The sequence below is a fragment of the Qipengyuania sp. SM2512 genome, from assembly GCF_054954005.1.
In genome coordinates this window covers 667,993-723,876 of record NZ_CM143134.1, presented here as the reverse complement: position 1 = coordinate 723,876, position 55,884 = coordinate 667,993, and the positions used below count along the sequence as shown (strand labels likewise).

The following is a 55,884-nucleotide window of genomic DNA, read 5'->3' as shown; positions in this document are numbered from 1 at the left end:
GCCCGGCGACGGTGTCCTCGACATAGCAGAAACTTCGGGTCTGCTTTCCGTCGCCATAGATCGTCAGCCGCTCGCCGGAGAGCGCCTGACAGATGAAGTTGGAGATGACCCGTCCGTCATCCATCCGCATATGCGGGCCGTAGGTGTTGAATATTCGGGCCACGCGAACCTCTGCGCGCTGCGAGCGGGCGAAATCGAACGCCAGCGTTTCGGCAGATCGCTTGCCCTCGTCGTAACAGGCGCGCGGCCCGGTGCAGCTGACATTGCCGCGATAGTGCTCGGGCTGCGGATGAATGTCCGGGTCGCCATAGACCTCGCTTGTCGAGGCGAGGAGGAAGCGTGCGCCCGCCTGCTCCGCCAATCGCAGCAGGCGATCGGTTCCAAGGACATTCGTCAGCATCGTATGCTCGGGATCCAACTGGTAAAGGGGCGGAGAAGCGGCGCAGGCGAGGTTGTAGATGCGCCTGATCGATCTCGCCTCGCGCATCACCTCGACCGGGAGCGGCTGCGACACATCACCGAGGACGAATCTGAAGCCCTCCAGCTTCTTCAGCATTTCGAGGTTCGATGGCCGCGAAGTCTGCAGATTGTCGAGGCACAACACCCTCTCTCCGGCTTCGAGCAGTTTCATGCAAAGATGGGACCCGATGAATCCCGCTCCGCCTGCAACCAGCGTCCAGCCGTTCGGTTCGTTCGTCATACAAATTCTCCGCTGTGACATGTTTTCCGCACCGTGGACTCTTCGATCTGGAAGAGGAGATCGGCTTCCAATTGCTCGGCACGGCGTTTGGAACTGTGGTCCTCCAGCACGGCGGCGCGGGCGGCCTCGCCGATTTGTGCGGCGGACAAATCCAGTGCGGCAATCACCTCTGAGGCGCTGTCCGCCAGGATGATTTCGCTTGGCGGGCGCAGGATCGTCTCGATTCCGGGCCACCGGTCAGAGATGATCGGCGTGGCGCAGGCCGCTGCCTCGAAGATCCGCACGGACGGCGACCAGCCGGCGGCGATCATGTCGGCCCGGGTGACATTCAGCGCAAAACGCGAAGCGCAGTAGAATTCCGCATGCCGGGCCGGAGGGAGGTGCTCTATGCGCTCGACATTGTCCGGCCAGTCTATCCCGTCGGGATATTGCGGACCGGCCACCGCGAAGCGCAAGTCCGGGCGGCGGCGGGCTGGCTCGAGCAGCAGGCGGTCTAGCGTCGGCTGCCGGTCCGGACTGTAGGTCCCGAGATAGGTGAGGTCCCAGCGCACGGGCACGTCGAGCGGGCGATAGCGTGAGACGTCGACCGAGCAGTAGAGGGCGCGGGCCCTCGGCGAACCGAATTCCTGCTCCAGCCTCTCCAGCGAGGGGCCGCCGGAGAAAGAGAAATAGGTGTCGTAGCCGGGTATCAACTCGCGCGAGAGGTAGTCGCAATCGCTGCGTTCAAGACGCGCGAGAGTGACCGGCGTATCGATGTCGTAGTAGCAGGTCGTGCCTTGTGCATGCTCCTGTACGAAGGCGCCCACGGCAATGCCCTCTGGCACATAGGAACCCACCATGACGGCATCGGCCCGCGCAATTTCGTCGCGCCAGTCAGCCAGTCCGTGCAGGCTGGCATAGTATTCGAGCCGGCAGAATTCGGGATCGGGCAGATCGCGATGATCGGCATACCAGGGCACGTCGCGCTCGAGGAAAAGCACTTCATGTCCGCGCGCAGCAAATGCCGACAGGAGCGCACGAAAGGTCGTTGCATGGCCATTCCCCCAAGAGGAGGAAAGGCTGAGGCCGAGGACGACGAGCTTCATGCCACCACCTCGCGCCGGGCTTCCCGCAGGCGTTTCAACACGCTGTCGACCTCCTTTGCGCGCAAATCGTAGGTGTGTTCCGCGCGAACGCGCGCCATGGCGTTGCGGCCGATCGCGCCGGCCCGCTCCTGCGTCAGTCCCTTGAGATGCTCGGCCACGTCCTTCCCGTCGCGTGCGACAAGCACCTCTTCATCTGGCGTCAGGAACATCTCTATCCCTTCCCAGGAATCGGTGATCAGGCAGGCTCCGGCACCCGCGGCTTCGAAGACGCGGGTTGCGGGTGAGAAACCGATCGCGGCCATCGAATCGCGCGCCACGTTGAGCACTGCGCGCGGCGTGCAGTTGAAGGCATTGTGGGAGCCGGTGCCGACATGGCCGATCGCCGCGACGTTTTCCGGCATCGCCTTGTCTGCCCAGCCATTGCCGCCGATCAGGAATTTCTTTTCGGGCAGTGCGGCTGCTGTGCGGAGGAAGAATTCCTCCACCCGCTTCTCGCGGTCGGGCAGCCGGTTGGCGAGAAAGGCAAGGTCGCTCGCAAAGCGCGGATCGGGCGGCACCGGATGATGTGTGGAGACGTCCAGCGCATTGTAGATCGGCACGCATTGGCGCGCACCGAATTCGCGATAGGCTGCGACCACCTGCGGGCCGCCGCCATAGGTGAAGACGAGATCGAGCTGCGGCAATGCCTGCCGCACGGGGTGATCGGGCTGCTGGCGCATCTCGTCGAGCGTCGCCGCGGCATCGACATCCCAGTAGATCACAAGCGCATCGGGCCGGGCCTCGTGCAGGACACCTTCGAGCAATTCACGATCGAACACGCCGACGCCGTTGGCCTTGACCACGACGTCGGCCCCGCCAGCCTCGGCAAGCACCCGGGCGAGGCCATCGGGCGTAGCGGGATAGACCACCGAGCGCGCCCAGGCAGGCGGGTCGATGTCGCGATGCTCTTGGCGATCGAAGGCGTCGGGCTCGAAGAAAGTGATCTCGTATCCGCGCTCCGCGAGGGCACGCAGGATGCCGCGGTAGTAAGTCGCCGCACCATTCCAGTATGAAGAAAGCAGGCTCGATCCGTAGAAGGCGATTTTCATGCGGTCTCCTTGGTCAGCGAGGGGGCGATCGCCGGGCGATCGAGCAGCGCCAGCAATTCATCGACCCGGTGGGCGCAGGTATGGCGCGTGCGGATGGTCTCGAAGCCGTTCGCCGCCAGATCGGCGCGCATGGCGGGGTCGAGGGAGAGCGCTTCGAGATGGGCGCTCATCTGCGCACCGTCACGTGCGATCAGATAGTCGGTGCCCGGCCGGAACAGCCCCTCGGCATCGTCCCAGGGTGCGCACAGCAGGGGGATGCCGCAGGCGAGCGCTTCGAACACGCGGATCGTGGGGATGCCGGGGAGCCGATCGGCATAGAAGCGGCGTGGCACATGCACCGTCGCGATGTGGCGTGAGAATATCTCGGGCGCGCGGGCGTTGGGCGCCCAGCCGTGATAGCGGGCGCCGAACCGGGCGAGCGTTTCGAGCGCCGGACCGGGATAGCGAACGCCGTAGATGTCGAGCGGCAAGCCGACCGTCTGTGCCGGGCGCAGAAGAAATTCCTCGAGCTCGGCGGAGCGTTCGCCATCGCCCCAATTGCCGATCCACACGAGACCTTCGCGGTGGCCTTCCTGCGCCGGCGGGTGAAAGCGGCGCAGGTCGGCGGCCTCGTGCCAGACATGCACGTCATCGCCCCAGCCCCAGCCGCGATAGACCTCGGCCAGTGTTTCGCCAAAGGCGAGCACGCCGTCATAGCCGGACAGATCGTAGGCGCGCATTTCCTCCGGAGCGCTGACTGCGCGGTGGTGGGTGTCGTGGAACAGCAGGCGGAATGGCGCGCCGCGCTTGCGGAGCGCACCCAGGCGCGCGATCAGCTCGGGCTCGTTCCACTCGTGGACGATGACGAGCTCGGCATGCTCGACAAGCTCTGCGAGATCGGCATCGGCGTGGTAGAGCTGCGGCGACAGGCGGGGATAGGCTTCCTCGAAGGCGGCAAGACCCGCTTCGCCGTGATCCTCGAGCAGGTTGGCGCGGCTCCAGGCTCCCTCCGGCTCGAAGGCGCGCGCATCGTGGCCGCGCGCGATCAGCTCGTCGAGAACGCCGCGCAGGAAATGCGCATTGCCATGATTCCAGCACGAAGACAGCGAGTGGGTAAAATAGGCGATATTCATGCGGCCGCCACCCGCTCGGCCAGCAGCGCGCGGTATATCGATGAAACCGCATTCGCCATCGCGGCTGGCGTGTAACGCGTCGAGCGCAACCTGGCCGTCTCGCCCAGATGCTGACGCAGCTCGGGCTCGGAGTGCAGCCTTTCGATCGCACGCGCGAATCCGTCGGCATCGTCGGGATCAACGAACAGTGCGGCGCCGTCCCACAGCTCTCGAAACGTGGGAATATCGGCAAGGATCAGTGCGCAGCCGGCGGATGCCGCTTCCAGGACCGCCAGCCCGAACGGCTCGAATCGCGCCGCCGAAACGAAAATCGGCTGCAGCGCTAGCAGTTCGCCGACCTTTTCATCCGGAACGTGGCCGAGCGCTTGAAGGTGGGAGAAGACCGCCTCTTCCTCGTGCGGCCCGCGCAAGGATCCGGCGGCAAGGAAGGGGAGGGCGATAGTGGCCGCTACCCTGTCCAGCAGGGCGCCGTTCTTAACGGGGTCCCACATGCGCCCCACGGTCAGCGCTGCGTCGATCGGTTGCTTGCCCGAAGCAGTGCCAGGCGCAGGAGGCCGGCCGTTGTGGACGACCTTTGGCCGCTGCGGCAGGCGATAGGTCGTCTGAACAGTCTCGGCATAGCTGGAACTGGGGGAGACCACGGCGTCGGCGGCAGCCAGACCTTGGCGGACCATGTCCCGGTGCCAGCGATATGCGGGGATCAGCGGACAGTCCCTGGCGGCTTGCCACCAGGTGGCGGTGCAGCCGTGCGTCACGGCCAGAAGCGGAACCGGGAATTCCGCCCCGCCAGCAAGCGCGGGCATGTTGCAGTGGATGATGTCGGCGCCGCACTCGCTGGCGAGCCGGGAGACGGCGCGAGCCGCTCGCTCCACGGGAGCGGGATCGTCGCACATCCAGTCCAGAGGCAGGCCGGTATCGACCAGTCGCAACTGGTCGATCTGGCCCGCGCCGCTGCGCTGCGTCTCGCTGGGGGACGGGCCCAGGACTGCAAGCGTCACTGCATGGCCAGCTTCGATCAGCTCGCGGGCGAGATCGGTCGAATATTGCCAGACGCCTCCAACCGTGTCGGTCGTCATGAGGATTTGCAGCGCGGGCATCGCTGTCATGAGACCTGCACCGTGGAACGCGCTTCCGGGTTAAGGGGAAGGCCCCTGCTCTCGGACAGCCATGCGACGAGATCGCGGAGGCCTTCGCGCCAGGGTTTGCGCCGCCGCAACCCAAGTTCCCGATCTGCGGCGCGCGTATCGGCGACGAACCAGCGTTGGTCGCCGGCGCGCCAGTCGGCGAACTCGATCCGCGGCATCCGGCCGGTCATCACGCCGATCTGGTCGATCAGGGTGAGCAGGCTGACCGCGTTTTCGGGCCCCCCTCCCCAATTGAGGGCGCGGCCGGAGATTTTCCCGATATTCTGCAGCGCTGCAATATACGCATCGCAGGTGTCGGCCACGTCGCAGATGTCGCGAACCTGCTCGCCATCCCCGTATAGCGTGATCGGCTCACCGGCGAGCGCACGAATGAGGAAGTGCGCCACCCAGCCCTGATCTTCGGTTCCCATCTGACGTTCGCCGTAGATGCAGCTCATACGGAAGACGGCCGCGGGCAGTGAATAGCTGCGCGCGTAGTCGAGCACATACTGATCGGCGGCTCCTTTGGAGCAGCCATAGGGCGTGTGAAAATCGAGCGGGCGACTTTCGGGGACGCCGTATTGGGCCAGTTGAGCGTTGGCCGGAATGTAGCCGCCGGCTCCGGGTTGCACCCCCACGTCGGAGAGGTCGCCATAGACCTTGTTGGTGGATGCGAAGACCATCGGCGCGCCCGGACGATCGCGACGCATGGCCTCGAGCAAGCCGAAGGTGCCCGCCAGATTGATGTCGAAATCGGCGCGCGGATCGGCCAGGCTGGTCGTCACCGCGACTTGAGCCGCGAAATGATATGCTGCGTCGATGCCTTGCACGGCGCGGGCAAACACGCCGCTCTCCCGCAGATCGGCAATTACGGGTTCCACGCGGTCGCCATGAGCTTGGCTCAGCCACTCCAGATTCCGCTCGACTCCGGGGCGCACAAGCGAATCCAGTATGCGTACGCGGCACCCGCGATCCAGCAGCCGGGAGGCCAGATTGGAGCCGATGAAGCCAGCCCCGCCAGTGATCAGGATGGTCGTGCCTTCGCCAATCCTCATGCCACTAACCCGCGCGCTTCCAATTCGCCGCGCGCTCGCTCACCGCGATCCTCGGCGGTCTGGCTGGAAAGCCATTCGGCGAGGTCGGTCAGGCCCTCGGAGAAGTTCTGCCGGGCCTCGAACCCCAGGACATTTCGCGCCAGCGTCACATCGCAATAGCAATGGCGGATATCGCCAGTGCGGGCCTTGCCGATGATCTCCGGCTCGGTCTCGCCGCGCCCCATGGACTGCGCCAGGCTGCGGGCCACTTCATTGACCGATCGATCGATCCCGGAGCCGATGTTGAAGGTACCGCCCGCTGCCGCAGGATCGGCGAGGGCGTCCGCAAAGGCTCTGGCGACATCGCTGACATGGACGAAGTCCCGGCGCTGCTCCCCGTCCTCGAAGATCATCGGGGCCTGAGCGTTGAGCAGGCGCGCGGCGAAGATTGCCAAGACGCCGGTATAGGGGTTGGAGAGAGCCTGGCCGGGGCCGTAAACGTTGAACAGCCGCAGACACGTAGTCTCGATGCCGTAGGGGCTGCCCATGATATGGGTCATGCGTTCCTGAACGTATTTGTTGAGCGCATATACCGAGGAGAGGTTGGGGCGCTTCCATTCGGGGGTGGGCACCGGCGCCAGCGGCCTGCCCGCGTCGTCGAGTAATTCCCAGGATTCTTGTCCGTCGCGCAAACGGCCGCGCTGCGCATCCTCGATCAACTCTCCGTCTGCGTTGCGATAGAGGCCTTCGCCGTAGATGCTCATCGACGAGGCAGTGACCACCCGGCGCACGGGGCGGTCGATCAGGCGCTCGAAGAGAACCGCGGTTCCGGTATCGTTGGTGGAGGTGTAGCGTTCGACCTCGTACATCGACTGACCCACGCCCACCTCGGCGGCGAGGTGAACCACGCTGTCGACGCCGTGCAGCGCCTGGGCGACGGCGCCGCCGTCGCGAACGTCCGCCTTGAGCAACTCTACTTCGGTCGGCAGGCTTTCGGGCGCCTCCCCGCCGGGATGTACCTGTTCGATCAGGGCATCCAGGACCCGCACTTCGGCTCCGCGCGCAATCAGCTCCCGGCAAAGATGGCGGCCAATGAACCCCGCGCCCCCGGTTATCAAAACTTTCTCAGACAAAGGCCACTCCTCGATTCTGCATTCCGCGGGACTAAACCTAGGTTAATCATTTCACGCCTGAAGTAACAAAAGTAATAAACAAATTATATCTTGTCTCGGTGTTGAACTGCGGTCCGAATGCTGCTGTCATATTGGCTAAACAGAGCATCTTCTTCAGAGTTCCAGAGAAATTTCAGGTCGTTTGATGGGAACAATACGTCGCGGAGTGCTGTTTAGGGTTACTTGCTTCTACTTTCCTCGAGCAGCTTCGTGGAGCACAATGACCGCAAATATCATGCTAATCCGCCATGCCGCGCACTCGGATCTGGGGCTCGTTCTCTCTGGCCGAAGAACGGACGTGCCGCTGTCTCCTGCGGGGGTCGCACAAGCACGCAGTCTCGCCTCGGTGTTGCGCCAAGAGCGACTGGACGAGCTTCAAACGAGTCCAGTCCAGCGGGCGCGCGAAACCGCCGCGGAAATCGGCGAGGGCCGGGATCTCGTACCTGCTGTTGTCGACGCGCTCGACGAGATCGATTTCGGGAGCTGGACGGGCAGGCGGTTCGACCAGCTTGAAGAAGATCCCGGCTGGAGGGAGTGGAACGAACGGCGCGGCGAAGCTGCGACCCCGGGCGGCGAAACCATGGCTGAAGTGCAGCAGCGGGTGATGGATCATCTCCAACTCGTCGCACGCGGCGCAGCCGGGAAAGTCGTCGCTATGGTCACCCACTGCGACGTCATTCGTGCAGCCGTTGCAGGGGTGCTCGGCCTTGCGCTCCACCGCATTCTGCAGTTCGAGGTCGAACCAGCCTCCGTCAGCCGGATCGAGATCGGTGAATGGGGCGCCCGACTGCTCTCCCTCAATGAGAAGCCAGGCCAGCATGGCTGAGGCGCAGCGGCACATCGAACCGAAGGAAGATCTGCGCGAGCAGGTCGAGGGACTGGCGCCCTGGTTCCAGAATATCGACCTCGGGCACGGTATCGAAACCGCCCCCGACCATTTCCTGGGCGACTATCCAGCCTTCAAATACAGCCGATTTGCGGACGCTTTGCCCGAAGACCTAGCGGGCAAGTCGGTGCTCGATATCGGCTGCAATGCGGGTTTCTACTCGATGGAAATGAAGAAGCGCGGCGCGGGCCACGTCCTAGGCATCGACAGCGACGAGCGCTATCTCGAGCAGGCCCGCCTGGCGACCAAGGTGCTGGGCTATTCCGACATCGAATTCGCGAAGCTCGATGTCTACGACGTGGCCGAACTTGGTGAGAAGTTCGACCTCGTCATCTTCATGGGGGTCTTCTACCACCTTCGGCACCCGCTGCTCGCGCTCGATCTCATTCGGGAGCATGTGGCCGGGGACCGGATGCTGTTCCAGACGATGCAGCAGGGCACCGATGCGGTGCTGCAGGTCCCCGAGGACCATCCCTTTCACAAGGCCGGGACCAACCAGCCTCCCGACTACTTCGACAATCCCGCCTACCCCCGGTTGCACTTCATCGAGCGTGAATTCGCTCATGACTGGACCAATTGGTGGACGCCCAACGCTGCCTGCAGTCTCGCCATGCTTCGCGCCGCTGGTTTCGCGATCGAAGCGCATCCGGAACCGGAGGTCTACGTCTGCCGGATCGCCCCGGTCCCCTACTCGGAATACGGTTCAGCCGCCGTGTATCCAGCGCGGGAGAAGGGCAAATGATCGAAGCGGTCATGATCTGGAACGAACCGAACAACAAATCGCACTGGAACCTCGAGCTGGATCCGGACTGGTCGATCTATGCCGACACGGTGATCCGGACCGGCGAAGCCATCGCACAGGTCAATCCCCAGCTCACGCGGGTGCTCGGCGGGATGTCGCCGATCGACCCGCACTGGGTGGAAAAAATTCGCGCCCTCGGTGCGCTCGACCACGTCGACGTTGTCGCGGTCCACGGTTTTCCGCTCGACTGGAACCTTTGGCCGATCCATGCCTGGCCGGACCGGATCGCCGAAATCGAGCGGGTGGTGCCCGATAAACCGATCTGGGCCACAGAGGTCGGGGTCGGCAGCTTCGGTGCAGAAGAGGTGCAGATATTCGGTCTCAAGAAGACCGCCGAACTGCTGATAGACCGCGTACCTCAGGTATACTGGTACTCGCTGTTCGATCTGCCGCAGAGCTGGGGAGCGGAAACGCGCCATCGCGAGGCCGAGGGATCCAGCTACTATCGGCATTTCTATATGGGCCTCATCCGCGAGGATGGCTCCCCCAAGCCCGCGCTCGAGCATTACGCGCGCCACGCCGATCGGATGGGGCTGATGCAGTGGTTCCATTTCGAGGACCCGCGGCTCGAGGATGCGGTCGAATGCATGAAGAGCATGGGGGTGCGCAAGCTGCGGACCGGCCTGTCCTGGGCGGACAGCTTCCGCGACGGCGCGCTCGACTGGTTCGATCGGCAGATGGAGGCACTGGCCGATTTCGAGGTGCTGGTGACATTCTGCTTCACACCCGAACATCTCGGCGTCGAAGCGCACCACACGAGTTGCGCCAAGGACCCGCACCAATTCGCCGAGTTCTGCACCGAAATGGTCGAGCGCTACGCGCCCGCCGGATCGGTGACCTCGCCTTCGCCCGAGCAACGCAAAACCGTTGGAGTCTGACATGCTGAATCCCGAACCGCGCGAAATCAAGGTGGCCCTGGTTGGAGTGGGCAATTGTGCGAGCTCGCTGGTTCAGGGCCTTTCGCACTACCGCAGCGGCGCGAACGACATCAGCGGCCTGATGCATTTCGATCTCGGCGGGTATCGGCCCGGCGATATCCGCATGGTGGCGGCGTGGGATGTGGACCGACGCAAGGTGGGGCTCGATATTGCCCAGGCCATCTTTGCCAAGCCCAATTGCACGACGAAATTTTGCGAGGACGTCGAAGAAACCGGTGCCGTCGTGAGGATGGGCCGCATTCTCGACGGCGTGGCCGAGCACATGCATGCCTACCCCAGCGATCGCACCTTTTGCCCCGCCGAGGAGGGCCAGCCCGACAAGGAAGATGTCGTGTCGGTATTACGCGAAACCGGGGCGGACGTGCTCATGAACTACCTGCCGGTCGGATCGCAGGAGGCCACCGAATTCTACGCAGAATGCGCGTTGGAAGCGGGCGTCTCCTTCGTGAACAACATCCCCGTGTTCATCGCCAGCGACCCGGTCTGGGCCGAGCGCTTCCGCGAGCGCGGCGTGCCGATCATCGGCGACGACATCAAAGCGCAATTGGGCGCCACCATAGTTCACCGGGTGCTGACCGACCTGTTTCGCAAAAGAGGGGTAAAGCTGGAGCGAACCTATCAGCTCAATACGGGAGGCAATACCGATTTCCTGAACATGCTCGAGCGCAAGCGCCTTGCCGCGAAGAAGATTTCCAAGACCGAGGCAGTGCAGTCGGTGGCGGCTTCGCGGCTGGAGGACGAGAACATCCACATCGGCCCGTCCGATTATGTCGCCTGGCAGAACGACAACAAGGTGTGCTTCCTGCGGATGGAGGGTGAACTGTTCGGCGGCGTGCCGATGAACCTCGAACTGCGTCTGTCGGTGGAGGATTCGCCCAATTCGGCGGGCGTCGCGATCGACATGATCCGCTGCGCGAAGCTCGCGCGCGACCGGGGGCTCGGCGGGCCGATCGACTCGGCCGCTTCCTATTTCTGCAAACATCCCCCGCGGCAAATCACCGATGACGAGGCGTGGGGCGCGCTCGAATCCTTCATCGGCGCCGATTGATCGATGACCCAATCAATGAAAGCAGCCGTGTTGAGCGGCCCGAAGCGATCGGTCGTCCAGCAAGTCGCCTTGCCGCAGCCCGGGGAGGGAGAGGTGCGCATTCGGCTCGAAGGCTGCGGCGTATGTGCCTCCAACATCACGCCGTGGGAGGGACCGGACTGGATGCAGTTCCCCACGCCGCCGGGCGGCCTCGGCCATGAGGGCTGGGGCACGATCGAGGCCGTCGGCTCGGGCGTGACCGGGCTGGCGGTCGGCGATCGCGTGGCCGCTCTGAGCTACCGCGCCTATGCGGAAAGCGATGTCGCCCCCGCCGAAATGGTGGTGAAGCTGCCGGACGAACTCGATGGGCAACCCTTCCCCGGCGAACCGCTGGGTTGTGCTTTCAACATCTACCGCCGCAGCCGCATCGAGGCCGGCCAGGATGTGGCGATCATCGGCATCGGCTTCTTGGGAGCGGTGCTTACCCGGCTCGCAAGCGCGGCGGGAGCGAGGGTGATCGCGATTTCCCGGCGGGAGGAATCGCTCGGCCTTGCGCGCCATTACGGTGCGGACGAGACGATCGCGATGCACTCTCATGAGACGATAATCGAGCGGGTGACGGACCTGACCGATGGCCGGATGTGCCCGTGCGTGATCGAATGCGTCGGCAAGCAGTGGCCCCTCGATCTGGCGGGCGAGCTCGTCGGCACGGGCGGGAGGCTCGTTGTTGCAGGATACCACCAGGATGGCCCGCGTCAGGTCAGCATGCAGACCTGGAACTGGAAGGGTATCGACGTGATCAATGCGCATGAACGCGATCCTGCCGTACAAATGCAGGGCGTGAGGGAGGCGGTTGAAGCGGTGGCGAGCGGTCGGCTCGATCCCGCCCCGCTGTACACCCACCGCTACCGGCTGGAGCAGCTCGACGAGGCCCTGGAGGCGACGCGCGACAAGCCAGAGGGGTTCGTCAAGGCGCTGGTCGATCTGGCATGACGAAGCCCAGGCTCGGATTTCTCGGCACGGGCTGGATCGGCCGGCACCGGATGAATGCCATCGCCGAAAGCGGCGCAGCGGAAGTTGCCGCCATAGTCGATGCATCGCACGAGTGTGCGCAAGAAGCGCAGGCCGACGCGCCAGGTGCGACAATTCTGCCTTCGCTCGAAAGCTTGCTGGAGGCAGAGCTCGACGGGCTGGTCATCGCCACGCCCAGCGCTCTCCACGCCGAACAGTCGATTGCCGCGCTCGATCGCGGCCTCGCCGTGTTCTGCCAGAAGCCGCTTGGCCGCAATGCGCACGAAGCGCGCCGCGTCGTCGAGGCGGCCCAGCGCGCCGATCGCCTGCTCGGCGCCGATTTTTCCTATCGTCTCACGGCCGCCGCTGCCACTCTGGCCGATCTCATGAGGTCGGGGGAACTGGGGACCATTTTTGCCGCCGATCTGGTGTTTCATAACGCCTACGGTCCCGACAAGCCCTGGTTCTACGACCGCTCGCGTTCGGGCGGAGGCTGCGTGATGGATCTCGGCGTCCATCTGGCCGACCTTGCTCTTTGGCTCACCGATTTCCCCGAAGTGGAAAATGCCGCGTCGCGCCTCTTCGCCAACGGGAAGCCGCTCGCGCGAGGCGGGCAGGAGGTCGAGGACTACGCCGTCGCCACTTTCGATCTCGCAACCGACCTGCGGGTCAACCTGGCCTGCTCGTGGCGTTTGCATGCCGGGCAGGACGCCCGCATCGAAGCCACCTTTTACGGAACCGAGGGCGGTGCAAGTCTTCGCAATGTCGGCGGCAGCTTCTACGATTTCGAACTGCTGCATTATCGCGGCACGTCCTGCGAGCGGCTCGTCTCGCCTCCCGACGTGTGGGGCGGCCGCTCAGCCATTGCTTGGGCGCAACAACTGGCAGGCGATCCCTCCTTCGATGCGCGGGCGCTGCGCCTCGTGGATGTGGCCGCACTGATCGACCGCATTTATGCGGGCAACCAGATGGACTGATCGACATCGCCGCCAGACCTTGGCCACCAAACCGGAAGCGGAGGACAGATTTGAACGTCCTGGAAATTCAGATGCTGGGAATGTCTCGCAGCGGCAATCACGCGATCGCCGACTGGATTTACGCGCAGGCGGAGGGCTCGCGGCTGCTGCTCAATTGCGCCGAGGGCGGGACAAATCCATTCCTGTCGTGCCGCCCCTTGAGCGAAGGAAACGGTTGGCGCGCCGACCGCCCGTTCGACTTCGAAGCAGCCAGACAGGGCCAGCACCACGACCGGGACCTGCTCATGCACACTTACGAGGACAGCTGGATTTCCCATGTGTTCAGCAACGAGCTGCGCGAGCACCACGATACGTGGCTCGGCGGTTCGCGGCGCAAGGTCGCGATGCTGGTGCTGCGCGACCCGTTCAATCTGTTCGCCAGCCGGCGCAAGATGGGCTGCGGCCTTCCGCCGGATATCGCCCGCGGCATTTGGAAGCAGCACGCCCGCGAAGCGCTTGGTGCCACGCGGTACCTTCCCGCGAACAAGCTCGTCGTGCTCTACAATGCCTGGAAAGACGACCGCTCATATCGCGAAGGCATTGCCCAAGAGCTCGGCTTGCGTTTCTCGGACGAAGCGGTTGACCGCGTTCCGGTTTGCGGCGGCGGAAGCTCCTTCGACGGTACCGAATTCGACGGCAATGCTGCGGCTATGGCGACCGGCAGAAGATGGGTCCACTTCGCACAGGATGAGCGGTTCTCGCGATTTTTCGACAGGGAAATGGCTTCACTGAGCGAACAGCTTTTCGATATGGCCCCTCCCTCGGCGTTGCAAGTGGCGCAAGCGTGAGGTGAGGCGGCCTGACGTGGCCGTTCGTTCGTTCGACGAACCGCGGTGGCTGGCCCTTCCAGCCTCGCCATTGCCGCCGTCGGTGCTGCCAGGTCTGAACCACAACCTGTGCTCGACCGAGGCACATGCCCTCTCCGCTTTGTCGAGAAGCTCGACCGCCTTCCAGTCGGATTGCGCGGATATGGACGGCGACGGGCGCCTCGATCTGGTGGTCGGCGTAATCGAAAACTGCGGCGACCCTAGCGCGCCAAACGGTCTTCCGGCGCTCCGCCACGGCATGCCCCGGCGGATGCGCCGCATGTACCACGCCTTCATCGCGCGCGACATGGACGGCGCCGGAGATAGGGATCTCGTCACCACCCGCGGCAACAGCGGTAGCTTCGACGGCGTGATCTGGCTCGAACAATTGCGCAGCGCCGCGCCCGTGCGTGCGTTCAGCCCCGCCCGGACGGACGAGAGCCGACCCTTGCCGCTTCCTTCGCGCGAATGGCTCGACCACTATGCCAAAGCCCACACTCTCGCGGCGCCGAACAGGCGCTAGGCTCTTGCCGGTGCTATGATGCGGGAATGCAATCGAACATCAGCCGATTGGCAGGGGCAGTGGGGAAGCGAATCGCCGCATGAACCGAGCAAAGCATCGGTTTGACTCGCGGCTGACCGTCGAAACAAGGAAGTGGCGGAGACGGAGGGATTCGCGATGAACGGGTAAGCAATTGAATTACAATGGTTACCAAAATAAGAATCTGATTCCTTACCCCCATCGATACCCCGACCTCTTAAATGCTTTTAACAAGGCACATCCGCCGATTATGGCGGGCTGGTCGGCGTAGCGCTCCCACCTCAGCGATGTCAGTAGTCGACGCGGGCTCTGACTGCGGGCCCCCGACAACGAAAGCTTTGCGCCCCAATCCTGGTCATTGAAGCTCCGCCTCAGATCTCCTGAAAGCGGACATCATTTGCGGTTAGGTGGAACCGCCAGGGCGTCGGACGACCCACAAGCGCAGATTTGGCTACTTGATTGCCATCGGTGAGCTTTCCAGTTGCAAGTGCGAGCCAGTCGCATTAGCCGCGGCGGCAATTAAGAACGATTCGCAAGAAAGCAAAAAACTCATGTACAATCGCGCGTTCCGCCTCGCCCTGCCTCCTGACATCCGCTGCCCTGCCTGCCGCGGCGCTCGCCAATGAAGCTGCCGACGGGCAGCCGGAGCGCGACTATCTCCCAAGCGAAATCGTCGTGAACGGCGAACGCGGCGGCTATGGCATCGATGACGGTTCCACCGCGACCAAGACCCCTACCCCGCTGATCGATGTGCCCCAAGGCATCAGTTTCATCACCGAGGATCAGCTCGAGGATCAATCGATCCGCCAGTTGAACGAAGCCTTGCGATACGTACCAGGCGTCAGCCTGGAAACAGGCGAGGGGCACCGCGACGAAGTGTTCATTCGCGGCCAGGAAACCACCGCCGATTTCTATCTCGACGGGCTGAGGGACGATGCGCAATATTATCGCCCGCTCTACAATATCGAGCGGGTCGAGGTGCTCAAGGGCGCGAATGCGCTGATATTCGGTCGCGGCGCCGGCGGCGGCGCGATCAACCGCGTGTCGAAATTCGCACAGACCGGCGACAGCTTCGCTGCTGCAAATGCGTCGATCGACACGTTTGGGGCCTTCGCCCTGCTGTCGGACGTAAACCAGCCGCTTTCCAATACGATTGCGGTGCGGTTGAACGGCACCTATGAGGAGTTCGACAGCCATCGCGACTTCTACGAGGGTCGCTTCATCGGCTACTCGCCCACTGTTACCGCCGGTCTCGGCCCGGCCACGCGGCTGACGGCAACCTATTCCTACGACGACGATCGGCGCGTGGTGGATCGCGGCGTCCCTTCGTTCGAAGGCGGTCCGCTACGCGGCTTCGACGACACCTTCTTCGGCGATCCCGATTTCAACCGGTCGCAGGCGGAGGTGCATATCGGACGGGTGCGTCTCGATCACGAATTCGCCCCCGGCCTCAACGCGAATGCGACCGTCCAATATGGCGATTACGACAAGATCTACGCCAATATCCTGCCCACTGGAGTGAAGGCTTCAATGGTGACGCTCGAAGGCTATCAGGATGCGACGACGCGCGAGAACCTGATCGGCCAAGCCAATCTGGTCTGGGAAGCGGACGGCGAGGGGTTCGCCTCGACGCTGTTGCTGGGGATCGAAGCCAGCCGCCAGGATACGCAGAACTCGCGCCGCGTGGTCGTCTTCGACGACAATGGCGCGCAAAGGATCACCACTCCGCTCGCCGAGAGAATCGTGGTCCCCGCATTCACGCTCTCCCCAGTGTCGCGCTCGCGCGAAAGCAAGCTGGATACCGTGTCCTTCTATTTGCAGGAGCAGCTGGAGATCGGCGATCATCTCGAGCTGGTGGCCGGGCTGCGCTGGGACCGGTTCGACCTCGACACGGTCAATCTGATCTCGAGTGCACCCGGCGACCGGGTGGACGAACGCGTCAGCCCGCGCGCGGGAATCATCGTCAAGCCCGTCGAGCGGCTGTCGCTCTATGCCAGCTACACGGAAAGCTTCCTTCCACAGGCGGGCGATCAGTTTCTGCTGATTTCCCCCGGCGACGAACGCTTCGAACCGGAGAAGTTCACCAATTACGAAGTGGGCGTCAAATGGGCGCCGTTGGAGAAGGTGCTGGTGACCGCGGCCGCCTTCCGGCTCGACCGCACTAACACCACCGCGCCCGATCCCGACAACACGGGGCTGGTGGTCCAGACCGGCGAAAGCCGGGTCGAAGGGTTCGAAATCGGTGCGGTCGGCTCGATCACCGATTTCTGGCAAGCCAATCTGGGATACACCTATCTCGATGGCGAACTGCGCACGGCTTCGGATTTCGGGGCAGCGGGTGCGAGACTGCAGCAGCTGCCGCGTCATCAGATTACCGCCTGGAACCGGTTCGACGTCACGGAGCAGTTCGGCTTCGGCGTTGGCGTCATCCATCAGAGCGATCAGTTCGCCAGCTTTTCGAACACCGTCGAGCTGCCGGGCTATTGGCGCGTCGATGCGGCGGCCTATTTTACCGTCAGCGAGCGCATCAGCCTTCAGGTGAATATCGAGAACCTGCTGGACGAAAGCTATTTTCCCAGCGCGCACGGCAACAACAATATCCAGCCCGCCGAACCCTTCAGCGCCCGGTTTGGCGTGCGGGTGGAGCTTTGAGGACGAAGATATCGGCATAGCTCGTATGGCCTGACGGGGCGCACACCTCGTCGGGCCATACGGCGCCATCTGCAGGCGCCATTCGCAGATGCCGGTGGAAGTCTGTATTCGATTTGCCTCTGCGCGCCGGTAGGGGCTAGTCCGGGATCCATGAAGACAATCGCCGCATCGCGGGCCCGGTTCTGGCTGTTGCTCGCTGGGCCGGGCAGCTGGATGCTTTATCGCTGGACCGCGTCTCCCGAGGTGTACGGTTACGGCCACGCCATCCGCGACAGCGGGGACTGGGCGGCGTGGCTGCTGATTGCGACGCTTGCCGTCACCCCCATCCGTCGCCTGTTCCCTCGGCAGCGATGGTCGGCCTCGCTGATGCGGCACAGGCGAGATCTCGGCGTGGCCAGTTTCACTTACGCGCTAGGGCACACGCTCATCTATCTGGGCACCAAGGCCGATCTGGCCGCAATCCTCGCGGATCTGCGCGCCCTGGATATTCTGGCGGGATGGCTCGCGCTGACGGTTTTCGTACCGCTCGCGACGACGTCCAACGACCTTGCGATCCGCGCGCTCAAGCGCTCATGGAAACGCCTGCACCGGCTGGTCTATCCGGCGGCGGTGCTGACCTTCCTGCATTGGGTCCTTGCGGCCTACGATCCGACCGCAGCCTATATCCACATTGCAGTTCTGGTGGCGATCGAACTCGTCAGGATCTGGCCGCGACGTCAAAGAGTGACGTAGGTGCGAAAGCGCGCGACCTCTTCCTCATCGACGTATTTGCTGATTTCCCGGTCGAACTCGGCCATGTCCTCATAGGGGCGGTATTCGAGGAATTCGCCGACCATCCGGTCGGTCATGCCGGGGATGAGCTCGATCTCTTCGCGAGTGGCGGTGTTCAGGTTGACCGGCACGAACACGCGCGTGCGAACCATGGCTGCTCCTTCCGCGTCCAAGGTCGCGAGCAGCGTCCGGTTCAGGTCCGCCACGCTGCGGTAGGGCTGCCCGGTGATGATGGCTTGAGCCAGCCCGGGAGAAACCCCGTCCAAAACCGCCAACTGCTCGGCAGTCGCCGCGTTCGCATCGAGCACCGCACCGGCATCGGTAGCGACTGCCCCAGCGCTCTCGTCCGAAACCAATCCCGCATCGGCGAGCGTATCTTGCGACGTCGTCTCGGAGGTTTCTTCTGCGCCTTTCGAACAGGCGGTGAGCGTCAGAGCGGTGCCAGCGACGGCAGCTGCGAAAATAATCCTACGCATGTAAACCCTTCTCGTTTGAAGCGGCGCTATAGCCAAGCGAAGCCAAAATTCGAAGCTCTTCTGACGGACGCATGCACGATTCATCGATTGCAAAGAGGCTGTCGTGGACGGGTTCGTAGACGGGGCGGAGTGTCAGTGGGCCGTCAAGCTAGTGCACCCGCTAATTCGAGACAATTTCCCATGCCTTGGATAGCGCTCTAGCCCGTCTTTTTGCCCAGAAAAACAGCGATATGACGACTTAATGCGCCCACCAGACGAAAACGTATGGGCAGCAATCAGCCAGTTGCCGAATTTTCGGAATTGGCAAAGCAGCCCTTCGGCAAAGCGCCCTAATCCCGGTCATAGGACCGTCTGGTCGTGACTCCCGTTAGCGGACATTCTGAACCTGGCTTGTGACACCAAGAGCCAATGAACCGATGCTCTATCAATGGTTTCGAACTCCCGCCTCCCGGACAATGGCACTTGGTCCAGGACCCGCCTCGCTCTATGAATTGGCTCGACAGAGGTCTGAGTGGGAGTAGTCGGCCAGTCCGGCCTTCCTTTCGGGTATTTGGAAAAGTAGAACGCCGAACGGGCGAAAACCTCAGAGGATGATCTTGCAGACACGGAAGGTAGAAAGGCTCACCAAGAGGAAACGGGATGGCACTCCCTACGCTCGACGTGGGGAGGTTGAGGTCGCGCTGACATCGCTGGTCTACCTGTCTCGCGAGGAGATCCTCGAAAGGCTGAAGGTACGAGACCCGACCTCACCGAACCACGTGCAATCAGAGTGCATTGTTTACTTGATCCGTGCCACTCGGAACGACAACGAAGAGCGGTACTTCAATGAACTATACCGAGAACTCATGCGACGTTTGGCGTCCGCCCTCCCCCGCATCGAGGGCGAGCGGGCCGGCGGTCCTGAGAATGTCGACGGGGCGGACGCACGGGATCGCGTGCGCGACATCTTCAGGGTCAGGCTGATGGAAGATCGTGCGGCTCCTGGATCCGCGCTCGACTACTTCGAAGTCATGTTCTCGGGCGCGGTCGCGGCGTTGCGCAAGACCTCCATGGGCCGGGCGCTACGGCAGATGGCGAGGAGGGACGCCATCGACGACGAGGAGAGCGGCGATCCATCTATCGCGGTGGAGAAGGCGGTCGGCAGCCTCGACGTCCAACAGGAGTTGCTTTCCGACGACCCAAATTACCGGTTCAAGGTCGCAAAGGCGATCAGAACGCTACCAGACAAGCAACGCAGAGTAATCGAGATGCTCCTCCAAGACATGCCCATCGATTCGATAGACGACGATGTCCTCACGATACGCAAGGTCCTTGGCGTGAAGTCGGAGAAGACCGTCCGCAACAGACGCGACGCCGCCATCGCAACCGTACGGGCGCAACTCGGGATCGGAAGCCGGAATGACTGATCAGCCCCACCATGACGCCGAGGAAATCCTGATGGCCTTCGCCGTCGAACCGGAGCACGACCGGGGCACGCTGGAACGATACCTGCGCCTCCACCCCGAACTCGCCGAGGACCTCATCGACCTGTCGATGGAGTTGCGGCTCCAGCGCGCGACCGCAGACATCTCGGCGCCCGTCGACGAGGCCTGGGTCGAGGCGTCACTGGCGGATTTTCATGCCGCGGCGCCGGCACGCGCGGCGGCGCAGGCAGCCGATCCGTTCGCCGCGGTCGCCTCCGACGAACTCGTCACCCTCAGGCGCTCGCTCAACGTCCCCAGTAGCGTCATCCAAGGCTTCCGCTCCCGGACAGTGGACATCGCCACCGTCCCGGCCGGCTTCCTCGCGGACCTGGCGCGCGGCCTTCGCACCGGGGTCGACGAGCTCAGCGCCTTCCTAGCGGGTCCGCCGAGGCTGACCCCGAGCCTCAGCTACAAGTCCGGCCACGCGCCGAGCGCGGACGGGGGCAAGGTGACCTTCGAGGCACTGCTCGAGCAGTGCAGGGTGCCGGAGGACAGGCGCAGGCAGCTGCTGAACCCGCGGGACTGAGCGGTGGACGCCATCGAACTCGCGCGGCAGCGCGCCGCTGCCTTGCACGATACGGCTGTCGCGGGTGGCGCGGACCCTTGGAATCCGATCGACATCGTCACGGCCGTTGCCACCGACAGAGGTCTCGATGTCGAGCCAGTCGAGGCGGGAAGCCCCATCTTGGCCGGCGGCCGCGCGCATTTCGATCCGAGCGACCGGGCGATCCGCCACGAGGACGCGGGCGACGCTTTTGCAAGGGCGTTCCTGATCGGTCACGAGCTTGGGCACGCCACGCTGGGCGACGACCGCGCGGAGCACATCGCCCTAGAGGTCGATCCCGCCCGTCCGGCCGAGGCGGCGCCGGTTGGGGAGGACCGGGTCGTCGACTACAGCCGGCGGCAGCGCCGCGAGGTTCAGATGGATCTCTTCGGTCGCGAGCTGATCCTTCCCCGCGCACGCGCGCGATCCCTGCATCTTGGCGGCATGACCGCGAGCCAGATAGCCGACCGGCTCGGCGCCCCCTTCGACGTCGTCGCGATGCAACTCCTCGACGTCCTGCTGCTCCCCGAGATCGAAGCCGCCCCGCCACAGCAGCCGGCGTCCCCCCCCAAGCCCCTCAACCCGGAACAGGCCGAAGCCGCCCTACATCGCGGCGCCCCCTACCTACTTGAGGCTGGACCCGGGACCGGCAAGACGCAAACGCTCGTCGGGCGCGTCGCCGAGCTGGTCGACGGCGGTGTCGATCCGCGCTCCATCCTAGTGCTCACCTTCTCGAACAAGGCCGCCGGCGAGCTCTCGGACCGGATCGCGGTGCTTCGCCCCGACGCCGCACCGGCGATGTGGATCGGCACCTTCCACGCGTTCGGGCTGGACATCGTGCGGCGGCACCATCGCCAACTAGGGTTCGCCAAGGAGCCCCGTATGATGGATCGCAGCGAGGCGATCGCCATCATGGAGCGCGAATACCTCGCCCTGAATCTTCAGCACCACCGCGATTTCATGGATCCGGCGCGCCCGCTCAAGGACATGCTCGGCGCGATGTTGCGGGCGAAGGACGAGGTCGCCGACGCCGAGCGCTTCGCCGCCCTCGCTCAGCAGATGGTGGACAACGCCGTCGACGCCGACGCCCGCAAGGCGGGGGAGCGATGCGCCGAGGTCGCGCTCGTCTACAGGAGATACGAGGAGCTGAAGCAAGCGGCCTGCGCCGTGGACTTCGGCGACCTCGTGGCACTGCCGGTCAAGCTGCTCGACGACGATCCGCAGGCGGCGGCCGCACTTCGCGCCACCTATTCGCACATCCTCGTCGACGAGTATCAGGACGTGAACCGCAGCAGCGTGCGGCTCCTCCAGAAGCTCACCGACGCCGGCAGGAACCTCTGGGCCGTGGGAGACGCGCGGCAGGCGATCTACCGATTCAGGGGTGCCTCGTCCTTCAACATGTCCCGGTTCGCGACGAACGACTTTCCGGGCGCATCGGGTGGCCGGCTTCGCGTCAACTACCGCTCGACGCCCGAGATCGTCGGCGCGTTCTCCAGGTTCGGCGAGAGCATGCAGGCAGGCACCGGCGACGCATCGCTCGACGCCTTCCGCGCGTCCATCGGGATCGCGCCCGAGCACGTCACCTTCGGTGACAACGACGATGAGGCCGACGCGCTCGCCGACGAGATCCTGCGAGTCGCACCGCAGGTGCCGTTCCGCGACCAGGCGGTGCTCTGCCCGGGGAACGATCGACTCACCCGCGTCGGCCGCGAGCTGGAGCGGCGCGGCATCCCCGTGCTCTACCTCGGCAACCTGTTCGAGCGCCCCGAGGTGAAGGATCTCCTGTCCGCCCTCTCTCTGCTGGTTGACCGACGCGCGATGGGTCTCGTCCGGAAACCGTCGCTCGAAAGGCTCGCGACGGGGCTGAGCCTCGCCGGCGCTTCGGCCGTCGTCGAGCACCTGCGCGCCACCGACGCGGGGCCGATGGCGTGGGCGTCCGCGACGACCAGGGCGCCACAGCTGGGGAAGAACGACGCCGACGCGCTTGATCGGGCCGCCGGGATGCTGGCCGGCTTCGGCATCGACGCGAGGCCCTGGACGGTGCTCGCCCAACTCCTGCTAGACCGGACGCGGACGGCCGCGCTGCTCGCCTCGGCGGATGACGTGTCGAGCCGCGCCATGGGCGTGGCGATCTGGCAGCTGATGGGCTTCCTGCGCACAGAGCGATCTGGGCCCGGCCTCCCGATCCAGCGCACGCTCGACGGGATCAGGCGCCTCGTCCAGCTCGCCGACGAGCGGGACCTCCGTCAGCTCCCGGCGGCGGCGCAGGGCATCGACGCCGTGCGACTGATGACGATCCACGGCAGCAAGGGTCTCGAGTTCCCCGCGGTGCACGTCATGGGCCTAAACAGGAACGCGATGCCGAGCACCGCGCGCAAGCCCGCCTGCCCGGTCCCGGACGGGATGATCGAGGGAGGACAGGGCGGCACCGTCGCCCTCGCCGCTGCCGACCACGCGCTTGAGCAAGAATGCCTGCTCTACGTCGCCGCATCCCGCGCGCGCGATCGGCTGCTGCTGTATTCGGCCACCAGGACGGCGACGGGGGCACGGCGCGACGCCTCCCCCTTCATCGCCCGGCTGGGCGTGGCAAACGCACGCCCGGCGATCGCGTATGCGGGACGTGAAGCCGATCGCGAGACCCTGCCACTTCCGATCCGCATAGGGCCGCCCGTGCGCATCACCACCGCGCAGCTGGACCTCTACTCCCGCTGCCCCCGCCGCTTCCTCTACACGCACGTCCTCGGCGTGGGCGGGCGGCGCACGCCGACCACGATGACGAGGATGCACGACTTGGTGCGGGGCGTGGTTAAGGAACTCGCCGCCACCGATCCCTCCGCATCCTCGATGGCCGACATGGAGGCGCTGCTCGAACTGCGCTGGTCAGAGGGTCCCCTCGCCACTGAGGAGTATCGCCTCCATCGGGAAGTCGCCACGCTCCTCCTCCGGCGCTTCGTGACGATCCGCGCGGGAGGGGCCCGCGCCGACACGGGGCCGCTGGTGGTGTCGATCGGGACCGACGAGGTGACCGCGGTCGCCGACGACGTCGTCACCGACGCGGGCCGACACGTGGCCCGCGTCGTCAGGACGGGGCACAGGTCTTCCTCCACCGGCAAGGCGCTCGCCGACGCGGCCTTCGAGATGGCCGCCGCCGCGTCGCTGCCCGGCTGCGTCGTGGAGATCATCCACCTCGGCGACGACGAGCCGACCATCGCGCTCGCCCTCGACCGCAAGGCGCTGGGCAGGAACCTGGGCAAGCTGACGGAAACGCTGGCGTCGATCGCTTCGGGCCGGTTCGAACCCGAGCGCTCCGACCGCACCTGCCCGTTTTGCCCCGCCTTCTTCACCTGCGGCCCCCTGGCCGACGGGAACCTGCAAAAAAATCTCTGACCGGAATTACCGGTTGGCCTGGCCTGCCGGGATTGACCCTTCGTGACCGACGCAGATCCGCCGAGGTCCGAAGAGGAAAAACAACACCATGTCCATCATCGACCATCTCGACATCGACGACGTCGAGGCCGCCGTTCAGGAGGGCCGCGCGCTGCGTCCCGGGCCTTACCGCGTTTCCTTTGCGCTCGACGACCTGACCTACCAGCCGATCGTCCTCGACGATCCCGTCCCCCTCGGCCGCCAGATCCTGAAGGCGGGCGGCATCAAGGACGTTGACGGCCACTCGCTCTTCGTCATCACCTCCGAAGGCGACTTCGAGGACGTCCGCGCCGACGAAGAGGTGGACCTTCGCCATCGCGCCGCCCACCGGTTCGTCGCCTTCAGCACTGACCCGCTCTACCGCGTGAAGCTCAACGACAGCCGCATCGTCTGGGGCTGTCCCTCCATCCCGGAGGCGGTGCTCCGCTCGCTCGCCGGCATCGGTGACGACGAGGCCGTATTCCTCGAGGTGCGCGGCGGCAAGGACAAGCTGATCGAGCCGGGCACCGAGGTCGACCTCGCCGCCGACGGCGTCGAGAAGTTCATCACCGCTCCGAACAAGGTCACCTACACGTTCTTCGTCAACGGCAAGCCCTACGAGACCGACAAGAAGAAGCTCACCGGAGCGCAGATCAAGACGATGGTGCCCGACTGGGATCAGACCCACGACCTCTCCCTCGAAGGCACGGGCGACGATCCCGATCGGATCATCGGCGACGACGAGACGGTCAGCCTCGACCCCAAGCACGGGGTTCGCCGCTTCTCGTCGGTCCCCAAGGCGAACTTCGGCTGATGTCGGGCATCCTCAGCATGCAGTTAGAGCAGCTGCGGGAGCGCTTCGGCGAAGCGCACGCCAACACGATGGCGAGCGGCACCACGCTCGTCACCGTGCCCGGGGTGCGCCTGCCGGAGGGGTGGTCGAGGGCCTCGACCACCATCCGCTTCCTCGTCCCGCCCGGCTACCCTTTCGCGCAGCTCGACTGCTTCTGGGCGGATGCCGACCTCGCCCTCGCCACCGGAGCGACGCCGCAGAACGCGGCGCTGAACGTCATCCCCGAAGCCCTGGAGCAGGGCATGTGGTTCTCGTGGCACCTCGCGAGCGCCTGGAACCCGAACCGCGACACCCTAGCAACGTGGATGAACGTGGTGATCGACCGCCTGAGACAGGTCCGATGAGCGGCCTGCGCTTCGCGGCGCCGACCTATTCGGCGCTGGCGTCGGGCCTGCTCGACGCCGACGGTCTCGAGAGCTGCGCCATCGGCTACGCCCACCACGATCCCGCGAGCGGTTCCTGGGTCGTCGCCGACGCCGCTCCCGTGCCGGACTACGCCTACGAACGCCGAGACTGCGTCTCGGCCGTTCTCAAGCCCGGGTTCCTGATCGACGTGGCCAATCGCAGCCGGATTACCGGCATGGCGGTCGTGGCGATCCACACCCATCCCGGTAGCCGCGGCAACCCGCACTTCTCCGCGACCGACGATGACGGGGAGGCCGAACTCGCGTCCTATCTCCACAGGCGCGGCGCCCCGGTGTCCCACGTCGCACTGGTGATCGGCCCGGAGGGCGCGCGCGCCCGCATTCTCGGCAACGACGAGGAGGTGCCCGTGTGGGAGGTGGGCGAAAAGCTCGTTCTCCACTCGCCGGTCGCGGGCGGGGCCGCCCACGGTCGTGACGACCGCCTGGTCCGCGCCTTCGGCGAACCGGGGCAGCGCCTGCTCCGCCGGCTCCGCTTCGCGGTGATCGGCGCCGGCGGCACCGGATCACTCCAATGCCAGCAGCTCGCCCACCTCGGTGTCTCGTGGATCACCGTCATCGATCCCGATATTGTGGAGGAGACGAACCTCAACCGCCTCGTGGGCTCGATCCCCTCGGACGTGGGCCGGCCCAAGGTGGAGGTCGCCTCGCGCATGATCCGCGCCATCAATCCGACCGCCACGGTGATCCCGATGCAAGCGGACATCGTGGACGAGCATGTCGCCGCCCTCTTGGCGACGTTCGACTTCATCCTCCTGTGCACGGACTCGCACGCCAGCCGCGCCGTGGTGAACCAGGCCGCCTACCAGCACCTGGTGCCCGTAATTGACATGGGCGTCAGCATCACGGTCGTGAACGGGGGGGGGTGAGCCACGTCACCGGGCGGGTGCAGATGCTCTCGCCTTGTCTCCCGTGCCTGACCTGCTGCGGCACACTCGACGCGGATGCGATCCGTCGCGAGATGCAGACGCCGGATCAGCGCGCGGCCGACCCGTACGTCCATGGCGTGCGGGAGCCGCAGCCCGCTGTCCTCTCCATCAACTCGACGGTGAGCTCGCTCGCGATGACGATGGTCCTCGGCGCGGTGACGCCAGTACCCGTCAAGCCGCGACACCAGACTTACGACGGCACCCGCGGGAGGGTCCGGGAGATGGCCGTAGCGCTGCAGCCAGACTGCGTCGTGTGCTCCCACGCGGGCGCGCTGGCGAAGGGCGCCACGTGGAGCCTACCGGTCCGACCGGACGCGAGCGGGGGACGCTGGCGATGAGCCCGCCGGCGCGGAAGGTGCGCATGGTCGGCGACGTCGAATACCGGGACCAGGCTGAGGCGAACCTTGGCCAGCCGGGTGACGCATCCCTGATCCTCCGAGGCAGGCCGCGGGCGATCGTGATGGCATGTCCCGACGGTTGCGGCGAGACGCTCGTCGTAAATCTGGACGGGCGCGCGGGGAAGGCATGGCGCTTCGACATGCGCCGCGGCGGTCTGACCCTCTTCCCCTCGGTGTGGCGGGAGGGCGGCTGCGGGAGCCACTTCATCGTTTGGCGTGGCCATATTCTGTGGTGCGGTCGTTTTGAGCGGGATAATCTCGAGCCAGACTACGACGAGGCAATCGAGCAGTTCGTCTTCGGTGCCATGGATGTCGAGAAGCCCCGAGATGCGGCTCAGCTCGCCGACGCCATCGACGAGCTGATCTGGGACGTGAACCGCGCGGCTAATCGACTGGTACGTCGCGGAGCCGCCAAGTCGTGGAAGGTGGAAGGCCGATGGGTGTTTACCCGCTTAGCCTAAGGTGCGAGCCCGCCGGCATGGGCAAGAGAACCAAGCCGGTGGGCATGCACAGCCCCACGATCATGAGCTGTTCGATCCCAGTATGAAGGTGTTCTATCCGGCTGCGGACGTGATGGACAGACGTGTCACAGCCGAGTGGTTGTGACACGCACTGAAGGGCAGCTTTTGCCCTTTGCGAACGGAAAGTGGCCAGTCCGCAACCGGCCTAGAACTTGCCATATCGAGGCATTTTTCGACCAGGGCACACAAGTTCGCCAGCCGCAGGCTCGAACTCGGCTATGTGAGCGCGGCGTGGAGAGGTTTGAAGAGCTAATCTAAAAGTCGCTTGCTATTGCAGACGACAATCTGCGCAATTGCGCGACGCAGCGTCATTCTCTCCCCGGGCAGATGAGGAGGGCTTTAGATTTTGCCATTTTAGACGCCACCGCCAGCCGGTCGATGAGGCCGCCGAACGCTGGTCGAACTTTGTTTCACTTGAAGTATTTTGGTCTGAGCCGGATCAATTACGCGACCGTTATTATCCATCCAGACCGGCCACTGCGCTCGATAGCCTGCTCGGTCCCGTGCCGCCTTGCCGAGAGTGCGACTGACCCCTGTACGGCGGCCGAAGACCCTACCTTGCGGTTTGGGCTTCTTGATACCGAAACGAAACGCGTCTTTCGGGCGAATACCTTTGAGGAGATATTTACGCGCAGCGACACTATTACCTGTTGGCTGTACTAAGACTGCGCCCTGAGGAGCCGGTTCATGGTTTTCGGCACGTTTGCGAGCCCCGGTTCCTTTGCGCTCGAGGCTGGTCACCCAACGAGGGACGAGATCGGTGAATTCCTCGATCAGCATCTCAGGTACATGAACTAACCAGTGAACATGGTTCTTCTCTCTGGCGTAAACATAATACGGAGAGACTGAGATGCCCAACTGCTTGCAGCGCGTGCGCAGCCAACGGCAGAAGCGTTGGTTTCTAAGAGCAGCGAAGTTATCATGCTTGGTTTTTGTCATGTTCCACTGAATCGTAACAGACAGATTGAGACCGACGGGAGCATTGACATTTGCTTTTGGGCAGCCCCGCCTCGATTGCTTACCACCAACTGGGAGTGCGAACCGGCACGCATGGTGAAGGGTCCGTGCTGATGCCACGGTTATGCCTCTTGAGGCCTTGGCTCTGCGGCGCACAACGGGTTGAACTATCATCTTTTCGCCGAGTTTGTTCCTGGAAGTGGATATGCGACTATTAGGATAATCGAAGCACAAATCCGAAATCGAAATGAGTAACTGTGCCATTCGAGGACAGTCTTGGTAACGCGCCCAAGAACATCGGCATCCACGTCATCGCTGACATTTGAAATCGTAAAGCTCTGGTTGCGCCGGTGACGGAAGCGAGACTCCTTTCAGAAGAGCGGGAAGGGTCGGATCTTGAAGAGGGAGGAAAAACCCAGCTTCGCGGGTCCGAACAGTAACCGACGCGGCAACGCCGCGCTGAAAGGATAAAGATATGAAAAGCTTGAACTTCATCAACATCGACCAGAACCGCGTAAACACAGTCCTGTGTGCTATCGAAGCAGAACTCGGAGCCCGCGCTACGAAGAATGGGAACAAGCCGCAAGCACTCCTGCTGGGAGGCGGGCGACTGTCCCCAACTGACGTACAAGAACTCGCCATCCTAGCGTGCCGCAAAGATTGGGATATTCTCTATGTCGCAATGGACGAAACCCAACCGTTCGAGGCGTTGGCGGCGGGTGATATCGCGTTCAGTTACTTCTCGACCGACGGTGTCTCAACCACGGCCGTTATCACCAACGGGAAGTTGTGGAAGCGAGATGATAAATCTCAGGCCCGCCTCGTCTTCGAGGGTGCAAACGGAGGCAGCGAGATTTGGATGAAGGCGAGCGGGTACTTCGCGGTGCGCGATCGCGAGGCAGCACCTGCCGAGGCAGGCTTCCGCCTCGCAAATAGCTGCATTCAGAAGCGACTGGAGCAGGCTGGGCCTACCTTTCCCGTAATCAGCTCGCTTGGCGAGGCCTTCATCGTGTACGATATGAAGACGCTCAATCGAATGATGAACGGAGAATAAGCGCAACCGAGGGGCGACTGCGGTCGCCCCTTTTTCTCGCGCTCGCGCGCGATCCCGACTTGTAGCAGGAAGTTGGAATTAGGAGGTGGAAGGGAAAAGCGGAGGCCGAGCCCGGCCCCGTGGCTTCGCCATAAACCTCCAGAAGTTGAGAATTCGTAAAGATGGGGCAAGAAACCGTGGCTTTGCCCGGTTTGGCTTAGCCGGTTCAGAGGGACGCGAACAAAACTGATCGCGTCCCCCTGAACCGGCATCCGCCTACGGCGGATGCGCCCGACGAGTTCGATATCGGGCTTTTCCTTTCACATCTTCGGATTCGATCCTCGGCTGCGAAATGCAAAGTCCGTTTGCGTGTTCGAAATTCATTTTGGATTTCCTCTTTTTGCGCCGCCGGCGTCTGGAAGCTTTTTCCTTTCACTGACGATCATCAAAATCGTCGTCGTTCCAAAGATTTCAGGTCGGTCGCTATTGCGCCGTGACCGCGTGCCCCCGCCCGGGGTCAAGCGGCGAAGGTCCGCCAGCCAGGCGGGGCCTTCCCTGGGCCGGGTTCGCGAATGCGAAGAGGTCCCTCAAAAGCGCGCCGCTGGTGCGGCTCCATTTAAGGGGGATGGTGCGTGTTGACGCCTATCGCACTGACGGATGCGGATGCAAAAAAGGGGACGGATCATCGACCCGTCCCGGGCAGCGTCATGCGATCACTTTGCGCCTAGCCTTCTCGATCACCTGCCATGCTTGGTAGCTTGAGAGTAGCTGTCGGCGCAGAGGCGGTGTACAGCGTCGAAACAGCCAATATACCCAAACCGCCTGCGCTTCGTTTCCCAAATAGCCGAGCCGACCGAGCGGCGTCGAATGGCGGCTCGACAACTGCAGCCCGGCGACACCGCCTGCGTGCTGAAGGATGTGGTGCGGAATTGCTGCAAGCTGGGCCGTGCGAAGACCCGATCGAGGGATGCTCTTCATTATTTCGGCGCGGGACGGATCATGGCTCCTCCTCGCCCGGCTGCCAAAATCCTCTGCTTGATAATAGATGAGCGCGGTCGTTTCGGGCGTGAACAGGCCCTGCAGCCGTTCGCGCATGGCGTGCGGTGGATACCCAGCTCCATAACCATGTTCGTGGCATTCAAAACTCGCTTCGTGTCGACCACGCGCCGTGATGATGAAGGCTCCAAAGCCGAACGGTACGCACGGCTCGGAAGCCGCAGGGGCTGGCTGGATGGCGAGCGCGATCATGCGCTCGGGCGGTCGGTGTCGATGGGACGTTTGCATTTCGTATCTCCGTAGAGAGTGGGCGGCCTGGAACGCCGCCCGCTCTCGTTCTGTGGGACTTTACGGAAGGCTCGAGCCTAACCCGCGAGCGCGGGCAGGTCGGCAAAGGCGAGCTGCAGCAGGTGATCGCTCAACGCTTGGGCGCCTTCGCGGCCCACGAGAGCTCCCCACTCCTGCCACCTGTCGAGCCGGTGGGAGAGCCAGGCGAACAGCCGATCACGCGCATGATCTTCCGGAAAGCTCATCGACCAGAGCACGCGGGTGAGCGGGATATTGTCACCGATCTCGATACCGGTCAGCTTGATGCCGGGCTTGCGCATGATGCTAGCGCGGACAAACCGGAACGGCAGGCCACGGGCGAAGGTTTCCTGGCTTGCCAGCACGCGTTCGCGCTCTTCCCGGGTTTCACCACGATCGAGGCCAACCCGAGGAGCCAGCACAGGCAGACCGATCGGTACAGGCGCGCATTCGACCGACCTCGTCGAGGCAAGCATGACCAGGATTGCCCTGCCCTCCAGGGTGAGCGAACCGGTGAGGCCGCCATCGGTAAGCCCTGCACCATCGAGCCAGAGGCTGTAGTGGGTATGGAGTGCCCACGCCCCCTGGAACAGATCGATAGTCTTCTCTTCGATGTGGACGACCCGCCGGTCGATTGCAGCGAGCAGCGCGAGCAGAAATTCGAGCTGATCCTCCACATCCCAGCGGCTGCTATCGGCCATCCGCAGACGACCGCGCCACAGACAGTCGCGCACGCTGTCCCACGGGTTGCCGTGCTCATCGCGCAAGAGCGGATACCCATTCTCTTCAGCCTGCAGCCAATAGCCCCACGGCAGGTTGGGATTGCGGATCGCTTCGTAGGGAATATTTTCCATCTCGATACTCCTTAACCCAAGTCGTTCTTGGTCGTGGGGGAACCGAGCTGCAGCGGCGCACCGGCCTCGCCGCCGTCGCCGCCTGCAACGGAGCTGAGCCCTGCGGCGAGTTCGCGGGTCTGTTCGAACACGTAACCCAGATCGCGATAGACCTCGCCTTCCTCTCGGTGGAGGCGCGGCTTGCTGCCTTTGGGAACGTGATCGCCAGGCATCGAGGTGGAAAACCCAAACCACCATTTGTCATCATGGCCGGCGCGGTCCGCACCTTGCGGAGCACTACGATGCATCTGGACCGGCCTTGAGTGACACACTCGGACCCTCTCCGGCCCGTCGTTCGAACACAGCTCGGCATAGTCGATCCCTCGGTGGGGGGCCTTGCCGATTGCACTTGGCACAGCGTCGTAGGTGAAGCCCCACAACGGATGTCCCGGGTCGACCGACGCATAGCCACTCAGCGTGCCATCGCCCTGCCGCAAGATTATGCAGGCAAGACCGGTCGCCGGATCCGTCCAGGCGAGCTTGTCCGGCTCCTCGCCCCAGGGTCCCGGACCGGCGGGATGACGCTCGGGAATGAGGTAAAACTGCTCGGGACGGATCTCGGTATCGCCGATGGTCAACTGCTTGGGTACAGCAACGGCTTTGTGTCCGGTGCGTGCAATGGAGCGGGTCGAGGATTTCTTCTTGGTCACGATCGTAATTCCTTCAGATATGAAAAAAGCCGCTGTCCGGGCGGACAAGCGGCTGTCTGGATGACCTGCAAATTTGCAGGGTCGGTCGGCACTTCAGGTGTAAGATGGCGGCCCGTGCCAGGGCCGCTTATCATGTCGCGGTTAGGTCATATTTTCCTCCTCTTCTTCCGCTCGAAAAAAACTCGCCGGAGTTATGCTGCTTCCGGCAAACGATAGACGGCCCCGCGCAAGCGGGCGGCACTGTGTTTTGCACGCGCCCAAGGCTTGAAAGAGTTCGTTATGAAAGTGCTTTTAGGCAGAGCGCGCAGAGCTTCTTCAGCGAGCAACATGATGGCTGTCGGCTGGTCGCAGGTAACTCTCCCATGAGCCGCGAGATGACGGATCGCGACCACCGAGGTTGCGAGCACATCCGCCAGTACCTGATCAGCAACCAGGTCCCAGCATTCTGCCTCGACGAGTTTCCCGATCGATTTGCTCGGACTAGGCTTGGACGGGATACCCGCGCCTGCGCAGTATTCGGGAAGGTGAACCCGGGCAGCCTCAACCCCGGTTGCCGCACGCAGGTCGAGGCGAAGCGGCGTGAAAGGCGAAACCTCGCGCAGCTGAGGCGGGAGTACCAGTCCGTACCGTGCCGCCGCGGAACGCAGGACAGCAAAATCCCGTGCCTCTCCGCCCCATGTGGTCACGATGGCATCCGGCTCGGTTCCGAGCGCGTCAAACAGACGAGAGACGATGGTTCGCTCATCAAGGGCGTCGCAGGTGAGAACGGTGGGCTTCGTGATCTCAGGCAAGTCCGAGTTCGGCCTGAACTCCAGTGTGAGCCAAGACGCTGCGGCGATCCGGTCGAAGGGCCAACGCGGATCCCCCTTTTCGTTCGACGATCCCTCGGCGCCGACATACCCTGCATGCGCATTGCGGTCCCAGGAGAACTCGACATCGAAAACGAACAAGGTGAGCGGCTGTCGGACTTGGCCCTCACGCTTGCGGGTGGCAAACAAATAAGCCTCGCGCTCGAGCTCGGCGATTGCTTCGTCTTTCATAATCATGATTATAATACCTCTGCCTACGCAAAGCCCCGCCAACGGGGCGGGCCTCGGAGTGGATTGTTGGGAGGGAAATAAACGTCGGACCACTGAGTATCAGCGGTGCCGCTCGCAAGCGCTTACTGTGCGCAAAACGGGCGCCGGAATGCCTTCGATCTGGAACCAGGTCTGCTCGTGTTCGACCGCAAGCGGATCAAGCTCTTTCGCCCAGAATTTCGGGGGACCTTGATGCCAGTGATATCCTCGGCCTTTGAGGCGATCCTTGGCGCTGAACGGAGCCCCCCTCGCCTCGACCATGATCGTTGTACGGTCGGCGGCTTCAAGCAGGCGCTGGAGATGAGTGCGCGACGGCCCCTTCAGCCGGCCGGTGCGGCTCTCGCGCAGGAGCCAGAATAGCGACCACACATCCTCCGCGGCCCGGTGCGCGCCGGAGAACCAACCATGCTGCATCAACAAGGCGGTCTGCGCACGTCCATCAAGGCCAAGTTTGAGCCACGGGATATCGCGCATGGAACATGCCCACGGCTTGGCGGCGATCGAAGGGTAGCGCCGCTCCAACCACGCTACTTCGAATTGGCAATTGTGAGCGACCACCAGGTCAGCACGGTCGAGCATTCCCGCAACCATCGCGTCGGGAATTTCGTGGCCGGTAAGATGCTGATTGGCGAGGCCGGTTAGCATCGTGATTTCGGGGTCCAGCGGGACGCCCGGATCTTCCTTCCAGGAGAGCGGCCCGAAGTGGCCAACAACCTCACCGTCGTCGTTCACGAAAACCATCATCAGAGCGAGTTCGATGATCTTGTCTCGATCAGGGTCGAGACCCGTAGTTTCCAGGTCGATTATGCAGACGCATTTCCCATCCGGCGGAGCGCCATTGCCAGGCATGTCGCTGAAAGGTTTTGGCACCGCACGCAGGACTCGAAAATTCTCGTCGTTTTCGAGATGCCGTGCGGTAGCGTCGTGGTCTGGGTTCAGATGATCGGTATTCATATTTATGCCTTTCGGTTCGTTGCCGAACCGGCGAGGCGGGAGCTTGAGCGTTTACACTCATTTTCCCTTCACCCTGCCGGTTCACCCGACAGGCCTCCACTCCAGTCTTTTCATCGTTCGCATGACGCCGCGCTGGCGGTCATGTTTTCCTGTTGCGGATATAAAAAAGGGGCGGCCTCTCGGCCGCCCCGCTGAATACCGTTCACGAGGACGTGCTACTCTTCGTAGTCGTATCGCGACATGTCGATGGAGCACTCTTCATCCTCCTTGCATGCGTGCGTCCCCTGCGCGCGCTCGCTTCGAACGGACGCCATGCCCAACCTGCCGAGCAGGGCATCGTGCTGAATGCGGATTTCGTCGAGCCGTGCTTCGGCGAGATCCGCGCGCGCCTTTTCGGCCGCCGCCTTTCGGGCGAGTTCTACAAGGTCCTGCGCCATCGTCTCGGCCTTACCGCCCGCCTGCACGCGAGCCTCGCGTTCGTGGTCGAGCTCGCCTTCAAGGAGAGCGATCTTCTCGCACAGCGCGGTCTCAGTCTGATCGCTGCGCTGACGCTCCCCGTCGATAGTCTTCCCGGTGAGCTCCAGCGCGACACGAACCATGTCCTCGACACCGGCGCGCAACCGCTCTTCGAGTTCTTCTCGCAGGCCAGCGGGCGCTCGCCGAACGTGCTGAATGCCCTGCGCCTCCATGCGCTTCTTCCAGTCGTTTACCTTGGCGTAGATCGACTGATTGCCTTTTGGCATACCGAGCGCGGTGGCAACGGCGTTCCCATGCACCTGGTGGAGATCGCCTCCGGCCTCTCTCAACAACCGATTGGCGATCGCATCAACAACGGGCTGGGTCTTCCAATCTTCCTTCTTGAGCATGATTTCGTATCTTTCCTGTCAGCTCCAGCGAAAGCAGCGAATGTCGCTGGGTTCGCCGGTTGATATCCTTCGTCAGCCGGATGCTCATTGCGGCCGGCACTTATCGGGAAAGATCGGCGGTTTTCTCACTCGCTCGAATGCTTGCTCTGCAGCGAAGGCAGCGAATTGGGCATTGTCGATGATGCGATGTCGGAAGGACGGGCAAAAGCCGGTACTGATAGGAAGCGAAGCGAGTACGCACGACGACCGCGCGATTACGATCTTCGTATGCTACGGCGAGCCGGATCCCGAGGATGAGGAGGATGATCGCGGTCATCGTTCGAAACCGTTTGGACGGGGAGGACCAGGTCGTCGCGATTGTTCCCGGAGACTCCGATCTTTCCTGGCAGCCGGACGGGGGGTCGAGGTCGCCGTGCGGGAAGCCATATCCGATGCCAACTCGGGAACGGCATTTTTCGACGGCATAATCGCGGGATTCACGGGCGATCGATTACCTATGGCGATGGCGGTATTGGCCCGCTCGTAGGCGTGCATCTGACGCCCAATGGCCTTGGCAAGTTGTGGGTCCTTGTTCCAAAGCGCGTGAATTCGGCTCAGCTCTCCAGGTCGCGCGTTCTCGTTATACGCAAACCTGTCCGGCCTCGCCCGTGCAACGGCGATCAGGCGCAGGAATGTCGGATCGGACCGCTGAGCTTCCCAAAAGGCTGCTGCCCATGAAGCGTTGCTTCCCAAAACCTTGAGTTCGCCCTCCTCGATCGAAGCGGCTCCAGCGACGATTGCGGCTGCGATCCATCGCCGGCGCTCGATCTGGATCGCCTCTATCGCCGCAAGATCCCGCTGGACAGCAGGGTCAAGAAGCCGATGGGGCTTGTCCCCGAAAGCCTCGACCAGAACGCGATCGTCGAGGAAACGCCAGTGAAGCCCTTCGTGGGACGCACGATAACGCGATGGCGCCAACCAGAGCTTGTCGTGGTCGATTTCATTGGCAAGCATACGCCGTGTTTCGAGCGTTGGGTCGGCCGCATTCGCGCCCAGACTGGAATTTTGCACGTCTAGAACATAGTCCGTGAGGAGTTTGCCAGTGTGCAACGGATGACCGGGTTCAACAAAGGCGCGCATGCGCTCGCCGCGCCAGTGGCGTTCGCCGTGGACGCTCGACCGGTTCCCTTTTCGATCGCCGTAGGTGTCGTGATAAGCGCGACTTGATGCGACAATGCTACGGGCCGAACCTGCGCAGGCCGATCGGAAATGCGCCTTGGCGAGTTTCTTCAACGGTCCTTTCTCGAGCGCAATCTTTAGTTCGGCTGCAATCCTTGCGAGTCCCTTTCGGATTTTCTGCGTCGAAGCGAACCGCAGGCGCATGAAGCGATGCCTAGCGAGCTTGAGCGCGTCGATCCGCGCCCTGCGCTTTTGCGACACGATCTCGATCGTCCGCAGCCGCTCGACAAAGGCGAGCTCTTCGCCATACCAGAACTTCCGGGCCTCCTCGGTCGCTTCGATCCGGTAGCGATCTTCAAGTTCGCGCCGCTCCTCATCTTCCCGCAGCGTTTTGCTCGGCGAAGATTTACCGGCAGGCGGCCCCCAGAGAAGTGCCAGCGTATCTCCTGTCTCTTCGGGGAAGACGCGAGAATCCCTGAAGGGCTTCGACACGGATTTCTCCAGCATCTTGACCTTGGCCACTTCCCTTTCATGAGACCGGCGGCGCTGAGCCCGCCGCTCGTTGACGTTATTGCCCTTCTCGACGTCCCTCATCCTGCGATAGAAATGTGCGTTGTGTTTTTCGAGATGGTCGGCGAGTTCCTTGCACTCCTCGATCTCTGCTCGTCGATCGGCGAAGCGATCACGCTCCTCATTGGTCAGCTTCTCGAACCGCGGCATCACGAATTTGCGAACCGCGAGACCGGGAGCGGCGGGCAGGTATCCGCCTTCTAGACGGTTGCCCAATTTTTTTAGCGTTGCGTTGCTGTAGGCCTTGCCTGCCGCGATGGACTGCCCTTGTGCGTGCTGCCCCGCTTCAGGAAGATAGTCGTTGGCAACAATCCGCGCACCGCTTTGGCCAGAAACGTATTTCAGCCCGACCCGCGCGAGGCTTTCATGCATCTGCTCTGCGGTATCCGACTTCATGATGCGAGGCGTGGCCAGGACTTGGACGGCCCGTTCCATCTCCCACTCCTCGCCGGACTGCTCCATATGCGCAGCGTAATTGTCCCGCTTCCAAGCCTTGTGGGCTTTCTGGGCGGCAACGATCTCGGAACGACCGAGAATCTTGCCGTTCTCGTCCGCAACCTTGATGTCCGAAAAGGTGTGATACACCCCGGTTCGATCCGCAACGAACCGGCGATTGGGTTCGGGCTCGAGACCCAAGTCGCGCTCGATGATCGCCATGGCGATCTGACCGGCTTCTTTCCACCAGTCCTGACCGAACGTGACCGGCCGGTCTTCTCCCGCCAGGAAGCTGACCACCAAGCCATGCATGTGATCGTTGTCGGTGTCGCGATGGTCGGCCCATACTGAAGGGCAGTCCTCGACGCCCATGACGCGGCAAACGACCAAACGGACATGTTCGAGTTGCTCTGGCGTCAGATGCTCGCCCTCGCGGCTGCTGACGGCTATATGCCAGAAGCGTTTCAGGCCGGCGCGCGCGCCGTAGATTGCGATCTCCTGCGACTGGCCTTCCGGATCCTCGGAGACAAGGTTGTAGGCGTGCCGTCCTTCTATCCGGTGCCCCTCGGCGCTGTCTGTGTTCACATAGTCGCCGACCGGTTTGACCTTCCCCATCACCGCAATGTCCTCGGCGCTCAACTGGATGTCGAAGATGTATCGCGCTCGCGAGAGTGACGTCGAGAAAGCGAGGTCCTGCTTCAGCTTCGGGCTGGCAACGCCATTGAGTCCGCTATCGTATCGCCAAATATTGATAACCATCAGCGGCTCTCCCGCTTCTCGACCATCGGAACCAAGCGGGACTGTTCCTGCCGCTGCGCGAGCAGGCCGCGCAGCTTGCACGCCTCATCCAGCAAGGCGCTAATGGTCGTTCTGGCGTCCTCGATTAGTTCAACCAGTTCCCCATGCCGCTGCCTCGCGAGCAAGCCTAGAAGCGCGTGCTCCGGGTCATCGTCATGGATGTCTTGTGCGCGCGCCAAATCATCGTCCAGCCGCATTTCAAGCGCGGCAAGCGCGTCGCCGAAACACTTCTCACGCGCCGCCATTGCCAGCAGTCTCGCGCCGACATCGATCGCTACGTCGCGCAAGCCCGAAGGATAGAAAATCCGATCCCGGCAATACTGTCCGACCCCTTTGTCGGGCACCTCTCGCTGGATCTGCGCTTTCTGCTCGGCGGTTACGTAAAACTTGATATAGGGACGCTTTACGGGATTCTTTGATGGGGCTGGAACCTTCCTAACGGCCATGGCCAAACCTCCCTTCGCCCGTTGCGCGGGCGTCATAAGAAACGCCGTCACGGAGCTTCAGCGACACGATGGCGAAACGTGTGGGGCACCCACACCCATCCTGTAGAAAAAACTGGCCCCGTTTCACGGATTTGCCTCCGGCAGCGGGAGCCCGATTTGGTCGAAGACAAGTTTGATGCAACGCGCGACATCGGCGCTGCGCGCCATGGCCTCGCGCGTTGCATCTGCATCGTTGGACAGATCTGTTGCCCTAGCGACGAGCTCGGCGTCGGGCGCGTCCCTCAGGGCTCCGAAAAAGTTGTTCGCAAGCGTTTCGCCTTTGCGAAACGCGCTGGAGGGAAATGCAGGGCGCCGAAGGGCGTCCGTAGGTTCGGCCTGCGCCTTATGGGAGCTGGACGGTTGCTCGGAATGAAAGGACCGCCGCGTCAGCTCTGGGGCAGACTCTGCATCAGCCCGGTAGTTCTGGGTCGCCCCAGTTCCATGAGCGTCTAATCGCACAAAGTCGGTCGCATGATCGGGAGGCGAGGCCACCGCCGCATTCTCGGCCCCTCGTTTAATGTCCGGTTTATCGCGCTTCGCCGCTAGGCGTCGACCGTACTCATCATCAACCCGCGCGCTCCAGCCGCCGTCAGCATCGCCCGGCCAACTGGAATTCATCGTCGGTTTGCTCAAGAGCCATTGCAGCACCGGAGACTGATAGCCATCGCGCGTGATATACCGGCGGTCTTTCACCCACTGCAGCCAGCGTTGGAGTTCCTCTTTCTGCTCGTCGGTAAGAGAACAGGCCGCTGCGACTCGTTCGGCTATCGCCTTCGGATTGAACCGCTTGGTCGGCTTGGCATGGATTTGTTGCGCATCTTTGAATGCGTAGGCAATGGCGCGATACGGAAAACCTGGCGAAAGAACTGGCTCGTCGGGGTCGATCGCGCTGCCTCCGAATTTTTCACGCAAGGCTTTGAGCCTAATCGCTTCCTTCTCGCCCGCCGTCTGCCTACGGCGTTGCGGCCGCTTCGGTTTCTCTTCGTTCTCTCCGGACATTCTTCTTCTCCCTAAGGTCGATGATACCTTGTAGGATGAGTTGACGAGAATGAGTAACGCGGGCACGCCAATCGCGTGGATGTGCGAAATCGGAAAAGGAAAATCACGCTCCGATCCGCAGGACGGGCCGATCCGAAGTATTCCCGCCTCACTAACCGTGACCCAAGACCCGGCCGTCCATCATATAGCGTGCGCCGCGCGAGTGGACGCTCCGTGAAGCAATACCGAGGTCAGCTAATGGGCCGACGCACGAACCGCTTCGCGGATGGGAGCTGCCGGTGAGGCGAAGGTAAACAGCGAGCGCCGCGCATGGATTGAGCAAAGTCGCACATTGGCAGAGCATTTCGGCTCCTTCAACCAAGGAGTCGAACGATGAACGAGCTTATTCCTGTTGCCCCCGCCGCGCCCCTCAGCCCGCTGCGCCAGCGCCTGATCGACGACATGAACATGCGGCACTTCAGCCGCGAGACGCAGCGCAATTATGTGCGCGATGTCGGGCGGTTCGCCACTTTTCTCGGACACCCCCCGATACCGCAACCGCCGAAGATCTGCGCCGCTTCCAGGTCGAGCAGCGCAAAGTCGGGATGCCGGTACCCACCATGAACAGCATCATCGCGGCGCTACGCTTCTTCTTTACCCACACACTTGACGGGCCCGACCTCGCCCGCCGTCTGGTGCGCATGAAGCAGATCCGCAAGCTGCCGGTGGTGCTGAGCCGCGACGAGGTGACGCGCCTGCTGAACGCGACCACCTGCCTGAAGCAACAGGCTGCGCTGTCGGTCGCCTATGGTGCGGGCCTACGCGTCGCCGAGGTCTCGATGCTCAAGGTGCGCGATATCGACAGCGAGCGGATGCTGCTGAGGGTCGAGCGCGGCAAAGGCGGGCAGTACCGCAACGCGATGCTCCCGGCGGACCTGCTGAAGCTCCTGCGTCAGTGGTGGAGACTGGGCCACGAACAGGGCGTGATGCACTCCGATGGTTGGCTGTTCCCCGGCCAGCACGCGCTGAAGCCGATCTCAACCAAGCAGCTCCACCGTGTCGTGGCCGAAGCCGCCCAGTCGACCGGAATCGCCAAGCGCGTCAGCCCGCACACGCTGCGACACAGCTTCGCAACGCACCTGCTCGAGGACGGCATCGATATCCGCATCATCCAGGCGCTGCTCGGCCATGCCAAGCTGGAGAACACCGCGTTCTACACGAGAGTGGCAACGCGCACGGTGCGTGCGGTGACCAGCCCGCTCGACAAGCTTGGCCTGTTCCTACCCGAACCGGAGGCGCCTCCCGGTTGAGCCGGTGCGCACCGGCCACGAGGTCGCCGACGTTTTCCGCGCTGCCGGCCCTGCGTACCGGACCGCCCACGCGGGACATCTGAGCTTGCATCAGCTGAAGGTCATGTCGGCGATCGAGCATTGCCGCACCGCTGCCCTTGGCGGGCACGTCGAGGCCTGCACCGACTGCGGCCATTGGCGGATCGCCTACAACTCTTGCCTTATGGGCATTTCCGGTAATGGGGAGTTGGCGGCGATCTGGTGGCTCTTTCACACATTTCGCCGCCTGCTCAACTCACCATTACGAAGTGCTCTTTAGCAATGCCATCAGCTTGTCGATCGGTTGGAACGTTCCGCGCCGCAGATGCGGTGGCACAATCGCTTCCATGGCTTCGAGCTTTTCGGTCGGATCGCCGCGCGTATAGACCTCGGTGGTCGTCAATGTAGCATGGCCGAGCCATAGCGATACTTTCCGGATGTCTTGTGTCGCCTGCAGGATGATCATCGCGCAGGTGTGCCTGAGTACATGAGGCGAGACGCGCTTTTTGGCGAGACCTTGCTGTTGGTGAGCCGCCACCGCGGCGTGCTGCTTGAGCAGATAGGCAAAGCCCCATCGGCTCAGAGGTTCACCACGGGCGCTAATGAACACTTCGGGTGTCGCCACCTTTCCGCGAATGGCGAGCCAGGTGCGCAGTGCGGTGGCCGCCGGCTTCCACAGCGGCAGCACTCGTTCCCGCCTGCCCTTACCAACAACGCGTATGCTCATCGACGATATGTCGATATCGTCGACCTTCAGACTTGTCAGTTCCGAGACGCGCAATCCTGCACACACGGCCACATGCAGCATGGCTCGGTCGCGGATGCCGTCGCGCGTAGTCGGATCCGGAGCATTGAGCAGCGCTTGCAGCTCTTCGCGCAGCAGACAGGGAACGAGACGCGTGTCCGTCTTCTTGAACGGAATCGCCAGCACGCGGCGAACTTGATCGAGCGCTGCCGGTTGCCGGTATTCGAGGAAGCGGAAGAACGACTTGGTGGCTGCCAGACGAACATTTCGCGTCACGGCGGCATTCTTGCGCTTATCCTCGAGATGCTCGAGGAAGGCGCTGACCAATCCGGAGTCGATCTGCTCCAACATCAGCTTGGATGGTTTACTCTTGAGCCTTGCAGCGGCGAACTCGAACAGTAGTTGGAAGCTCTGGGCATAGGAATCGCACGTGTGGCGGCTGGCGCCCCGCTGATGGACAAGTGTTTCGCGCATGAACGTTTCGATGAGGGGAGCGATCGGCGTCATGCTTGCGCTCCCTCTGACAAGAACGCTTCTCCCGACGCGGCTATGTCGCGCACAAGGTCAGCGGCTGCTTCCAGGCACCAGTAGGTGGAGTAGATGTTGACGTCTCCCATATACGTCGCGAGCGCGACCATATGCGCACCGCATCCGGTTCGGCTCGACGGACTGCCTTGTAGCGCCCGCATCGTGAAGGTGTGCCGCAGATCGTGCAGCCGAGGACGCAACCCCGACGTTGACCGGATGCCAACTTTGCCTACCAGCCTGTCGAAGGTTTCTTTGACTGCAATGTAGCGCAGTGGCCGGCCATGCATGTTGGCGAACACGGGATCATCTCCCGAGCCGGGTCCGCGACGATCCAGGTAACCTTGCAAGCCTGCCGCCGCCGTCTCATGCAATGGCACGAGACGGGTCTTGCGGAACTTGGTCTCGCGGATCAGCAGACCGTCGCTAGTTACATCCGTGAACGTGAGCTTGAGTGCTTCGGAGATGCGCAGCCCCGTAGCCGCGAGCAGAGCGATCAAGGTCGCGTACGTCAGCGAGCGCAGGCATCCTTGAGGTCGCAGTCGGCCGGCAGCTTCGATCAGGCGACCAATCTCTGTGCCCGAGTAAATGTGCGGCGGTCGACGCCGTTTGCGGGCGCCGAAGTGATTGGCCGGGGGCAGCTCGTGCCGAAGGTCTTCGATGCGGATATGGCGCGCGAAGCGGCAAACGGTCTTCAGTCGAGCATCGCGTTGCGCAATGGACGGTCCGAGCGCGGCCCAGTCGATGGCTGTTTGCGTGTGGACATACGCGTGCCCGCGCTCGGCCGCCCAGGCGCCAAAGCTCTTGAGCAGGTGCTCGGCATTCGACATCGCAAAGCCAGTGGCGCGGCGCAGTGCGAGATAGGTCTCGATGGTTTCCAGCATCAGAGTGCCTCCGGCCAAGGCTGCGCCACCTGCTTCAGAAGAGTGACATCGGCTTTGGCGTAGTGGGCCGTCGTGTCGATGCCCCTATGCCGGACGACCAAGCCGATCTTGTCGAGTGGTACCCAATGGCGCAGCATCTCGGTCGCTGCGGTGTGCCGCAGGGCGTGCGCACCCTTGATGGGCGTCACGACGCCAGCCCGCTTCATAATACGCCTGACCACCGACGAGACGCCGTCACCGTTCAGGAACGGACGGCTCGGCGCGATCGTGCTCAGGAACACGCGATCGCTTCGACAGCACGACGGTCGGTATTCAAGATAGGCCGCGATCGCATCCCCGACCTCCTGGGGCAGCGGCAAGCGAACCTCATGGCGCGACTTGCCCGTCACCCGCAGCGAACCCGCCTGCCACTCGATATCGATGAGACGGAGCTGCGCCACGTCGCCGGCCCGCAGGCCGAGGCGAGCCAACAGGAGTACGATGGCGCGATCGCGCCGACGCGCGCTGGCGTCACCATCGCAGGCAGCGATCAACCGGCTGAGCTGTTCGCCCGAGAGATATCGCGGCATCTCGGCAAGCTGCCAATGGGCGTAGGCCGGAACGGCATAGTCGAGACCGGCCCGGCAGTGCCCTTGAACGGCAAGGTAGCGCAAAAATGCCCGTAGGCTCGTGGTCATCTTCTCGATGGTGCCGCGCCCGCATATGCTCGCGCGCTTCATGACGTAGCCGCGGATATCGGCGGGACTCACATCGGGTCCGTTTCGAGTTCTGCCATGATACTGACTGCATCGCGCGCGTAGAGCCCTATCGTCGCATCGGATGCCCCGCGATGTTTGCTTAGCCAGGTTCTAAAGCCTGCAACCAACGGCGGTTCGACAGACCGGATCGCCGCGGCTGCGGGTTTGCACACGCTTATTTCTTCGAGGTGACGACGGAAAAGCCTTGCGCCGTAAACGGTGTGGTGATTGCGCCGCCCTCCCTTGGCGCGCGGGCATCGGCACGTTCGCAGATGCTGTTCGAACGCCTCCAAATCGATGTCGCTGACGCTTGCATCGCGCTCAGCCGTTACATGGCCGATATGAGCTGCCGCCCGCAGATAACGCACGGCCGTCTCGGCGGCGTAGCCCTGCCGTTCGAGTGCAGTGGCGAAGCCATCGAGGTATGGCCCGCACGGCCCGCTGCGCAGAAGTTCCAGCATCTTCGGCGCAGAAAAGTAGGTCTCCAACATGATCGTCTCCGTTTGTGCGCGGCCATCAATTGCCGCGCCGACGGAGGCACAGGAGTGCGCTGTTATGTAGACAAAATGCGCGGCAATTCACGGAAAAATGGCCTGGCTGGCATACCAACTCCCCATTACTGGAAATGCCCATAAGGCAAGAGTTGTAAGCGACGCGAACATGCGCGCAGTCCTCGCAGGTCTCGACATGACCCCCAAGCGCAGCGGTTCGGCACAGCTCGATCGCCGACATGACGCGCCGCTCGATGCGGCCAAGATGGCCGTCATGGGCTTGCGCATAGGCATGGCCATGGAGGCGGAAAATATCCGCCACTTCCAGATCGGAACGCATGATCGCGGCTCAGGCGGGCGGCACCACCTCAGGGGTCAAACGATCAAACGGGCCTGCGCTGCAGCGATCGTAGTCGTGGCAACCTGGGTGTAGCGCGCAGTCGTCGAGAGACTGTTGTGCCCTAACAGCACCTGGATGATGCGGATATCGACGCCGCTCTCGAGCAGATGGGTGGCGAAGCTGTGGCGCAGCGTGTGCACGCTGACCTTCTTGGTCAATCCAGCCGCCTTGGTGGCTGACCGGCAAGCCGAATGGAGCACAGTCACGTTGATCGGCCTCTCGCCCCGGCGGGGAAATAACCAGCCAGTCGGGCGCGTCAGGCGCTAATACGTCCTCAGGATATCGAGCAACTGGGCCGAGAGCATAACCGTGCGATCCCTGGCGCCCTTGCCGTGGCGAACCTGCAGCAGCATCCGGTTGCTGTCGATATCGCCGACCTTCAGGCTCACCGCCTCCGATACGCGCAGTCCCGCGGCATAGGCAGTGGTCAGCGCGGCACGCGACTTCAAGGACGGCACCGCTTCAAGAAAGCGTACCACCTCGTCAGGGCTCAAGATCGCCGGCAGCTTGCGAGGCGTGCGCGCATAGGCGATCCGCTCAGGTGTCTCGCCCCGGTTTAACGTCACGCCATAGAAAAAGCGCAATGCGCACACGGTCTGGTTCAGCGATGGCCAGGAAATCCCCTGCGACACGAGATAGACCTGAAATGCCCGGACATCCTCCAGCCCAACCCGATCCGGTGAGCGTCCGAAATGGCGACTGAACTTCGTGACGGCGTGAAGGTAGGAACGCTGGGTGGCGGGCGACAAGTTGCGCAACATCATGTCGTCGATCATACGGCGGCGCAGCGGACTCACCGCTGTTGTGGTATCAGCCATGGGGTGGTCTCCTGGTTGAGGGTTGGTCCAAGCAACCAAACCAACTCATCAGGAGGCCATTCCGACCAATACTCACGTCTCTCCCGCGTCAGCGGGTTCGTTCAATCCCCGTCGAGTCAGATCGTGTGGAAACCGCTCTATTCTGTTGATTCCCATCATGTTCCAATCGACGTAAGAGCCGCGCGACAGGTGATCAGCGCACGAATCCACGCCGGGACGATGCAGCGAAACCGGCATGGCTGAAACGCAGATTGAATGGACGGACGCCACTTGGAATTCAGTCGCCGGATGCTCGATCATTAGCGCCGGATGCACGAACTGCTACGGGATCGCGAAGCGGCTCCAAGCGATGCGCACTCGGCCAGAGTCGCGCCGGTCGGCAATGCAGTCAGCAAGCCGCTGACAAATTCCCATCGCGCGTTCGGCCCGCGCCAGCAGAAGCACCCCTCCGTCCGAGGTCAATCGGCCACCGTCGAATGCGGCTCAGCCGTTCAACGCCTGCATCTGGAGCGCCGCATGGCCAGTGCCCGCGGCCGCTTCGGGAGGGAAGATCCTGTCAATCCGCGAGCGATCATCGGTCGTGATCCGGACGTCCATCGCTTTCACATTTTCCTCGAGCCGCGTACGCTTCCTTGTCCCGGGAATCGGCACGATGTCCTGGCCCTGTGCCAGAAGCCACGCGAGTGCCAACTGGGCGGGAGTGCAGCCCTTCTCACGGGCCGTTGCCTCCACCTCAAACACAAGATCGAGGTTCTTCTGGAAGTTTTCCCCCTGGAAGCGCGGCCCGGTGCGGCGGTAGTCATCCTCGTCCAGGTCCTCGATACGGCGAATCTGTCCGGTAAAGAAACCTCGCCCCAGCGGGCTGTAAGGAACAAAACCGATGCCGAGTTCACGTATTGTGGGTAAAATCTCATCTTCCGGGTCGCGACTCCAGAGCGAATATTCGGTCTGAAGTTCCGAAATCGGGTAAACCGCATGCGCGCGGCGAATTTTGTCGGGTGCGGCCTCGGATAGGCCCAGATATCGGACTTTCCCCGCCTTTGACCAGTTCGGCCATCGCGCCCACCGTATCCTCGATCGGTGTGTTCGGATCGACGCGGTGCTGATAATATAGGTCGATATAGTCGACTCCGAGGCGCTTCAACGAGGCATCGCAAGACTGGCGCACGTAGTCCGCGTCTCCGCGAATACCGAGAAATTCGCCATTCTCGCCGCGCACGTTGGCGAACTTGGTCGCCAGCACTACCTCCTCACGCCGTTCCGCTATGGCTTTGCCGACTAGAACCTCGTTGGTGAAAGGGCCGTACATGTCGGCCGTGTCCAGAAAGGTGACTCCCAGATCGAGGGCGCGGTGGATCGTCGCGACCGCCTCCGTCTGGTCCACACTTCCATAAAATTCCGACATGCCCATGCAGCCCAGGCCGAGGGCAGAGACCTGAAGGCCCTGCGAGCCGAGCTTTCGAGTGGCAATTTGCATTTGCAATTCCTTATCTGTTTGGGCACGCCCACCGTCCGGGGATTATTCCCCACCAGCCCAGCCTTGACAGCGACCAAACCTGCGGGGTCGCCGTTTTCGAACCTATGGTTGAGGTCGTAATCCGTTCCGCCGACCGAGGGCATCAATCTCCAATTCGCCGGGTTCTTGTCTCCTACGTTGACCCGACAACTCACTGGAACCACCGATCGGCCGCTAGTTGTTCCAAAGAGCCAGAACAGACCGCAACGCGGTTACGAATGCCAATGGCTGGTCGAGCATCAGGTGGTGTCGGGCCTCAGGAATGGCAATTATGGGAATATTAGCGCCACCAAGTTCGCGGATGTATTCCGCCGAGTCCCTTGTGAAGAGCTGGCTACTCTCCCCATGTACGATGGCCTTGCGGCCCGGGGCGCTCACCAGGCGCTGTCCAACCGTGAGCCATTCGTCCGGTTTGTTGCTCCTCCGAAAGACCTCAGGCGAGAACTTCCAGGTCCATCCGTCGCCATCCTGACGCAGGGAGTGATATGCCATGTAGTCCAGCAGGAATGGCTCGCCGACTGACTGGGGCGGAGAAAGGATGTATCGCGTTCGTGCCGTTTGGTAGCTCGGGTAACGGTTTTTAGGCTTATCGGGGTCGCCGGAGCCAGGGCTCGACCGTCTAAGGTTCCAGTATTGCTCGAGAAGCTCGGGCCGCATGATCATCAGATCGCAGACCACCACCCCGCAAAAGGCCTCCGGCGATTGGGTCACAGCGGTCAACGCGGCTCCTGCGCCGAAACTGTGCGCGACGATTGTAGGTTTCTGGCCGCCCTCGAACAAATCCAGCGCCTCGGCCATCTCGGCGAACTCCCGTCCCCTTCCCTCCAGATCGGCTCGCCCGCGCATTTCGCTGTCGCCCATTCCCGCGAGATCGAACGCCACCACATCGTAGTCTTCCGCGAGAAACGGCGCGATGAATGCAAAGCAACGCGCATGGGCGAGGAAGCCGTGACTCATCAAAACCTTGGGCTTGGCGCGATCGCCCCAGCGGAAGTAACGTGTCCTTGCGCCGTTGATCTCGACGAAGCCTTCCTCGCGTGGAACGTTGAGAGCCGCTACGAACCATTCTGGCAGATGTGAACCATCTCCCGCCCAGACTGGATCGATGTCGGCTGAAAGAGTATCTGTTCGGACCGTCTTATTCATCAGATTATGCAGCCCTCATTGGCAAATTTGCTGGTAGCGAAGCCGCGGTAGCCATCGCGCGCCACCTCTTCGCAGCTTGCTGCGTAAATCGATACGCTGGGGAAATTGATAAGCTGTCGTTTCTTGCCGGGAATGTTCGCGCCCATGTACCAAGAGTCCGCTTCGGGGAAGAGTGTCATCGCGCCGGCCTGCGCGACCATTTCGGTCCACGCTGCCTCTGCCTGCGGATCGGCCTCGAAACGGTCGAACCCTTCATCGCGCAGCCAGACCATGAAATCGCAGATCCAGTCACCCTGAATCTCGGCGCTCGTCGGGCCGTTGGAAAAGCCCGAAGGGCTTAGCGGGCCGTAAGCGAACAGCATGTTGGGAAACCCCGATACCGCCATTCCCAGATAGGCGCGCAAGCCATCTTCCCATGCTCGCGAAAGTCCACGGCCGCCAGTCCCGGCGATGTTCATGTCGATCAACCCGCCGCGCCCGGCGTCGAAGCCGGTGGCGAAAATGATGAGGTCGCATTCGACCTCGCCGTCTTGGGTTTTGATGGCGTGCGCCTCGATGCCGGTGATCGGATTCGCCCCGAGATCGACGAGTGAAACATTGTCTTGGGCGAAAATCTCGTAATAGTCCTGTTCTAGCGAAGGGCGCTTGGTGCCGAATGGATGAGGGGGCGCGAAAGGCGCGAGTTTCTCGGCCAGGTCGGAGTCTGTGATGCGTGCGCGAACCTTGTCGCGCCAGAAATCGTACGCATGCCGATTGGCTTTGCGATCAGTAAGCAGGTCGGCGAAGTTGGCGTACCAGAACCCCAGCCCGCCGCGCTGCCAGAGGGCTTCGAAGTGGGCATTGCGCGTCGCTTCGTCGACCTCCAAAGCAGAGACTTCAAGCGACTGGGCTTCAAATCCACCGCTTGTCAGCCGGCGCTGTTCGAAAATTGCGGGGTAGCCCTGCTTTTCGCGCTCCTGAACTTTCTTGGACAGGATCTCCTGCCGCATGGGCAGGGCCAGGATAGGGGTTCTCTGGAACAGGGTCAGCGTTCGCGCACATTTCGCCGCTTCCTGGGCGACCTGCACACCGCTCGCACCCGTTCCGATCACAGCAACCTTGCGACCATTCAGATCGATGCCTTGCTGCGGCCAGTGCGCCGTATGGCACCATTCGCCTGCCAAATCCTCAATGCCCGGAATGTCGGGGATATACGGCTTCGACGCGAAACCGAGGGCGGGTAAAAGGAAGCGAGTCGATACCGATTGCCCGCCCTCAAGCTGTAGATTCCATAGTCCCGGCCCCGCATCAAAATCGGCGCTTTCGACCCTCGATCCCATCCGCATCAGCGGCCAAAGCTTCAGCGTATCGCAGACATGCCGAAAATAGGCTCTCAGCTCTTCCCACCCGGGAAAGCGCTCGCTCCAGGACCATGATCTCCATAGCTCGGGCAGCGAAAATTCGTACAACGGAACCTGAGAATCCACGCGAGCGCCAGGGTAGCGGTTCCAGTACCAGATCCCGCCCGGCTCAGCCGCCGCGTCGACAAGCACCACGTTGAACCCGGCTTCGCGCAGCTTGTGCAGGAGGTAGATGCCGCTGAAGCCGGCGCCGACAACCACGGCGTCGTAATCGGGAGGTGTGCGCTCGGTCACGCCCCGAGGACCGCCTTTTCGGCGATCGATTTCGCGGTGCCATAATCTGGTTTGCCGTTCGATGCGCGCAGGGGGGTTTTTGTCGGATGGATGGACTTTGGCGTCTTGTAGCCTGCCAATTGCTTTCGGACATGGGCCCTGACCGCGTGCTCGTCGAACAGAGTGGCGTCGGTGAGATGGACGACTGCGGTAACGGCCTGGCCCCATTTGTCGTGTGGGACGCCGACGACCAGCGCGTCACCGATGGCGGGGTGGGTCTTGAGGATCTCCTCGACCTCTTCGGGGTAAACCTTCTCGCCAGCGGTGTTGATGCATACGCTGCCACGACCCAGCAAGGTGAGGCTGCCATCGGCCTCTACGGTGCACCAGTCCCCCGGAATGGAGTAGCGCACGCCATCGATGGTACGGAACGTCTTCGCTGACTTCTCGGTATCCTTGTAATATCCGGCGGGAATTGCACCCTTGCGAGCAATAAACCCCGGCACCCCGCTTCCCGGCTCCACTTTCCGGTCCTGTTCATCGAACACATCGCAGAATTCACCGATGCCGAACTTGGCCGTATTGGTGCCTCCTTGCGCGGTGGTGACCGAGAGGCCGAAACCAAGCCCCTCAGACGCGCCGAAGCTGTCCATCAAGACCACCTGAGGAATATGCCTGCAGAGCTCGGCCTTGACCTCCTTGCTCCACATCACACCCGACGAGATTATGGTCACGAGGCTGGTGGTATCCCAGCGGCCTGGGTGTTCATCGAGCGCGCGAAGCATGGGCTTGGCAAAGGCGTCACCCACGATCGCGATGCTTTCCACCTTGTGCCTGTTAACGGTTTCCCACATTTCCACAGCATCGAATGACGGATCACCCAGCGTGACGATGGCGCCTCCCGACATAAGCGTGCCGATCGCGGTGATGAAGCCTGTCCCGTGCATAAGCGGGCAGGCGGGAAGGGTTCGCCGACCCGGTCCTTCGCTCCGGATCAGCGCGACATTTTCTTCGAGCGTTTGGGGCACCGGGCCGATCAGCTTCTGCGCATCCAGCTGCGCCTTGCGCATGTCATCATGCCGCCACATCACCCCCTTGGGCATGCCGGTAGTCCCGCCAGTATAGATGAAAAGAAGATCGCCGGGCGAACGTTCGATGCCGAGCGCCGATCCGTCGCCTTCCTGCGCAAGGGTCTCATAGGGAACCGCAAACGGCGCGATATGCGAAGCGTCGCCAATTTCCACGAAGGTGTGAACCTTGCTTAAGCGCTCCTTGAGCGCGACGATGCAGTCTCTGAACTCCGAACTGTAGACGATCACCTCGCTGTCGGAATCGTCGAAGATGTATAGAACTTCATCGGCCTGGTAGCGGTAATTGATGTTTACATGGGTCAAGCGACCCTTGAAGCAGGCCGCCATCAACTCGCCGTATTCGGGGCGGTTACGCATATAGAAAGCGACCTTGGCGCCATCATCGGCTCCGCGTTTACGCAGCGCGCGCGCAACATTGTTCGAACGCGCGGACATTTCGGGCCATGTGACCATCCGCTCACCATGGATCAGGGCCGGCGCATCCTCTGGCATGGCTGGCTCGATCGCGTCGAGAATGTCGCCGAGATTCCATTCGATCACATCAGTTCTCCTCTCCGTACGGGCTGGCGGATCTGGCGCGCTCGCCTCCCGGTAAAACTTATCAGGCGGCTTTGGTCCAGCCTTGAAGCACCGCTGCCTCGGCCCGCACCGTTTCCGGCCCGCCAAGGACCTGTCGGTCGAACCCGATCCGCTTGAAGAAGTAGTGCAGGCCAAGCAGATCGGTGAAGCCCATTCCGCCATGTACTTCGGTGGACGTGCGGGCGACGAATCGATGAACTTCGGCCGTGTGGGACTTCGCTTGGCAGGCGACCAGCGATGCCTCATTCGGCATCGCGTCGAAGGTGTGGGCGGCGAACCAGACCAGCGAACGACACGGTTCGTGCCGTGCGGCCATCTCGGCGCACATATGCTTGACCGCCTGGAAACTGCCGATGAGGCGACCAAACTGTTCGCGCTGACCGGCATAAGCGACGGCCTTCTGGATCATGGCCTCGCCCGCGCCCAGGCTGTCTGCCGCCAGGATCACACGGCCCGCATCGCGCAGCCGGGAAGTTGCAACTCCGCCATCGTCAGCAAGCGGCTCCGCCTCGGCACCGTAAAAACGTAATTCCCCGACGCTTCGGGTGCGATCAATTGTGGTCAACGAGATAGTCGTCAGCCCAGATGCTTCGGCGTCGACGAGGTGTAGCCTGCCTTTTGCGTCGGCCACGATATAGGCGTCGGCGCCTTTGAAATCGAGGCAGAACAGGGCAGTGCCGGTGAGCTTTCCGGCAGCGGAGGAAACACCCGAACCGTCCCGCGTTTCTACCGTTTCGGAGATCGCGACACCGACGCGCACCTCCCCGCGCGCGATCTTGGGCAGCCAGCGCGCTTTTTGCTCCTTGCTACCCGCCTCGCGCAAGGCGATCGGTGCAAGAACCTGACTGGCGAGAAACGGTACCGGCGCGACCGCAAAGCCAAGCTGCTCCGCTACTACCGTCGCATCAAGCAAGGTCATGCCGAGGCCGCCATGTTCTTCGGGGACCAGCATTCCGCCGACTCCCAGAACGTTGAGGGCCTCCAACACCCGGTCGCTCGCCGGATTCTCCTGCTCCGCACACCAGCGAACGTGGTCGAGCGGGCAGGTGTCCCGAAGGCAGTGCGCAACCGCGTCACGCAGCATCTGCTGATCCTGCGAAAGTCCGAAGTCCATCAGTTTGCTCCCTGCGCCTGGTGTGCGGGGGCCGTCGTTTGCTGCCCCGCAGCCGCAATCCTTGCCGGCTTCGGCTCGCGCGGCATGTCGAGGCCGCGTTCGGCGATTATGTTCTTCTGGATCTGGGCGGTCCCGCCGCCGATGATGAGACCGAGCTGGAACATGTAGTTCCATTGCCACGCTCCTCCATCGCGTTCGCGAGGGCTGTGGTGATAAAGGATACCCATCTCGCCCATGGCGTCGATCGCCAGCGCGGAAATCTGATGGGCGAGTTCGCAGCTTTGCAACTTCACAATCAGCTTGGCCATCCCGCCCGGTTCTCCCTTCAGGCTATCGGAAAGGACGCGCATGCCGTTGTACTTCATTGCTGCCACTTCTGCCTGAAGCGCGACCAGTCGGTCGCGCAGGACCGGATTGTCGATCGCTCGCCCCTCACCGGTGCGTTCGTCCTGCATCAGCGCGATGAGCGCCTGCATCCTGTTTTCCAGCGCGTCGGGATCGCCCAGCATCCCCCGCTCGTGACCTAAAGTCGCGTTCGCGACCAGCCAACCCTGGCCCCGCTGGCCAACGATCTGGTCCACCGGGACGCGGACATCGGTAAAGAACGTCTCGTTGAACTCGGCATGGCCGGTCATCGTCTTCAGGGGGCGAACCTCGATCCCCGGCGTGTCCATCGAAAAGATCAGGTAGGAGATGCCGCCATGCTTGGGTGCGTCCGGTTCGGTCCGCACCAGGCAAAAGATCATGTCGGCCTGCCTTGCGGTGCTGGTCCAGATCTTCTGCCCGTTGATGACGAACTCGCCATTCTCGACTCGCGCGCTCGTCTTCAGGTTGGCGAGGTCGGACCCGGCGCCAGGTTCGGAATAGCCCTGGCACCAGACCACGTCGCCCTTCAAGGTGGGCTCGATCCAGCGCCGCTTCTGTTCCTCGGAGCCGAGTTCGAGCAGGGTCGGCACCAGCATCGATATTCCCTGGTTGGCGAGCCCTCCCGGCATTCTGGCCCGCGAAAACTCCTCTGCGACGATGCGCGATTCGAGGATATCCGGCTCTGCTCCGTACCCGCCGTACTCGCAAGGAATTGTCCGTGCGGTGTAGCCGTGCGCGATCAGCAGGTTTTGCCATTCGATCGCCTCGGCCGAAGGGCGGGCTGCCCGATCACCCGGAGGCGGCGCAAGATGGCGGTGCTCTTCGATGAACGCGCGCACCTCCTGGCGGAAGATATCGTATTCGGGTCCGTAGTCGAGATCCATGGCGTTTCTATCTTTCGCGAGGACGGAAAACAGGCAGCCGGAAGTCATCCCCGACCGTTTCGAATTCTACTTCCACCGGAAGGTCGAGCGCGAGATTTTCGCGATTCCAGTCGATCAGGCGCGTGGCCATGCGAACACCCTCTTCCAGTTCCACAACTGCCGCAACGAAGGGAATCTCGGCGGCAAACGCAGGATGCAGGGCCTGGTGAGTGACAGTCCACGAATACAGCGTCCCCTTGCCGCTGCTGCGTTCCCACGAATATTCAGGCGATCCGCACTTCGCGCACATATACCGGGGCAGGTGGCGGTAAAGGCCGCAATTCCCACACCGCTGGAAATAGAGGTGCCCATCCTGACAGCGTTCCCAGAACTCCTGCTCGACCGGATCCTGAGGGCGCGGCAGCGGCTTGCCAGGCACCTTCTGGCCGGAAGTCCGCATTTTCGGCGGCAGATCCTGCTCATCTTTCATGCAAACCTCCTGAGGATGGCAATGCTCCCGTCGCCGAGGTCCCCCCAGCCGGTCACAAGGCCGATCTGGGCATCTGGCACCTGTCGTTCGCCGCAATCGTGGCGCAACTGGCGCACCGCTTCGATGACATGGTTGAGGCCCCAGACGTGCGCCTCACTGAGCAAGCCGCCATGGGTATTGATCGGGTAGCGGCCACCGAGCTCGATTTGTCCGTTGGCGACGAATTCCGCCTGCCCTCCAGGCTCGCAATACCCAAGAGCTTCGAGCTGCAGCAGAACGACATAGGTGAAGCAGTCGTAGATCTGCAGGAAATCCATGTCTTCCCGGTTGACCCCGGCCATCTCGAAGGCACGCGGCGCGGCATAGGTGAGCCCGATCTTGAAGGGATCGGGCCGGGAAGGGATATCATCTGCGGGGTAAGGATGGCCTTCGGCGGTGCCGGCGATGGCCACGGGCACATGGGGCATGTCCTTCGCCCGATCGATCCGCGAAATGACGACCGCACAGGCGCCATCGGTTTCCAGACAGCAATCGTAGAGGCGAAACGGCTCGGAAATCCAGCGCGCAGCGTGATAGGTTTCGGCATCGAGCGCCCGACCATAAGTGAAGGCGCGGGGGTTCAACTGCGCGTGCCGATGGCAGGCCAGTGCGATAGCCGCCATCGCATCCGCGCCTACCCCGTATAGCTGCGAATGGCGGGTCGCCAGCCACGCATACATCTGGACCGGCAGGAACACGCCATAGGGGATATAATAGCCCTGGATGGTATTGGTCAGCGTGTTCATGTTCATCGGCCGGGTTGGCGGCGCACCGGCCTTGGGCCTGAGCGCCGAATAACCATTCCAGCCCAGCGTCACGAGGACGTGATTGCAGACGCCGCTGGCGATCGCCATCGCAGCGTTCTGCAACGCCGTCGTCGGGCTGGCGCCGCCCATGTGGACGGTGGCCGCATAGCGCAGCACGTCGATGCCGAGGTTGGCGGCCATTTCCTCCGATGTCGTGTAGATCGGCGGCGGAACCATGCCGTCGATGTCGGACGGCGTCAGCCCCGCGTCAGCGATCGCGCGGCGCGATGCCTCGAGCATCATGTCAACCGCGGTCCGTTCCGTGCCTTTCACAAAGTCCGTTTCGCCGACGCCGGTAATTGCAGCCTTGTCCGCGAAGCCGCGTGAGGGTGATGTGGTCATGCCATGCCCCGTTCAGCCGCTGTCAGGAATATGAACGGGCGCTGGCCAGGGCTGTTTCCGCCTCATCCACCAGATCGCGCATGACCTCTGCCGCTGGCCGGATCGCGTCGATCAGGCCAATTCCCTGGCCAGCAAAGCCAGGCATGATGTCCTTGCGTTCGGCCTTGATGCCCGACGCCATGACCGGCCCCGAAACCATCGACTGATACGGCATGGGAAGGGGCTCCTTGCCCGCCGCAACCCATGCATCGGCCCATTTGTTGCGGATCATTCGCGCGGGCTTGCCGGTCAGCGAACGACTGACGACCGTGTCCGCATCGCCGCTTTCGGTGATCGCTTCCTTCTGGAAGTGCTCGATCCCGGCTTCGTCCGTAGCGAGGAAGGCCGTGCCGATCCACGCACCTTCGGCCCCCAGCATCAGCGCCGCGGCGACTCCGCGACCGTCGGAAATACCGCCTGCCCCGATCACGGGCACACGATTGCCGACTGCATCGACGACCTGCGGGATCAGCGACATGGTTCCTATCGGGGAATTGTGGCCGCCGCCATCGTGACCCTGCGCCACGATCATGTCGATACCGGAATCGACCACCTGCCGAGCGTGCTTGACCTTGCCGATCACCGCCATGACCTTGGTGCCATTGGCGTGAAGACGGTCCATCCAGGGCTCAGGATTGCCGAGGCCAGCGGCATAGACCGGCACCTTCTCCTCAATCACCACTTCCATCTGCGCCTCGAAGAACTCTCTCGAGAACAGCTGGAGCCCGCTCTTGCCCATTTCCGGCGCACCCGCGGCGCGCATCGCCGCTGCAGCATCGACGTGGGGCAGATGCTCCCGCTCCATGAAATCGCGGGTGAACTCCTGGTATTCGCCTAGCAATGCCATCGGGTTGTCGGGCGCATCACCACTTTGTGGCGACGAACCCCGCCTGACCGAGGCTGGCAGAAGGGTGTCCACCCCGAACGGCTTATCGGTCATCTCGCGGGTCTGACGGATCCAGCTACGCAACTGGTCCGGCGAGCACGCCGCTGCGCCCAGAACGCCGAGCCCCCCGGC

The 55,884-nt window shown here is 62.8% G+C and carries 53 protein-coding genes and 5 pseudogenes (2 of these 58 cut by a window edge); 22 read left to right on the top strand and 36 right to left on the bottom strand.

Annotated elements, in window-relative coordinates:
• The 7 genes from ACQ5J0_RS03715 to ACQ5J0_RS03685 all read right to left on the bottom strand — a co-directional run.
• Positions 1–631: the 5' portion of an NAD-dependent epimerase/dehydratase family protein gene (locus ACQ5J0_RS03715; protein WP_462569175.1), read on the bottom strand. It extends 353 nt beyond the left edge of the window; only the first 631 of its 984 coding nucleotides appear in the window; it begins with the start codon at positions 629–631; its stop codon lies off the left edge, out of view.
• A gap of 65 nt (positions 632–696) precedes the next feature.
• A complete protein-coding gene (locus ACQ5J0_RS03710) occupies positions 697–1,785 on the bottom strand; it encodes a CgeB family protein (RefSeq protein ID WP_462569174.1) in 1,089 nt (362 codons plus the stop codon).
• Positions 1,782–2,873, bottom strand: a complete 1,092-nt coding sequence (locus ACQ5J0_RS03705; protein WP_462569173.1) for a CgeB family protein — start codon at positions 2,871–2,873, stop codon at positions 1,782–1,784. Before ACQ5J0_RS03705 ends, ACQ5J0_RS03710 begins: the two co-directional genes overlap by 4 nt.
• On the bottom strand, positions 2,870–3,985 hold the full coding sequence (locus ACQ5J0_RS03700; RefSeq protein ID WP_462569172.1) for a CgeB family protein: 1,116 nt from the start codon (positions 3,983–3,985) through the stop codon (positions 2,870–2,872). Before ACQ5J0_RS03700 ends, ACQ5J0_RS03705 begins: the two co-directional genes overlap by 4 nt.
• Complete coding sequence (locus ACQ5J0_RS03695; RefSeq protein WP_462569171.1) at positions 3,982–5,091, bottom strand: glycosyltransferase family 4 protein; 1,110 nt, start codon at positions 5,089–5,091, stop codon at positions 3,982–3,984. Before ACQ5J0_RS03695 ends, ACQ5J0_RS03700 begins: the two co-directional genes overlap by 4 nt.
• The gene (locus tag ACQ5J0_RS03690) at positions 5,088–6,164 is read right to left on the bottom strand and encodes an NAD-dependent epimerase/dehydratase family protein (protein ID WP_462569170.1); all 1,077 of its coding nucleotides are present in this window, start codon (positions 6,162–6,164) and stop codon (positions 5,088–5,090) included. The genes ACQ5J0_RS03695 and ACQ5J0_RS03690 overlap by 4 nt, the downstream gene beginning before the upstream one ends.
• Positions 6,161–7,261, bottom strand: a complete 1,101-nt coding sequence (locus ACQ5J0_RS03685) for an NAD-dependent epimerase/dehydratase family protein (RefSeq protein WP_462570049.1) — start codon at positions 7,259–7,261, stop codon at positions 6,161–6,163. Before ACQ5J0_RS03685 ends, ACQ5J0_RS03690 begins: the two co-directional genes overlap by 4 nt.
• Before the next feature lie 274 nt (positions 7,262–7,535).
• Here ACQ5J0_RS03685 and ACQ5J0_RS03680 point away from each other — a divergent pair, with 274 nt between their 5' ends.
• The 10 genes from ACQ5J0_RS03680 to ACQ5J0_RS03635 all read left to right on the top strand — a co-directional run bounded on the left by ACQ5J0_RS03680 (position 7,536) and on the right by ACQ5J0_RS03635 (position 17,726).
• On the top strand, positions 7,536–8,141 hold the full coding sequence (locus ACQ5J0_RS03680) for a histidine phosphatase family protein (protein WP_462569169.1): 606 nt from the start codon (positions 7,536–7,538) through the stop codon (positions 8,139–8,141).
• Complete coding sequence (locus tag ACQ5J0_RS03675) at positions 8,116–8,943, top strand: TIGR04290 family methyltransferase (RefSeq protein WP_462569168.1); 828 nt, start codon at positions 8,116–8,118, stop codon at positions 8,941–8,943. Before ACQ5J0_RS03680 ends, ACQ5J0_RS03675 begins: the two co-directional genes overlap by 26 nt.
• Entirely contained in the window at positions 8,940–9,881 is a 942-nt protein-coding gene (locus tag ACQ5J0_RS03670) for a beta-xylosidase (protein WP_462569167.1), read from the top strand. The genes ACQ5J0_RS03675 and ACQ5J0_RS03670 overlap by 4 nt, the downstream gene beginning before the upstream one ends.
• Position 9,882: 1 nt before the next feature.
• On the top strand, positions 9,883–10,989 hold the full coding sequence (locus ACQ5J0_RS03665; RefSeq protein WP_462569166.1) for an inositol-3-phosphate synthase: 1,107 nt from the start codon (positions 9,883–9,885) through the stop codon (positions 10,987–10,989).
• Positions 10,990–11,004: 15 nt separating this feature from the next.
• A complete protein-coding gene (locus ACQ5J0_RS03660) occupies positions 11,005–11,961 on the top strand; it encodes an MDR/zinc-dependent alcohol dehydrogenase-like family protein (protein WP_462569165.1) in 957 nt (318 codons plus the stop codon).
• A gap of 50 nt (positions 11,962–12,011) precedes the next feature.
• Positions 12,012–12,956 carry a Gfo/Idh/MocA family protein gene (locus ACQ5J0_RS03655; RefSeq protein ID WP_462569164.1) on the top strand — a complete coding sequence of 315 codons (945 nt, stop codon included), beginning with the start codon at positions 12,012–12,014 and terminating at the stop codon, positions 12,954–12,956.
• A 50-nt stretch (positions 12,957–13,006) separates the two neighbouring features.
• A complete protein-coding gene (locus ACQ5J0_RS03650; protein ID WP_462569163.1) occupies positions 13,007–13,783 on the top strand; it encodes a hypothetical protein in 777 nt (258 codons plus the stop codon).
• Positions 13,784–13,799: 16 nt separating this feature from the next.
• The gene (locus tag ACQ5J0_RS03645; protein WP_462569162.1) at positions 13,800–14,324 is read left to right on the top strand and encodes a hypothetical protein; all 525 of its coding nucleotides are present in this window, start codon (positions 13,800–13,802) and stop codon (positions 14,322–14,324) included.
• Positions 14,325–15,017: 693 nt separating this feature from the next.
• Positions 15,018–16,994 carry a TonB-dependent receptor gene (locus ACQ5J0_RS03640; RefSeq protein ID WP_462569161.1) on the top strand — a complete coding sequence of 659 codons (1,977 nt, stop codon included), beginning with the start codon at positions 15,018–15,020 and terminating at the stop codon, positions 16,992–16,994.
• A 150-nt stretch (positions 16,995–17,144) separates the two neighbouring features.
• Entirely contained in the window at positions 17,145–17,726 is a 582-nt protein-coding gene (locus ACQ5J0_RS03635) for a protein-methionine-sulfoxide reductase heme-binding subunit MsrQ (RefSeq protein ID WP_462569160.1), read from the top strand.
• Here the strand turns inward: ACQ5J0_RS03635 and ACQ5J0_RS03630 are convergent.
• Positions 17,711–18,241, bottom strand: coding sequence for a hypothetical protein (locus ACQ5J0_RS03630; protein ID WP_462569159.1), 531 nt, complete (start codon positions 18,239–18,241; stop codon positions 17,711–17,713). The genes ACQ5J0_RS03635 and ACQ5J0_RS03630 overlap by 16 nt on opposite strands.
• A 590-nt stretch (positions 18,242–18,831) precedes the next feature.
• On the opposite strand from ACQ5J0_RS03630, the gene ACQ5J0_RS03625 reads away from it, so the two are divergent.
• The 8 genes from ACQ5J0_RS03625 to ACQ5J0_RS03590 all read left to right on the top strand — a co-directional run bounded on the left by ACQ5J0_RS03625 (position 18,832) and on the right by ACQ5J0_RS03590 (position 26,716).
• Complete coding sequence (locus tag ACQ5J0_RS03625) at positions 18,832–19,647, top strand: RNA polymerase sigma factor (RefSeq protein ID WP_462569158.1); 816 nt, start codon at positions 18,832–18,834, stop codon at positions 19,645–19,647.
• A complete protein-coding gene (locus tag ACQ5J0_RS03620; RefSeq protein ID WP_462569157.1) occupies positions 19,640–20,230 on the top strand; it encodes a hypothetical protein in 591 nt (196 codons plus the stop codon). The genes ACQ5J0_RS03625 and ACQ5J0_RS03620 overlap by 8 nt, the downstream gene beginning before the upstream one ends.
• Positions 20,231–20,233: 3 nt before the next feature.
• On the top strand, positions 20,234–23,635 hold the full coding sequence (locus tag ACQ5J0_RS03615; protein ID WP_462569156.1) for a UvrD-helicase domain-containing protein: 3,402 nt from the start codon (positions 20,234–20,236) through the stop codon (positions 23,633–23,635).
• Between the two features lie 88 nt (positions 23,636–23,723).
• Positions 23,724–24,467 (top strand): multiubiquitin domain-containing protein, encoded by a 744-nt coding sequence (locus ACQ5J0_RS03610; protein ID WP_462569155.1) that lies wholly within the window; start codon positions 23,724–23,726, stop codon positions 24,465–24,467.
• Positions 24,467–24,850 carry an E2/UBC family protein gene (locus ACQ5J0_RS03605; protein ID WP_462569154.1) on the top strand — a complete coding sequence of 128 codons (384 nt, stop codon included), beginning with the start codon at positions 24,467–24,469 and terminating at the stop codon, positions 24,848–24,850. The genes ACQ5J0_RS03610 and ACQ5J0_RS03605 overlap by 1 nt, the downstream gene beginning before the upstream one ends.
• Entirely contained in the window at positions 24,847–25,797 is a 951-nt protein-coding gene (locus ACQ5J0_RS03600; protein WP_462569153.1) for a HesA/MoeB/ThiF family protein, read from the top strand. The genes ACQ5J0_RS03605 and ACQ5J0_RS03600 overlap by 4 nt, the downstream gene beginning before the upstream one ends.
• Positions 25,794–26,195 (top strand): hypothetical protein, encoded by a 402-nt coding sequence (locus ACQ5J0_RS03595; RefSeq protein WP_462569152.1) that lies wholly within the window; start codon positions 25,794–25,796, stop codon positions 26,193–26,195. The genes ACQ5J0_RS03600 and ACQ5J0_RS03595 overlap by 4 nt, the downstream gene beginning before the upstream one ends.
• A gap of 23 nt (positions 26,196–26,218) precedes the next feature.
• Positions 26,219–26,716 (top strand): ubiquitination-like system serine protease family protein, encoded by a 498-nt coding sequence (locus tag ACQ5J0_RS03590; protein ID WP_462569150.1) that lies wholly within the window; start codon positions 26,219–26,221, stop codon positions 26,714–26,716.
• A gap of 414 nt (positions 26,717–27,130) precedes the next feature.
• Here ACQ5J0_RS03590 and ACQ5J0_RS03585 read toward each other — a convergent pair whose 3' ends face one another.
• Entirely contained in the window at positions 27,131–27,715 is a 585-nt protein-coding gene (locus tag ACQ5J0_RS03585) for a hypothetical protein (RefSeq protein WP_462569149.1), read from the bottom strand.
• A gap of 493 nt (positions 27,716–28,208) precedes the next feature.
• Here ACQ5J0_RS03585 and ACQ5J0_RS03580 point away from each other — a divergent pair, with 493 nt between their 5' ends.
• A complete protein-coding gene (locus ACQ5J0_RS03580) occupies positions 28,209–28,787 on the top strand; it encodes a hypothetical protein (protein ID WP_462569148.1) in 579 nt (192 codons plus the stop codon).
• A gap of 684 nt (positions 28,788–29,471) precedes the next feature.
• Here the strand turns inward: ACQ5J0_RS03580 and ACQ5J0_RS03575 are convergent.
• The 9 genes from ACQ5J0_RS03575 to ACQ5J0_RS03535 form a co-directional block, all read right to left on the bottom strand.
• Positions 29,472–30,014, bottom strand: a complete 543-nt coding sequence (locus tag ACQ5J0_RS03575) for a hypothetical protein (RefSeq protein WP_462569147.1) — start codon at positions 30,012–30,014, stop codon at positions 29,472–29,474.
• A 113-nt stretch (positions 30,015–30,127) separates the two neighbouring features.
• Entirely contained in the window at positions 30,128–30,922 is a 795-nt protein-coding gene (locus tag ACQ5J0_RS03570; RefSeq protein ID WP_462569145.1) for a hypothetical protein, read from the bottom strand.
• Positions 30,923–30,933: 11 nt separating this feature from the next.
• Positions 30,934–31,611, bottom strand: coding sequence for a hypothetical protein (locus ACQ5J0_RS03565; protein WP_462569144.1), 678 nt, complete (start codon positions 31,609–31,611; stop codon positions 30,934–30,936).
• Between the two features lie 191 nt (positions 31,612–31,802).
• Positions 31,803–32,657 carry a 3'-5' exonuclease family protein gene (locus ACQ5J0_RS03560; RefSeq protein WP_462569143.1) on the bottom strand — a complete coding sequence of 285 codons (855 nt, stop codon included), beginning with the start codon at positions 32,655–32,657 and terminating at the stop codon, positions 31,803–31,805.
• Between the two features lie 93 nt (positions 32,658–32,750).
• Positions 32,751–33,644, bottom strand: coding sequence for a 3'-5' exonuclease (locus ACQ5J0_RS03555; protein ID WP_462569142.1), 894 nt, complete (start codon positions 33,642–33,644; stop codon positions 32,751–32,753).
• Between the two features lie 215 nt (positions 33,645–33,859).
• Positions 33,860–34,510 (bottom strand): hypothetical protein, encoded by a 651-nt coding sequence (locus ACQ5J0_RS03550; protein ID WP_462569141.1) that lies wholly within the window; start codon positions 34,508–34,510, stop codon positions 33,860–33,862.
• A gap of 312 nt (positions 34,511–34,822) precedes the next feature.
• Positions 34,823–37,432, bottom strand: coding sequence for a relaxase/mobilization nuclease domain-containing protein (locus ACQ5J0_RS03545; RefSeq protein ID WP_462569140.1), 2,610 nt, complete (start codon positions 37,430–37,432; stop codon positions 34,823–34,825).
• Positions 37,432–37,917 (bottom strand): hypothetical protein, encoded by a 486-nt coding sequence (locus ACQ5J0_RS03540; protein ID WP_462569139.1) that lies wholly within the window; start codon positions 37,915–37,917, stop codon positions 37,432–37,434. Before ACQ5J0_RS03540 ends, ACQ5J0_RS03545 begins: the two co-directional genes overlap by 1 nt.
• 123 nt (positions 37,918–38,040) lie before the next feature.
• Positions 38,041–38,955 carry a hypothetical protein gene (locus ACQ5J0_RS03535; RefSeq protein WP_462569138.1) on the bottom strand — a complete coding sequence of 305 codons (915 nt, stop codon included), beginning with the start codon at positions 38,953–38,955 and terminating at the stop codon, positions 38,041–38,043.
• Between the two features lie 372 nt (positions 38,956–39,327).
• Here ACQ5J0_RS03535 and ACQ5J0_RS03530 point away from each other — a divergent pair.
• Both ACQ5J0_RS03530 and ACQ5J0_RS03525 read left to right on the top strand, forming a co-directional pair.
• Positions 39,328–40,244 (top strand): annotated as a pseudogene (locus ACQ5J0_RS03530) (tyrosine-type recombinase/integrase).
• A gap of 4 nt (positions 40,245–40,248) precedes the next feature.
• Positions 40,249–40,443, top strand: a pseudogene (locus tag ACQ5J0_RS03525) (transposase zinc-binding domain-containing protein); the annotation flags it as partial.
• Positions 40,444–40,524: 81 nt separating this feature from the next.
• Here ACQ5J0_RS03525 and ACQ5J0_RS03520 read toward each other — a convergent pair.
• The 7 genes and pseudogenes from ACQ5J0_RS03520 to ACQ5J0_RS03490 form a co-directional block, all read right to left on the bottom strand.
• On the bottom strand, positions 40,525–41,514 hold the full coding sequence (locus ACQ5J0_RS03520; RefSeq protein WP_462569137.1) for a tyrosine-type recombinase/integrase: 990 nt from the start codon (positions 41,512–41,514) through the stop codon (positions 40,525–40,527).
• Entirely contained in the window at positions 41,511–42,416 is a 906-nt protein-coding gene (locus ACQ5J0_RS03515; protein WP_462569136.1) for a tyrosine-type recombinase/integrase, read from the bottom strand. Before ACQ5J0_RS03515 ends, ACQ5J0_RS03520 begins: the two co-directional genes overlap by 4 nt.
• Entirely contained in the window at positions 42,416–43,165 is a 750-nt protein-coding gene (locus ACQ5J0_RS03510) for a tyrosine-type recombinase/integrase (protein WP_462569135.1), read from the bottom strand. Before ACQ5J0_RS03510 ends, ACQ5J0_RS03515 begins: the two co-directional genes overlap by 1 nt.
• A complete protein-coding gene (locus ACQ5J0_RS03505; RefSeq protein WP_462569134.1) occupies positions 43,162–43,644 on the bottom strand; it encodes a hypothetical protein in 483 nt (160 codons plus the stop codon). Before ACQ5J0_RS03505 ends, ACQ5J0_RS03510 begins: the two co-directional genes overlap by 4 nt.
• 145 nt (positions 43,645–43,789) lie before the next feature.
• Positions 43,790–43,984: pseudogene (locus tag ACQ5J0_RS03500) on the bottom strand (transposase zinc-binding domain-containing protein); the annotation flags it as partial.
• 35 nt (positions 43,985–44,019) lie between these two features.
• Positions 44,020–44,805: pseudogene (locus ACQ5J0_RS03495) on the bottom strand (tyrosine-type recombinase/integrase).
• A gap of 129 nt (positions 44,806–44,934) precedes the next feature.
• Positions 44,935–45,162 carry a hypothetical protein gene (locus ACQ5J0_RS03490; protein WP_462570160.1) on the bottom strand — a complete coding sequence of 76 codons (228 nt, stop codon included), beginning with the start codon at positions 45,160–45,162 and terminating at the stop codon, positions 44,935–44,937.
• Here ACQ5J0_RS03490 and ACQ5J0_RS03485 point away from each other — a divergent pair.
• Positions 45,098–45,265 carry a DUF5131 family protein gene (locus ACQ5J0_RS03485; RefSeq protein ID WP_462569133.1) on the top strand — a complete coding sequence of 56 codons (168 nt, stop codon included), beginning with the start codon at positions 45,098–45,100 and terminating at the stop codon, positions 45,263–45,265. The two genes, ACQ5J0_RS03490 and ACQ5J0_RS03485, sit on opposite strands and share 65 nt — an antisense overlap.
• Here ACQ5J0_RS03485 and ACQ5J0_RS03480 read toward each other — a convergent pair.
• The 11 genes and pseudogenes from ACQ5J0_RS03480 to ACQ5J0_RS03430 all read right to left on the bottom strand — a co-directional run.
• A pseudogene (locus ACQ5J0_RS03480) lies at positions 45,217–45,345 on the bottom strand (transposase); the annotation flags it as partial. The gene ACQ5J0_RS03485 and the pseudogene ACQ5J0_RS03480 sit on opposite strands and share 49 nt — an antisense overlap.
• A complete protein-coding gene (locus tag ACQ5J0_RS03475) occupies positions 45,346–45,852 on the bottom strand; it encodes an aldo/keto reductase (protein ID WP_462570048.1) in 507 nt (168 codons plus the stop codon).
• Positions 45,773–46,339, bottom strand: a complete 567-nt coding sequence (locus tag ACQ5J0_RS03470; RefSeq protein ID WP_462569132.1) for an aldo/keto reductase — start codon at positions 46,337–46,339, stop codon at positions 45,773–45,775. Before ACQ5J0_RS03470 ends, ACQ5J0_RS03475 begins: the two co-directional genes overlap by 80 nt.
• Positions 46,340–46,552: 213 nt before the next feature.
• Positions 46,553–47,524 carry an alpha/beta fold hydrolase gene (locus ACQ5J0_RS03465; protein WP_462569131.1) on the bottom strand — a complete coding sequence of 324 codons (972 nt, stop codon included), beginning with the start codon at positions 47,522–47,524 and terminating at the stop codon, positions 46,553–46,555.
• Positions 47,524–49,158, bottom strand: coding sequence for a flavin-containing monooxygenase (locus ACQ5J0_RS03460; protein ID WP_462569130.1), 1,635 nt, complete (start codon positions 49,156–49,158; stop codon positions 47,524–47,526). The genes ACQ5J0_RS03465 and ACQ5J0_RS03460 overlap by 1 nt, the downstream gene beginning before the upstream one ends.
• Positions 49,155–50,768 (bottom strand): acyl-CoA synthetase, encoded by a 1,614-nt coding sequence (locus ACQ5J0_RS03455; RefSeq protein ID WP_462569129.1) that lies wholly within the window; start codon positions 50,766–50,768, stop codon positions 49,155–49,157. Before ACQ5J0_RS03455 ends, ACQ5J0_RS03460 begins: the two co-directional genes overlap by 4 nt.
• A 61-nt stretch (positions 50,769–50,829) precedes the next feature.
• Positions 50,830–51,921, bottom strand: coding sequence for an acyl-CoA dehydrogenase family protein (locus ACQ5J0_RS03450; protein ID WP_462569128.1), 1,092 nt, complete (start codon positions 51,919–51,921; stop codon positions 50,830–50,832).
• The gene (locus ACQ5J0_RS03445; RefSeq protein ID WP_462569127.1) at positions 51,921–53,171 is read right to left on the bottom strand and encodes an acyl-CoA dehydrogenase family protein; all 1,251 of its coding nucleotides are present in this window, start codon (positions 53,169–53,171) and stop codon (positions 51,921–51,923) included. The genes ACQ5J0_RS03450 and ACQ5J0_RS03445 overlap by 1 nt, the downstream gene beginning before the upstream one ends.
• A 7-nt stretch (positions 53,172–53,178) precedes the next feature.
• The gene (locus ACQ5J0_RS03440; protein WP_462569126.1) at positions 53,179–53,640 is read right to left on the bottom strand and encodes a Zn-ribbon domain-containing OB-fold protein; all 462 of its coding nucleotides are present in this window, start codon (positions 53,638–53,640) and stop codon (positions 53,179–53,181) included.
• A complete protein-coding gene (locus tag ACQ5J0_RS03435) occupies positions 53,637–54,827 on the bottom strand; it encodes a thiolase C-terminal domain-containing protein (protein ID WP_462569125.1) in 1,191 nt (396 codons plus the stop codon). The genes ACQ5J0_RS03440 and ACQ5J0_RS03435 overlap by 4 nt, the downstream gene beginning before the upstream one ends.
• Before the next feature lie 22 nt (positions 54,828–54,849).
• Positions 54,850–55,884, bottom strand: the 3' portion of a protein-coding gene (locus tag ACQ5J0_RS03430; RefSeq protein WP_462569124.1) for an NAD(P)H-dependent flavin oxidoreductase. The gene runs 108 nt beyond the window's last position; only the last 1,035 of its 1,143 coding nucleotides appear in the window; its start codon lies beyond the right edge, outside the window — the gene reads right to left on this strand; the stop codon is at positions 54,850–54,852.

Excerpts from the sequence above, each read along its gene's own strand:
- ACQ5J0_RS03605 (WP_462569154.1), top strand. The coding sequence starts at position 24,467 with ATGTCGGGCATCCTCAGCATGCAGTTAGAGCAGCTGCGGGAGCGCTTC.
- ACQ5J0_RS03690 (WP_462569170.1), bottom strand. The coding sequence starts at position 6,164 with ATGAGGATTGGCGAAGGCACGACCATCCTGATCACTGGCGGGGCTGGC.
- ACQ5J0_RS03485 (WP_462569133.1), top strand. The coding sequence starts at position 45,098 with ATGGCTGAAACGCAGATTGAATGGACGGACGCCACTTGGAATTCAGTC.
- ACQ5J0_RS03580 (WP_462569148.1), top strand. The coding sequence starts at position 28,209 with ATGAAAAGCTTGAACTTCATCAACATCGACCAGAACCGCGTAAACACA.
- ACQ5J0_RS03665 (WP_462569166.1), top strand. The coding sequence starts at position 9,883 with ATGCTGAATCCCGAACCGCGCGAAATCAAGGTGGCCCTGGTTGGAGTG.
- ACQ5J0_RS03550 (WP_462569141.1), bottom strand. The coding sequence starts at position 34,510 with ATGCTCAAGAAGGAAGATTGGAAGACCCAGCCCGTTGTTGATGCGATC.
- ACQ5J0_RS03655 (WP_462569164.1), top strand. The coding sequence starts at position 12,012 with ATGAATGCCATCGCCGAAAGCGGCGCAGCGGAAGTTGCCGCCATAGTC.
- ACQ5J0_RS03590 (WP_462569150.1), top strand. The coding sequence starts at position 26,219 with ATGGTCGGCGACGTCGAATACCGGGACCAGGCTGAGGCGAACCTTGGC.
- ACQ5J0_RS03670 (WP_462569167.1), top strand. The coding sequence starts at position 8,940 with ATGATCGAAGCGGTCATGATCTGGAACGAACCGAACAACAAATCGCAC.
- ACQ5J0_RS03450 (WP_462569128.1), bottom strand. The coding sequence starts at position 51,921 with ATGGACTTCGGACTTTCGCAGGATCAGCAGATGCTGCGTGACGCGGTT.
- ACQ5J0_RS03515 (WP_462569136.1), bottom strand. The coding sequence starts at position 42,416 with ATGCTGGAAACCATCGAGACCTATCTCGCACTGCGCCGCGCCACTGGC.
- ACQ5J0_RS03435 (WP_462569125.1), bottom strand. The coding sequence starts at position 54,827 with ATGACCACATCACCCTCACGCGGCTTCGCGGACAAGGCTGCAATTACC.
- ACQ5J0_RS03470 (WP_462569132.1), bottom strand. The coding sequence starts at position 46,339 with ATGCAAATTGCCACTCGAAAGCTCGGCTCGCAGGGCCTTCAGGTCTCT.
- ACQ5J0_RS03625 (WP_462569158.1), top strand. The coding sequence starts at position 18,832 with ATGATCTTGCAGACACGGAAGGTAGAAAGGCTCACCAAGAGGAAACGG.
- ACQ5J0_RS03710 (WP_462569174.1), bottom strand. The coding sequence starts at position 1,785 with ATGAAGCTCGTCGTCCTCGGCCTCAGCCTTTCCTCCTCTTGGGGGAAT.
- ACQ5J0_RS03680 (WP_462569169.1), top strand. The coding sequence starts at position 7,536 with ATGACCGCAAATATCATGCTAATCCGCCATGCCGCGCACTCGGATCTG.
- ACQ5J0_RS03445 (WP_462569127.1), bottom strand. The coding sequence starts at position 53,171 with ATGGATCTCGACTACGGACCCGAATACGATATCTTCCGCCAGGAGGTG.
- ACQ5J0_RS03490 (WP_462570160.1), bottom strand. The coding sequence starts at position 45,162 with ATGATCGAGCATCCGGCGACTGAATTCCAAGTGGCGTCCGTCCATTCA.
- ACQ5J0_RS03505 (WP_462569134.1), bottom strand. The coding sequence starts at position 43,644 with ATGTTGGAGACCTACTTTTCTGCGCCGAAGATGCTGGAACTTCTGCGC.
- ACQ5J0_RS03560 (WP_462569143.1), bottom strand. The coding sequence starts at position 32,657 with ATGATTATGAAAGACGAAGCAATCGCCGAGCTCGAGCGCGAGGCTTAT.
- ACQ5J0_RS03630 (WP_462569159.1), bottom strand. The coding sequence starts at position 18,241 with ATGCGTAGGATTATTTTCGCAGCTGCCGTCGCTGGCACCGCTCTGACG.
- ACQ5J0_RS03535 (WP_462569138.1), bottom strand. The coding sequence starts at position 38,955 with ATGTCCGGAGAGAACGAAGAGAAACCGAAGCGGCCGCAACGCCGTAGG.
- ACQ5J0_RS03705 (WP_462569173.1), bottom strand. The coding sequence starts at position 2,873 with ATGAAAATCGCCTTCTACGGATCGAGCCTGCTTTCTTCATACTGGAAT.
- ACQ5J0_RS03575 (WP_462569147.1), bottom strand. The coding sequence starts at position 30,014 with ATGATCGCGCTCGCCATCCAGCCAGCCCCTGCGGCTTCCGAGCCGTGC.
- ACQ5J0_RS03465 (WP_462569131.1), bottom strand. The coding sequence starts at position 47,524 with ATGAATAAGACGGTCCGAACAGATACTCTTTCAGCCGACATCGATCCA.
- ACQ5J0_RS03520 (WP_462569137.1), bottom strand. The coding sequence starts at position 41,514 with ATGACGCCGATCGCTCCCCTCATCGAAACGTTCATGCGCGAAACACTT.
- ACQ5J0_RS03555 (WP_462569142.1), bottom strand. The coding sequence starts at position 33,644 with ATGAATACCGATCATCTGAACCCAGACCACGACGCTACCGCACGGCAT.
- ACQ5J0_RS03600 (WP_462569153.1), top strand. The coding sequence starts at position 24,847 with ATGAGCGGCCTGCGCTTCGCGGCGCCGACCTATTCGGCGCTGGCGTCG.
- ACQ5J0_RS03610 (WP_462569155.1), top strand. The coding sequence starts at position 23,724 with ATGTCCATCATCGACCATCTCGACATCGACGACGTCGAGGCCGCCGTT.
- ACQ5J0_RS03540 (WP_462569139.1), bottom strand. The coding sequence starts at position 37,917 with ATGGCCGTTAGGAAGGTTCCAGCCCCATCAAAGAATCCCGTAAAGCGT.
- ACQ5J0_RS03675 (WP_462569168.1), top strand. The coding sequence starts at position 8,116 with ATGAGAAGCCAGGCCAGCATGGCTGAGGCGCAGCGGCACATCGAACCG.
- ACQ5J0_RS03700 (WP_462569172.1), bottom strand. The coding sequence starts at position 3,985 with ATGAATATCGCCTATTTTACCCACTCGCTGTCTTCGTGCTGGAATCAT.
- ACQ5J0_RS03440 (WP_462569126.1), bottom strand. The coding sequence starts at position 53,640 with ATGAAAGATGAGCAGGATCTGCCGCCGAAAATGCGGACTTCCGGCCAG.
- ACQ5J0_RS03585 (WP_462569149.1), bottom strand. The coding sequence starts at position 27,715 with ATGACAAAAACCAAGCATGATAACTTCGCTGCTCTTAGAAACCAACGC.
- ACQ5J0_RS03620 (WP_462569157.1), top strand. The coding sequence starts at position 19,640 with ATGACTGATCAGCCCCACCATGACGCCGAGGAAATCCTGATGGCCTTC.
- ACQ5J0_RS03545 (WP_462569140.1), bottom strand. The coding sequence starts at position 37,432 with ATGGTTATCAATATTTGGCGATACGATAGCGGACTCAATGGCGTTGCC.
- ACQ5J0_RS03570 (WP_462569145.1), bottom strand. The coding sequence starts at position 30,922 with ATGGAAAATATTCCCTACGAAGCGATCCGCAATCCCAACCTGCCGTGG.
- ACQ5J0_RS03695 (WP_462569171.1), bottom strand. The coding sequence starts at position 5,091 with ATGACAGCGATGCCCGCGCTGCAAATCCTCATGACGACCGACACGGTT.
- ACQ5J0_RS03660 (WP_462569165.1), top strand. The coding sequence starts at position 11,005 with ATGAAAGCAGCCGTGTTGAGCGGCCCGAAGCGATCGGTCGTCCAGCAA.
- ACQ5J0_RS03635 (WP_462569160.1), top strand. The coding sequence starts at position 17,145 with ATGAAGACAATCGCCGCATCGCGGGCCCGGTTCTGGCTGTTGCTCGCT.